Here is a 56,558-nt window from a genome sequence, read left to right on the forward strand (position 1 = left end):
AGAGTTGTCGCTGACGGCGCGGGCGATGCCGAAATCCATCACCTTGACCTGGCCATTCTGAGTGACCATGACATTGCCGGGCTTGATGTCGCGGTGCACGAGCAGCGCACGGTGGCTGTACTCGAGCGCCGTGAGCATACCGTCGGCGATGCGAACGGCCTCCTGCGGGGAGAGCGGGCCGTCGGCGATGATGTCCTTGAGCAGGCGCCCGTCGACGTACTCCATGACGATGAACGGCAGTTGCGTCTCGATGCCGTTGGCGTCGGTGACGGTCTCCTCGCCGGCGTCGTAGACGCGAACGATCGTCGGATGCGCCATACGGGCGGCCTTCTGGGCCTCCTCGCGGAACAGCAGCCTGAAGTTCGGGTCGATCGCAAGGGAGGGCTTCAGCAGCTTGATGGCGACGCGGCGCCCGAGGCGCGCATCCGTGCCCTCATGGACATCCGCCATGCCGCCGCGGCCGATGAGCTTGCCGACCTGATACCTACCAGCCAGGAGGCGAGCATCTTCAGTCACAGTTCATCTCCCGGATTAGGCCAACGAATAGCCAGTGTAATCGGTGTCTGCTGTACAGCCATATCGCCCTGCCGCCGTGAGACCAGCAGAGATGTCTACCGGATGCGTCACGCCGACGGTGCGGCCCCGCCCCCGCCATTGCCGTTGCCGTTTCCCGGGTCCGTGCTCGGCGGAGGAGACACAGGAGGTGTGACCGTGATCGTGACGGTGTCGGATGGCGGTGACTGGATGCCCGAGCACTCGGCCAGATAGCTGACGGTCACCGAGGTCACGCCGTCGTCGACGACGATCTCGGCGCTGTGCTGACCCTTGCCCAGCGGGTTTCCGGCGGTTGTGGTGGCCCCCGTCAACGAAAGCCGGTAGGCGGTGTGGTTGGTGCCCGGGGCGCAGCCCGTGTACGTCGGCCACGTGATCGTGACGGTGTCGCCCGGCTCCGCAGTCGACGACGAAGCGCTCGGCGCGGCCGGCTTCGCCGGGTCGGGGATCGGCGCGTAGATCGTCGCCGTGACCACACTGCCCGGGTCGAGACGGCCGGTCGGGTTGATCTTGTAGACCTTGCCGACACTGTCGGGGTCTGGCGCGGTGTTGCCCTCCACGACCTCGGCACGCAGATCGAGCAGGCCGAGCGCGTTGCGCACTTCCATCTCAGTCATGCCGAGATAGTCATCCTGCACGACCGCGACTTTGTTGTCGGCGCTCGGCGTCGTGCTCGGCTTCTGGCTCTGAGTCTGCGACGGCGGCGCAGAACTCTGCGACGGCTCGTCGCCCGGCGCGAACACGAGCGCCAGGATCACACCGATGAGGGCAACCAGCAGGATGCCGACGAGCGCGATGAGCGGCCACGTCCACGGATTGCGCGACTTGACCTCATCCGGCCCGTCCATCGCGGACATCGGCTGCGTCGCCGACAGGCCACCCGCAGCACCCAGACCACCGGCCGCGGACGGCAGAACGCGGGTGGCCGCACTCGTGTCGACGCCCGGCGTGATCAGGGTCGTGAACGCCTCGGCGCCTGCGACACCGGGAACGGCGGCCGTCGCACCCGCGACATCACCGCGACGCAGCGCCTGCGCGGCACGCGCGAGATGCGCCGACGAGGAGGGACGCTCGGCAGGGCTCTTCGCAATGCACGAGTAGACGAGATTGCGCACAGGCTCCGACACGGTCGCCGGAAGATCCGGCGGCTGCTCGTTGATCTGCGCCATCGCGATCGCCACCTGCGACTCACCCGTGAACGGGCGCCGCCCGGCGAGGGCCTCATAGGCGACGATGCCCAGCGAGTAGATGTCGGTGGTCGGGGAGGCCGGATGTCCGCTCGCCTGCTCAGGAGACAGATACTGCACCGTGCCCATCACCTGACCGGTCGCCGTCAGCGGAACCTGGTCGGCGATGCGGGCGATACCGAAGTCGGTGATCTTGACCCGGCCATCCGGAGTGATCAGGAGATTGCCGGGCTTGATGTCACGGTGCACGAGACCTGCGGCGTGAGCGGCGTGCAGCGCCGAAGCGGTCTGCGCGACGATGTCGAGCACGCGGTCGGTGGATAGGATCCGCTCGCGCTCCAGGATCGTGGAGAGCGCCTCACCGGGCACGAGCTCCATCACAAGGTAGGCGCTGCCATCCTCCTCGCCGTAGTCGAAGACGTTGGCGATGCCCTCATGGTTGACGAGCGCGGCATGGCGCGCCTCCGCGCGGAACCGCTCGAGGAAGCCCGGATCGCCCAGATACTCATCCTTGAGGATCTTGATGGCGACAGTGCGCCCGATGACGAGGTCAGTCGCCTGCCAGACCTCGCCCATGCCACCGATCGCCACCCGGCTCGACAGCTGGTAACGTCCACCGAAAGTGAGGCCACTTGTGGGTCTCATTTGCTCAGCACCGCCTCAAATACCTTCTTGGCGATCGGCGCGGCGACCTGGTTACCGAAACCGGAACCATTCTCGACGACGACTGCGATCGCGATCTGTGGATCGTTCGCGGGCGCGAAGCCAGTGAACCAGAGAGTGTTGGAAACACCTTCCGAATTCTGTGCTGTACCGGTCTTGCCGCCCACGTCGACTCCGTTCATTCTTGCACCACTCGCCGCACCATTGGCGACGTTGTTCACCATGAGTCCCGACATCGTCGCCGCCGTTGCGGAGGTGATCGGCTGGCTGAACACGGTCGGCTCCAGCGAGCTGATCACAGTGAGATCCGGGGCGATGATGCTGTCGACAAGCGTCGGCTGCATGAGAGCGCCGCCATTGGCGATCGCCGCCGTCGTCATCGCGATCTGCAGTGGCGTGACACGCACATCCTGCTGCCCGAAGGAGGAGAGCATCAGCTGCGGCGCATTCATCTCCGCCGGGAAGACACTCGGCGTCGCCGACATCGGCACATCGACCTTCTCGCCGTAACCGAACGCCTTCGCATACTCGGCGAGAGTGTCATGCCCCACTGCCGTGCCCAACTCGGCGAAAGGGATATTGCATGACAGGCGCAGGGCATCCGCAACACTCACCGTCTCACCGCCACCGCAGTTGCCGCCCTCGGCGTTCGTGATCACCGTGGAACTCAACGGCAGCTGAAGGGTGGGCGGGTTCGGCAGCTGACTCTCGGGCTCGAACTGACCGCTGTCGAGAGCCGCGGATGCCACAAGCAGCTTGAACACGGAACCCGGGTGATAGAGATTGCCCGAGATCGTGCGGTTGAACAGCGGGTTATCCGGAGCTGCGAGCAGCTGGTTGTACGCCGAGATCACCGCAGCCGTGTCGTGGCTGGCCAGAAGGTTCGGGTCGTACGACGGCTTCGAGACCATCGCCAGGATCGCACCCGTCTTGGGGTCGATCGCGATGACGGCACCGCGGTAATCGCCCAGCGCATCCGATGCCGCCTGCTGGATGGCGCTGTCGATGGTCAGCTCGACAGCGGCACCCTTCGGCGTCTGGCCCGTGAAGATCGCCGACACCTGATCGAGGAACTGCTCATTCGCCGTGCCCGAAAGGTAATCGTTGAGCGAACCCTCCACGCCGGTGTTGCCCTGATTGAGCGTGAAATAGCCGGTCACCGGCGCATACAGGGCAGGGTTCGCGTAGGAGCGCTGGAACTTGAAGTCATCATCGACAGGGGTCGACTGCGCAATGGGCGTGCCATCGACCAGCAGCGGCCCGCGCTCGGCGGAGAAGCTCGCAAACAGCGTGCGCACATTGCGAGGATCCGCCCGCAGATTGTCAGCCTGGAAGACGGTGATGACCGTGCCGGAACAGAACAGCGCCACGAACATGATCAGGACGACAGCACTCACCCGCTTGAGCTGCTTGTTCATGGGCCCACCACCAGCCTCGGTTGGCTGCGAATCGTGTCAGAGAGTCGCAACAGGAGCGCCGCGATGATCCAGTTCGCCACAAGCGAGGAACCACCCGCCGCCAGAAACGGCGTCGTCAGCCCCGTCAACGGGATCACGCGCGTGACGCCGCCGACAACAATGAAGACCTGAAGGGCCACCACGAAGCTGAGGCCGACGCCCAGAAGGCGACCGAAATCATCCTGCCCGGAGAAACCGATGCGGAAACCGCGCGAGACGAACAGCAGATAGAGGGCCAGGATCGCGAACAGGCCCGCCAGACCCAGCTCCTCGCCGAGAGCCGCGATGATGTAGTCGCTCTGCGAAAGCGGAACACGATCGGGGCTGCCGCCACCGAGACCCGTTCCGACGAGGCCGCCGTCAGCCAGACCGAACAGCCCCTGCACCAGCTGATAGCTGCCGCCGCCCGCATCGTAGACATCCTGATTGAACGGATCCAGCCAACCCTCGAAGCGGCCAGCGACATACCCGAGAGTCTGGCTGGCGACAAGCGCCCCGCCCAGGAACAACGCCAGACCCAGGATGACCCAACTCGCCCGCCCCGTCGCCACATAGATCATCACCAGGAACAGACCGAAATACAGCAGCGAGGTGCCGAGGTCGCGCTGGAAGATCAGCACCGCCATCGCCGCAGCCCAGATCACCAGGATCGGACCGAGATCTCTGGCACGCGGGAAGCGCATCCCCAGAAACCTTCTGCCCACCATCGACAGGCTGTCGCGGCTCTCCACGAGATAGCCGGCGAAGAACACGGCGAGGGCGATCTTGGCGAGCTCACCCGGCTGGAACGAGAAGCCGCCGATCTTGATCCACAGCTGCGCGCCGAACTCGGCATGGCCGATGACCGGCAGCATCGGCAGCAGAAGCAGCACGATGCCCGTGAACATGGCGATGTAGCGGTAGCGCTGCAGAACGCGGTGATTGCGGATGACCAGAATCACAGCCAGAGCGATGGCGATCGCCAGGCCCGTCCAGGCGATCTGGCGCACGCCCGCAGCATCCCAGCCCGCATCCCCGTTCGCGATGTCGATGCGGTAGATCTCGGCGATACCGAGGCCGTTGAGCACCGTGATCACCGGAAGGATGAGCGGATCGGCCTGCGGCGCCACGAAACGCAACGCCACATGCATCCCGAGCACCAGAATCGCCAGCAGGCCGCCCAGGATGATGACACTCTGGTCGATCTCGCCCGTCGCGCCCAACTGCACGAGCGCCATCGCGGCGCCGTTGATGCCGCACGCGACCAGGAGCAGCAGAAGCTCCACATTGCGCATCCGCGCGGGGGCGCGCTTCACCCGGATGGGGCCCGTGGGGGTGGTGTCTCCGGCCGTGCCCGTGGGCAGCGCGCCGGTCGCCGTCTGATCCGTAGCCGCCATGTCAGCCGGTACCGCCATCAAGACGCGTGATGATGCTGCGGGCGTCATCCAGATCGTCGGCGTTGATCGTGTCGACCACCCTCTGCTGTTCGAACATCGACAGCGAGTCCACCCGAATGCTCGTCTCCTCGAACACCTCATGCAGCGAGAGCGGGCCGATGCTCTGCTGCACACCCTTGTAGATGGCGACCGTGCTGCCGTTCGCGCCCACGTAGTAGCGGGTCTGGGTCCAGCGGTAGCCGACGACGAGAGCGGCGACGATGAGCGCAGCGATGAGGCCCACCGCGAGCAGCCAGGCGACCCTGCGGCGGGTGGCGCGGCGCTTGTCCTCCTGGATGAGCTCGCGCAGATACTCGTCGGATTCCGGCTCGAAATGGCTGTCCTCGTGCTGCGCGGCCTTCAACGGATGCAGCAGAAGCGTCGGCAGGCGAAGCGGCTTGTGCTCGGCGGTCGACTCGAAGGTGAGCGGCATCGCCGCAGAACCGACCGTCACCGGCGGGCTGGACGCCGAATCAGCCGTCGTGTCGACATCGACGATCACGATCGTCACATTGTCGGGAGCGCCCTGGTCGAGAGCCTCCCGCACCAGACGGTCCGCGGCATCCTTCGGCGACGGAACCGAGCGGAGCGCCGCCTCGATCTTGTCGTCGGAGACATAACTGCTGAGACCGTCGGAGCACAGCATCCACCGGTCGCCCGGCTCCGTCTCGACCACGGCAGTGTCGATCTCCGGGTTCGCATCGACATCGCCGAGCACGCGCATGAGAACGGAGCGACGCGGATGCACGGCCGCCTCCTCCTGCGTGATGCGGCCCGAATCGACCAGACGCTGCACGAAGGTGTGATCGACCGTGACCTGCTCGAGCGTGCCCCCGCGATACAGGTAGAGGCGGGAATCGCCGATATGCGCGATCGCGACATGATCGCCGACCCGCAGCAGCGCCGTCGCGGTCGTGCCCATGCCGGTGAGCTCCGGGTGGTCGAACACCGTCTCGGCGAGCAGGCCATTGGCCGACAGAAGCGCCGACTGCAGCGCGAACTCCGCATCATGGGCCGAAGCGAAAGGGCGATCGGCCTCGATGATGCGCTTCAACGCGATCGCGGAGGCGACATCGCCGCCCGCATGACCACCCATGCCGTCGGCGACGACGAAGAGCTGCCTGCCCGCATAACCAGAGTCCTGGTTGTTCGAGCGGATGCGCCCGACATGGGAGACGGCCGCACTCTTGATGGTTGTCGCCATGCCGCTACCGTCGCAGCTCGAAGCTGGTCGTGCCGATCTTCACCGGCGTGTTCAAGGGGATGGGGGTCGGGGCGGCCACACGGCGGCCATCAAGGAACGTGCCATTCGTGGAATCGAGATCCTGGATGACCCACTCATCGCCCCACAGCACCAGACGGGCGTGATGGGTGGAGGTGTAGTCGTCACGGATGACGAGGCCGCTCTCGCTGGACCTGCCGATCGTCAGCGGCTCGGAATGCAACTCCAACTCGAGGCCGGCCTTCGCACCCGACGTGATGACAAGCCTGCTGGCCGTGGCGGTCGTCGCAACAGGGCCGGATGCCGCCGACTGCGCCGCCACCGGACGCGGCGCAGAGAGAGGAGCGGTCGCCCCCGCGGCGGGAGCCGGCTCGGGGGTCGACTGCGGGGACACCGGCAGCTTGCGGACGCGATCGCCGAACAGATCCGAACGCAACGCGTAGACGATCGCGAACACGAAAGCCCACAGGAGCAGCAGAAAGCCGAACCTCAGCAGCAGGAGCGTCAACTCATCCATCTACCGGCCACTCCCCGGGTCATCACGTCGCCTCGGCGGAAGATGGGCGTGCTCATCAATGGACGCGGATTGGGCAAGCACCCGAAAGACGATACGGGTTCTGCCGATGTTAATCACGGAATCGGTGGGCAGCGGAGCCTTCGACACCCTCTGCCCGTTCAACTGCGACCCATTCGTGGAACCCAGGTCATTGACCTGCGCACGGCTGCCATCCCACAGAATCTCGACATGCTTGCGCGAGATGCTGCTGTCGTCGACCGTGACATCCGCATCGCTTCCCCGACCGATGACCGTGCGCGAGCGCGTGATCGGATGACGTTTGCCGTCGATGTCGAGAACAGGCGTCCAGGTGACGGCGCCGTTCACACTGTCGGAGTCGACACGCACCATGCCCTCACTCAGGGAGGAGTCATGCTGCAGCTCGATGGAGATGCCGCCCGTGAACTGGTAGCCCTGCGCGGTCGCATGCTGCTGCACCAGAGCAGTCAACTCGTCGACGAGAGCCGGGCCGAGCCCATGCATCCGCTCATAGTCGGCCGCGGAGAGGCGCACTGTGAAACGATTCGGCACAAGAATGCGGTCGCGTGCGACCACAGCCGCCTTCGTGTCGAGCTCACGGCGCAACGCATTCGTGATCTCGATCGGCTGCAGCCCGCTCTTGAAGGTCTTCGCGAAAGCGCCGTTCACTGCCCGCTCAAGACCGCGCTCGAAGCTGTCCAGTAATCCCACGGGTTTCCTTCTCTGTGTCTTCGCCAACGGTCGGGCCGCCGCCGTGGCTATGACGATGTTAGCCGTTGGGCCCGCATGGGAGCCCAAATCGCGGCCCAACCGGCGCAAACTACATCGGACGGATGACCTCGCGGGGCTGTGGTGGTGCGCGCTGCCAGTGGGCTCGCATCCGCTCGCCCGTGGTTATCGCATCGAGCCCGTGCTTATCGCGTCGAGTACGCCGATCGGATGCTCCGCGGGGTCGGGAAGGACCGATTGGCGTACTCGACGCCCACCTCGCCCGGACCCACTCGCGTGAGGTACGCCTATCGGATGCTCGGGGCGGGCAGGATGAGCCGATCGGCGTACTTCACAGCAGCAGGGGAGGGAGAGGGAACATCGACCCAGCCGCGCTGTGATAATCTCCCTTAGTCTGCGCTCACCGATTGACCGGTGGGAGAAGCACGCGCGAGTGGCGAAATTGGCAGACGCGCACGGTTCAGGTCCGTGTGCCCGTGAGGGCATGGGGGTTCAAGTCCCCCCTCGCGCACCACACGAAAGCCCCCGAGAGATCGGGGGCTTTTCGCTTTCCTGCGGCCCGCATCCCCGGCGTGGCTAATAGGTCAAAGAGTGGCTCGACGGCTGTGTTTCGTCGCGACGGCGGTGGAATGTTCCGCAGCCGTCGCGACGAAACACAGCCGTAGCGGGGTGCGGGAGACGTGGGCGCGTAACGCGGGGTCACCCTTGCCCGCTGCGACCCGCCGCGTCATAGCCTGAGTCGCGAACAGCAAGAAGATGCAGGGGAGTGCACATGAAGACCACCGTCGTCGCCGGAAACCCGAAGGCCGGCTCGCGCACCCTGCAGGCGGGCATCCTGCTGGCAGAGGCGCTCGCCGCGAAAACCAACTCCGGCGGGCCGTCAACAGAAGCCGAACCGCTGCAGCTCATCGACGTGATCGAACTCGGGCCCGGCCTGCTCGGATGGGAAGACGCGGCCGTGAAGGATGCCGTGGCCACCGCATCCGACAGCGACCTGCTGATCGTCGCCTCGCCCACCTTCAAAGCCAGCTACACGGGGGTGCTCAAACTGTTCCTCGACCAGTTCGACACCGGAACCGGGCTCGCCGGCGTCACGGCTGTCGCCCTCATGCTCGGCGCAGGGCCCACCCACGCGCTCGCGCCCGAACTGCTGCTCAAACCCGTGCTCGTCGAACTCGGAGCGACCACACCCGCACAAGGGCTGTACCTGAACGAGAAGACCTTCGCCGAGGAGGGTGCGCTCGAACCGTGGCTGGATCGGTGGGCGGATGTGGTGATTGCGTCGGCGGTTGCGGCAGGGGTTGCTCGCGGGTGAGGTTTCGAGACGCTCCTTCGTCGCTCCTCAACCCACCGGGTTTCGAGACGCTCCTTCGTCGCTCCTCAACCCACCGGGTTTCGAGACGGCGCTGGCGCGCCTCCTCAACCAGCCGAAACCTACCGCTGGTAGACATCCGGGATGCCGTCGGCGTTCTCGTCGATGGCCTCCTCCTCCTGGATGCGCCGGTAGTGGCGGTTGCGGATGCGCAGCACGACCGTCGCCAGCACGGCGGCCAGCACTGAGGCACACAGGATGCCCACCTTCGCGTGATCGTTCTCGAGGCCGTGCCCGAAGCTGAGCTCGGCCACCAGCAGTGACACGGTGAAGCCGATGCCGGCGAGCAGCGAGACGCCGAGCAGGTCGATCCAGCGCACATCGTCATCGAGCCGGGCCCGGGTGACCGTCGACAGCAGCCAGGTCGTGCCGAGGATGCCGATCGGTTTGCCCACGACGAGAGCGACGATGATGCCCAGCGTCACCGGATCCGACAGCGCCGACACGAAGCCGTCGACCCCGCCCACGGTCACGCCCGCCGCGAAGAACGCGAAGACCGGAACCGCGAAACCGGCCGACAGCGGGCGGAAGGCGTGCTCGAACTGCTCGGCGAGCCCCGGGCCGTCGGTGTCGCGCTCCGGGCTGTCGCGGTCGGCCCTGCGGTGCAGCACCGGAACGGTGAAGCCGAGCACGACGCCCGCGATCGTCGCATGCACCCCGGATGCGTGCAGCAGCGCCCACGCGATGGCGCCGATGGGCAGCAGGATCAGCCACGGAGCCCACGCATGCGCACCGAAGAAGCGGCGGAAGCGCTGCACCAGCACCGTGTACACGATCACAGGAACCAGCGTGAGCAGCAGCGGAGCCACCTGGATCTCGCTCGTGTAGAAGAAGGCGATGATGACGATCGCGATCAGGTCGTCAACAACGGCCAGCGTCAACAGGAAGATACGCAGCGCACTCGGCAGGTGCGAACCGATCACCGCCAGAACGGCGACGGCGAACGCGATATCGGTCGCCGTCGGCGTCGCCCAGCCGCGCAGCGCCTCCGGGTCGCCCCAGTTGATCGCCGCATAGATGAGGGCGGGCGCGGCGACGCCGCCGAACGCGGCCGCGACCGGCACGATCGCCTTAGACGGCTGGCGCAGGTCACCCGCCACGAACTCCTTCTTCAACTCCAGACCGACCAGGAAGAAGAAGATCGCCAGCAGCCCATCCGCAGCCCAGGTGCCGACGCTCAACTCCAGACCCCACGGGGCAAAACCGAAGGTGAAGTCGCGGGCCGCGAAATAGCTGTCGGCCAGCGGTGAGTTCGCCCAGACGATGGCGACGATCGCGGCGGCGACGAGCAGGCCGCCGCCGACGGTCTCCTTGCGGAGGATCTCGCCGATGCGGAGCGTCTCACCCCAACTCCTGCGGGCAAGAATGCGGGGAGGCTGCTGGGAGGACTTGCTGGTGGTGGGCATCCGGCTCCGTAGCTCAGGATCGAAATCTGGATCGACAAAAAAATGCCGACCAGACTTCCCGGCTCACCTCCGGAAAGCATACGCGCCGCGACGCATCCGGTGTCAACCCCGGTGCCACGCGCAGCGGGACGGAGTGAGAAGCCGGGCCGTGTGAAAGGATCGCGCAGGTGGGAACGGCGAGACTTGGTCTGCTGTCAGGCGGCCGCCGCGGGTGCCGTCGCGCGCATCCGGCCTCGAATGGCGAAGCCGAAGGCGAGCGCGACGAAGAACATGAGCACCCCGTACACGGCGGCGGGGAGGGACATCTCGACGCTGCCGAGCACGCTCTGCGCGATCACGATCGCGAGTGTCGCATTGTGGATGCCGATCTCGAAGCCGCTCGCGACGGACTGGGCGGGGCCCACCTTGAACAGGAGCGGCACGACGTAGCCGATCGTGAGGCTGAGGGCACAGAACAGCACCGTCACGAGGGCGAGGCTGCCGATGTGTTCGGCCAGGATCTCACGGTTCGACACGACGGCGCCGGCAATGACGACGGCCAGGATGATGATGGATGCGATGCGCACCGGCTTGTCCATGGCGTCGGCGAAGGAGGCGCGCCAGCGGCGGACGAGCATTCCGAGCACGACGGGCAGCAGCACGATCGCGAAGACCTCGAGTGTCTTGGAGAACTGCAGCCCGAGGACCTCTCCGCCGGGCGCGAAGAAACCGACCGCCAGGTTCGTGATGAGCGGCAGCGTGATGACGGCGATGACCGAGTTGATGGCGGTGAGACTGATGTTCAGGGCCACATCGCCGCGGAACAGGTGGCTGTAGAGGTTCGCCGTCGTGCCTCCGGGGGAGGCGGCGAGCAGCATCATGCCGACAGCCAGCAGGGGCGGCAGTTGGAACGCGAGCACCAGCCCGAAGCAGAGGGCCGGCAGCAGCAGGAGCTGGCAGACGAGGGCGATGACGACCGCCTTCGGATGCCTGCCGACCCTCGTGAAGTCACCGGGGGTGAGGCTGAGCCCCAGACCGAACATGATGATGCCGAGGGCGACGGGGAGCCCGATGGTCGTCAACGCTGAGTCCATCGCCACAGTGTGGCGGAACTCGCATGGTTCTCGCTACCCGCAGTTCAGGGGGCAGGATGCGTGGCCGCCGCGATGACGGTGTGCAGCGAGTCGCGCAGTGATTCGAGCTCGGAGAGCGGCAGCCCGAGCTCGGCGATGATTCTGCCCGGCACCTCGAGCGCCCGGGTGCGCAGCGCCACGCCGGCCGGGGTGAGTTCGATCGCGAGGGCGCGCTCGTCGTCGGCATTGCGGGCGCGTGTGACGAGACCGGCGGCTTCGAGCCGCTTGAGCAGCGGCGAGAGTGTGGCCGATTCGAGCATGAGGGAACCGCCGAGGTCGGCGAGGGTGCGCGGGCTGCTCTCCCACAGGGCGAGCATGACGAGGTATTGCGGATGCGTGAGGCCGAGCGGTTCGAGCACGGGCCGGTAGAGGGCGATGACGCTGCGGGATGCTGCGGCCAGCGCGTAGCAGACCTGTTGGTCGAGCTGCAGGAGGTCGGCGGTCGGGGAGCTCGTCATGAATCTATTCTATCCCCTAATCAATAGTGTGCTTATAATTAGTACACGAAGGAAAGGCATCATGGGATTCTCTGAGCTGATCGAGCGACTGAACGCACGACTGCGCCCCTACATCGGCTCCGCCCCGCTCGGCCCCTACAACGAGGCGCCGCTGCCCGCCGCCACGACACGGGCCTGCCCGCTGTGCGGCATCGCCATGTCGAAGCACGAGGTCGAACGCCGCGACGGCCGACCCACAAAGGTGCACTGCCCGACCACGCCGGCCGAATAGCGACGACCTCAGCCGAGCAGCAACGGCATGAGCTGCTCGGGGCTGTCGACGACATGCGCCGCGCCCTCCTGCTCCTCAGGTGAGCCGTACCCCCAGGTGACGAAGATCGTCGGGATGCCGTGAGCCGCGGCGCCCTCCACGTCATGCTTGCGGTCACCCACCATGACCGGCCTGCTCAGGTCGGCCCCGATCATCCGGAACCTGTTCAGCGCCTCGGCGATGACATCTTTCTTGGCACTGCGGATCTCATCGATCGATGACCCAGAGAGCACCCTGAAATACTGCGTCAGATTGGCGTGGTCGAGAATCACGGATGCGGGGAACTCCGGCTTCGAGGTCGCCAGCGACAACGGAACACCAGCCTCATGGATCGAGCGCAGCACGTGCGGCACGCCCGAGAACACAGGGCTGCCATTGGCGCCGTTGTCGAGATAGTGACGGCGGTAGATGGCGAGCGCCTGTACTGACTCGACCGGATCCATGCCGGCGAGATCGCGGAACGAGTCGAGGATCGGCGGGCCCACCCAGCGGAGCAGATCCTCCTGTGAGGGAACAGGCCGGCCCAGCTTCTCGAACATGTAGCCGAGCGACGCGGTGATGCCCGGCGCCGAGTCGGCGATCGTGCCGTCGAGGTCGAACAGTATGCAACTCCAGGGAGAACTCATCCCGACCAGCCTAGGCCAGCGCCGCGCGTAGCCGACGGCTCAGAAGAGCCGCAGGTGGCTGTCGTCCATGCCGCGCATGGCGTCATAGTCGAGCACGACGCAGCGGATGCCGCGGTCCTCGGCCAGTGTGCGCGCCTGCGGCTTGATCTCCTGGGCGGCGAAAACCCCGGCGACGGGTGCGAGCAGGGGGTCGCGGTTCATGAGCTCCAGGTAGCGGGTGAGCTGCTCGACACCGTCGATGTCTCCACGTCGCTTGATCTCGACGGCGACGCTGCCGCCCTGAGCATCCGTCGCCAGAATGTCGACAGGCCCGATCGCCGTCATGTACTCGCGGCGCACCAGCCGGTGGCCGTCGCCCAGCGTCTCGATCTGCTCGGCGAGCAGCTTCTGCAGGTGCGCCTCGACGCCGTCCTTCTGCAGGCCGGGATCGACACCGAGCTCGTGGATGCTGTCATGCAGGATCTCGTGGATGGAGATCACCAGCATGTCGGCCGTCTTCGCCTGGGTGACCTTCCAGATCTCGGCGACTCCCGCATCCGCCTGCTCCTGCTCAGGCTCAAGCGTCGACAGGCTGCACGGCGGGCTCATCCAGTTGAGCGGCTTGTAGCTGAGCGAATCGGAGTGCACGAGCACGCTGCCGTCGGCCTTCAGCAGCAACAGCCGCGTGGCGAGAGGCAGATGGGCGCTGAGGCGGCCCGCGTAATCGACGGAGCAGCGGGCAATGACAAGACGCACGGTGTCGAGCGTACCGGGCCGCGCGCCCTGCCTCCGCATGCTGGGCGTGCGGTGGGAAGGTGGCCACGGCGCCGATCGGCGGCGTAGTGTCGGCTGCACATCAGCGAATGACCACTCGACGAGGAGGAATCATGGGAAGCGTAGCCCGCGTCACCACCATCAACGCCCGGTCCGAGGAAAGTTTCGACGCCGCAGTGCGGCTCGGCATGGAGCGCGCCCAGCAGACGCTGCGCGGCGTCTCCGGAGGATGGGTCAAGGAGCAGAAGGTCGAAGCCAGCGACGGCAGGATCACCGCCTGGTCCGTCGTGCTGGAGGTCACCTTCATCCTCGAGGACTGAGCGCCCTCGCCCCTGACCGCCCGCGGGCGTACCCTCAGGCCTTCTTGGGCTCGCGGGCTGCGCCCGAAGCGATCCCGGCGACGATGATGAGCGCGAGAACCGGCAGCAGCGCGTTGAGCAGACCGAAGTGCTCGCCCAGGAAACCGATCATGGGCGGTCCGACGAGGAACGCGACGTAGCCGATCGTGGCCACGGCGCTCACTCGCGCCGTCGCCGTCCTCGGGTCGTCGGCCGCCGCGGACATTCCCGTCGGGAACCCGAGCGCGCTGCCGAGACCCCACAGCACGACACCGACCACGGCGATCCACACGACAGGCGAGTAGATCACCATCAGCAGGCCGACGATCGCGAGCACGGCCGATCCGCGCAACACGGGAACGCGGCCGTAGCGGTCGAGAACAGACACCCCGGCAAGGCGCCCCACCGTCATGGCGGTCACGAAGACGCCGAAGATGACCGCTCCGCTGGGCTTGTCGACGTGGTGGCCCTCGACCATGGTCAGGGCGAGCCAGTCGTTCGCGGAACCCTCAGCGAGCGCCATGCCAAGCACGATCAGGCCGATCGTCAGGGTGCGCGGGTCGGCCCAGATGGACAGCCGTTCGCGCCAGGTGCTGTGCCCGGCATCCGGGTTGGTGTCCTGCTCGATCGCGTTCTCCGACTGCAGGTATCGCACCGCCACCATGCTGGCGACGATGATCGCCGCCGAGACGACGGCGGCCTGCGCGAAGATGGGCACGCCGGCGAGCTCTGCGAGTGCGCCGATGCCCGCACCCAGCATGGTTCCGAAGCTGAAGAAGGCGTGGAACACGGGCATGATCGTGCGGCCGAGCACGCGCTCGTTGACCGCGCCGGAGAGGTTCATGGCCACATCACAGACGGCCATGCCCACACCGAACACGAGCAGTCCCGCGGAGACGATCGCGAAGTTCGGCAGGATGCTCACGCCGAAGCCGGCAAGGATGAGCCCCAGCGGGCCGATCGCGAGGCACCAGGTGATGATCTTTCTGGCACCGAAGCGCGCGATGATGTGACTCGATGCGACCAGGCCGACGATGGAACCCACGGCCAGGCTGAGGATGAGGATGCCCATCTCACCGGTCGAGATGCCGAGAGCAGCCTTGACGGCGGGTGTGCGGGCCATCCAGCTGGCAAGGCCGACGCCGCAGACGCCGAAGATGATGAAGATCGCATTGCGCCAGGCGACCACCTGTGAGCGGTCGAGCCCGCCGGGGTAGACGGGGGGTGTTGTCGCTGGCGACGTCATGGTGCTCCTGAAGGGATGGATGCGGGTGCTCGGGGCGACTCCCCGACGGGGGCGGATCCCAAAGAATATGTGGGTCGAATCGGTTCGATCGAATCGATTCGACTAAACTATCAAGTCATGACCGATGAGGCAAGAAACGAAACGCCCGCGCAGCGCCCCACGCTCGCGGCCGTCGCCGCGCTCGCCGGCGTCTCCCGCTCGACCGCATCCCTCGCCTTCAGCGGCTCAGGGCCCGTCGCCGCGACAACCCGCGAGAAGGTGATGGCCGCCGCCGCGACCCTCGGCTACGGCGGGCCCGACCCCATGGCGCGCTCGCTGCGCCGCGGCCGCTCCGGCATCGTCGGCGTCGTCGTCGAAGACCGCCTGCGCGACGCCTTCCGCGACCCCATGAACATCGCCATGCTCGACGGCCTCGCCGACGAGACCGGCACGATGGGCTCCGCCCTACTCCTCCTCACCGACACGGCGGAGGAGAACGCCCCCATCTCCACGGCGCCCATGGATGCTGTCGTGCTGGTCGGCTGCAGTACGCGACTCGACGCATCCGTCGAAGTCCTGCGGCAACGCGGCATCCCCATCGTCGCCATCGAGGCGGAGCCCATGGCCGGCGTGCTCGACGTGGCCCTCGACAACCAGGAGGCCAGCGCTGCGGGGGCGCGGCACCTGTTCGAGCTGGGGCACCGGGACGTCGCGGTCGTGACCCTGCCGCTCGGCGCGGCCCACGCATCCGGCCCCCTCATGCCCGACTGGGAGGAGCGGGCGACGGCGTTCACCGCCGCCGAGCGACTGCGCGGAGTGCTGAAGGTCTTTGCGTCGATCCGCGGATGGATGGCGCCGGCCAGCTCGACGGCATCCGGATACACGGCCGGGATCGCCCTGCTGACACAGCCCGAGGGCCGACCCACGGCCATCATCGCCCAGAGCGACCTGCTCGCGCTCGGCGTCATCCGCGCGGCCGAAGAGCTAGGGCTGAACGTGCCCGACGATGTGAGCGTGCTCGGCTTCGACGGCATCCGCACGGACGGCTACGGCACCGGCGAACTCACCACGCTCGTGCAGCCGGCCGTCGAGAAGGGTCGCGCCGCCGGTCGCGCCATCGCACGCCTGCTCGCCGGCGAGGAGCCGCCCGCCGTACAGCTGCGCAGCGCCCTGCGCATCGGAGCCACGACGGCCGCCCCGCGCCCGTAGTTTGTCGCGCCGCCGTCTGGCGATCTGATGTGGCGGGGGAGTCCGACACCGAGGTGCGAGGCGTTTTCGGCGGTGCGAGCCTGCCGCCGCGGGCTCGCACCGCCGAAAACGCCTCGGATGCGCGGGCGGAGGTGAGAGTCGACGCGACGGGCGGATGCGAGAGGGCCCGGATGCGAGAGGGCCCGGATGCGCGTGTCACCTCACCGGCACGAGCCCATGCCGCGCGAGGTAGGGGCCGAGCAGCCTCCTGTCGTCGAGGATGCGAGCCGGCGGTCTGGCGAAGTCGGTGACGACCCTGCGCATCCGGTCCTCCCTGTCTTTCTCCCGCAGGAGCAGCTCGTGCGGGGTGAGATCCTGCCGGTAGCGGCGGCCCGCACCATATTTGATCGCGCCGTCGACCTCGACGATGAGCCCCAGGTGGGGCCAGAAGAAGTCCGCGTAGCCGATGAGCCCCTCCTCGTCACGAAATTCGACCTGCAGTTCGGGAGCGGGCAGGCGTAGCGCGGCGCACTGCACCCGGAATCGGGACTCGCGGGGAGAGCCGCTCCGACCGTCGGCGAACTCGATCGCCCGGGATGCGCGCGCCGAGCCCCGGAACGACAGTCGCAGTCGCAGAAGATCGAGAAGTTCCTCCTTCGTCGGTGCCTCGACGCCCTCGCCGTACCTGAAGTCGCCCTTCTCGGGCGGCCGAAGCCCGTCGTCGATCGTGACGACGGCTCGCATGAAGTTGGTACTCGTGGCCATGTCGAGCAGGGTCCTGGTGAGGGACGTGACCGTGACCCCGTCGATCTCGACCGGGTGCGTGTCGAGGCCGAGCCCATGATGGCGGATGCCCACCCGGCTCGTTCCGCCGGGGCTCGGCTGCGTGAGGCGGTGCGCAGTCGACGGCCACGCGCCGAGGATCGGCAGCCGCCAGAGAGCGGCGGCCGATTCGTGGCTGAACTGCGCGCCGAAGGGAGAGACCGCGGCGGCGGCTCGAACGAAGAGGCGGTGGCGGACATCGCCAGCGAGCCGCGCCCACGCAGTGGCGCTGGTGTACACGCCGGGCCGGAGCCTCAGCAGCTCACCGCGCTCGAATCGTGCCCGGAGCTCGCGGTCTGTTCCGAGCATCCGGGCTTCTCTGCTGAGGTAAAGCGGGGCATCCATGCGTGAATGCTCACGGATGCGCCCGGCCAGGACGCAGGGGAGGGTGCGATCAGTGGGATCCGCGCGATATCGCCCCGTGTTGGGGAGTGCTGCTCGACCGCCCGGGGTGCGAGGCACTTTCGGCGGTTCGAGCCCACGACGGCGGGCTCAGACCCCCGAAAACGCCTCAGGTGCGATGGATGCGACAAGTGGGGGAGAGAGACAAGCCGTCGGACGGATGCGAGGGTGTCGGCCCCGCGGTGACTGCCGCGTGGCATCCGAGGCGCTTTCGGCGATTCGAGCCCACCATGGCAGCCTCAGGCCACCGAAAACGCCTCGCAACGGGGGAGGGGCGGCGGCTAGGCCGAGCCCGTCACGATCCAGCGGGTGCCACGCGCCCGCAGCCCCAGGGTCACCGCTCGCGCCCCCATGTAGCCGAAGCCGAAGGCCAGCCACAGCCACGGCAGCGCAGGTTCGGGCCGCGCCGCCGCGACCCACCACAGCAGCGGCAGGTACACGAGCACGTTGATGATGCCGCTCAGCGCGAGATAGCGCGCATCCCCGGCGCCGATCAGCACGCCGTCGAGCACGAAGACGTACCCGGCCAGCGGAACCCCCAGCGCCATCAGCCACAGCACCGGTGTGAGCTGGGCGTGGATGGCCGGGTCGCCCGTGAAGACGGGCCCCACGACGGGTGCGAGGAGTGCGACGAGTGCGCCGATCGCGACCCCCGAGAGCAGCCCGTGGCCGATGAGTCGCCGCGTGACGGCCGTCACCCTGGGCACCTCGGATGCGCCGAGGCCGTGCCCGATGAGCGCCTGGCCGGCGATGGCGAGGGCGTCGAGGATGAATGCGAGAGTGAAGAACAGGCTCATCACGATCTGCATGGTCGCCAGCTCGGTCACGCCGAAGCCCGTGGCGACGAACACGGTCGCCAGCAGGGCGGCCCGCAGCGATGCCGTGCGCAGCAGCAGCCACAGACCGGAGCCCGCCGCGCTTCCGACCCCGCGCAGCCCGGGCCGAAGGGTGGTCTTCTCGCGGCGGGCGCTGCGCACGGCCATCACGATGTACACGGCGGCCATGCCCCACTGGGCGATGACGGTTCCGATGGCCGAGCCGGCCACGCCGAGGCCCAGCCCGTAGATGAACAGCCAGTTGAGGGCGGCGTTCGCGCCGAAGCCGACGGTGGCGACGACGAGTGGTGTCGTCGTGTCCTGCAGGCCGCGCAGCAGCCCGGTTGCGGCGATCACGAGCAGCATGGCGGGCAGGCCCCACAGCGAGATCGACAGGTAGGTTCCTGCTGCGGCGCTCACCGCATCCGTCGCCCCGAAGAGTGAGACGAGCCAGTCGGATGTCGGCAGGCCGGCCACGACGAGGGCGGCACCGATCAGCGCCGCCAGCCACATTCCGTCGATGCCTGCTCGGATGGCGCCCGGCCGGTCGCCCGCCCCGAGGCGTCGTGCCACGGCCGGCGTTGTCGCGTATGCGAGGAAGATGAGCAGGCCGACGACCGTCTGCAGTATTGCGCCGGCGATGCCCAGGCCGCCCAGCGCATCCGCCCCCAGATGGCCGACCATGGCCGTGTCGAGCAGCAGGAATGCGGGCTCGGCGACGAGTGCCCCGAGCGCGGGCACGGCGAGCCGCAGGATGTCGCGGTCGAGCTGCTTCTTGTCTATGCCGAAAGCCTACTGAGCGATGCGATGGCGGCGACGCGCACGCGGTGACCGTGTGCGGGTTCTGTGTCGTTGTGCGTGGCAGGGCACGCACAACGACACAGAACCCGCACAACGTCACACTGTGGCGGGGCGGATGCTACGCGTCGATGCCGCGCAGCCTGCCGATGACATCCATCAGGTGGTAGACGACGAGCGCTGCGACGGTGCCCAGGATGATGCCCGAGAACTCGGCCTGCCCGATGGAGAACACGAAGGGGGCGACGGCGACGATGATGGCGATGCCGGCGGTGAACTGGTTCTTCGCCTTGCTGAAGTCGACCTTGTTCTCGACCCAGATGCGCACACCGATGATGCCGATGAGCCCGTACAGCGCGGTGGTGACGCCGCCGAGCACGCCCGGCGGGATGGTGAAGATGATGGCGCCGATCTTGGGGGAGAGGCCCAGGATGATCGCGGCGATTCCGGCGACCCAGTAGGCGGCGGTCGAGAAGACGCGGGTGGCGGACATGACGCCGATGTTCTCGCCGTAGGTGGTCGTGGGGGAGCCGCCGCCGATTCCGGCGATGACGGTCGCGAGGCCGTCGGCGAACAGAGCACGCCCGGTGAGCGGGTCGAGGTCGCGGCTGGTGAGCTGCCCGACTCCCTTCACATGTCCGACGTTCTCGGCGACGAGCGCGAGCACGACGGGCAGGAACATGAGGTAGATGGGCAGGTGGGCGAGGCTGAACGTGGGGGTGATGAATTCGGGGAAGCCGATCCAGGCGGCCTCCTCGACGGCCTTGAGCGCTCCCGGGTCGAGTTCGCCGGAGACGGCGGCGACGATGTAGCCGACGACGACGCCGATGAGGATGGAGAGGCGGCCGATCATGCCCTTGAACAGCACTGTCACGAGGATCACGGCGAGGAGGGTAATGAGTGCGGTCAGCGGGGCGAGCAGGAAGTTGTTCTTCGCTGCGGGCGCCAGGTTGAAGCCGATGAGTGCGACGATCGCGCCCGAGACGACGGGCGGCATGAGCAGGTTGATCCAGCGGGTGCCGGCGAGGTGCACGATGACGCCGACGATGGCGAGCAGCGCGCCCACGATGACGACGCCGGCGAGCGCGACTCCTTTGCCCTCGGATGCGACGGCGGCGGTGATCGGGGCGATGAACGCGAACGATGACCCCAGATAGCTGGGCAGCCGGTTCTGCGTGATGAGCAGGAAGAGCAGCGTACCGATTCCCGAGAACAGCAGTGTTGTGGCGGGCGAGAAGCCGGTGAGCACGGGCACGAGGAAGGTGGCGCCGAACATGGCGACGACGTGTTGGCCGCCGAAGCCGATCGTGCGCGGCCAGCTGAGCCGCTCCTCGGGCAGGACGATCTCGGATGCGGCGACATTCTTTCCGTCGCCGTGCAGCTTCCAGGGCAGCGCCATTTCTCTCCTCGTGTTGTGCGACCCCGGGGCCGCTCAGTGTGATCGCACGCCCCATCACAGGGACTTCCCAGACAGTACTGCCGCGCGCCGCCGCACCCCGCGCGCCACGCCATCGCACGCGCGCAGTGAGGGGCCGGGAGACGGCCTTCACGAGCATCCGGAATCGCTGGGTACGAGCCCTCAGCCCCCTCGTTTAGGGTGGACACATGACGCTCGCCTCCGGTATCGACCGCTCCGAACTCGACCCGAACATCCGACCGCAGAACGATCTGTTCCGGCACGTCAACGGCAGGTGGATCGAGCGCACGGAGATCCCCTCCGACAAGGCCCGTTACGGCTCGTTCTATGTGCTCGCGGAGGAGGCCGAGAGGGCCGTTCGCGACATCATCACCGAGTCGCAGGATGCCCGGCCGGGCACCGAGCAGCGCAAGTTCGGCGACCTCTATGCGAGCTTTCTCGACACCGAGCGCGTGGAGGCCCTCGGCGCCGAGCCGCTGCGGCCGGCGCTCGCCGAGGTCGACGCGATCGGTTCGGTCGACGAGTTCCTGTCGACCCTGGGCCGCCTTGAGCGGCAGGGCGTGAGCGGGCTGTTCCAGCTGTTCGTCGACAACGACCCGGGTCGCCCCGACCGCTACCTGGTGTTCGTCGAGCAGGGCGGCATCGGCCTGCCCGACGAGTCGTACTTCCGTGACGAGAAGTTCGCGCAGATTCGCGAGAAGTACCGCGAATTCGTCGAGCGGATGCTCGTGCTCGCCGGAGTCGACGACGCTGCGGATGCCGCGGCGCGCGTCTTCGAGCTGGAGACCGCGATCGCCGCCCAGCACTGGGACAATGTGCGTTCGCGCGACAGCGAGGCCACCTACAACCTGCGGGCCTGGGCGGATGTCGTCGGCGACCCAGCCGCGGGCGTCGAGCTGGGCGGATGGCTCGCCGCCATGGATCCGCCCGCCGGCAGCTTCGACGAGGTCGTCGTGCGCCAGCCGAGTTTCATCGACGGGGCGCGGGAGCTGCTGACAGCCGACCGCCTGGGGGCCTGGAAGGACTGGCTGCGCTGGCAGGTCATCCGCTCGTCTGCCGCCTATCTCAGCCAGGACTTCGTCGACGCGAACTTCGACTTCTACGGCCGCACTCTCACGGGCACGCCCGAGCTGCGCGCCCGCTGGAAGCGTGGCGTCTCCCTCGTCGAGGGCGCCATGGGTGAGGCTGTGGGCCGCATCTATGTGGAGCGTTTCTTCCCGCCGACCGCGAAGGCGGCCATGGATGTGCTCGTCGAGAACCTTATCGAGGCGTACCGTCAGTCGATCGCGACGCTGCCGTGGATGACGGAGGCGACGCGGGGGCGCGCGCTCGAGAAGCTGGAGAAGTTCACGCCCAAGATCGGCTTCCCCGTGAAGTGGCGCGACTATTCGGCGCTCGAGATCGACGCGGGCGACCTGATCGGCAATGTGCGGGCGACGAGCGAGTTCGAGTTCCAGCGCGAACTCGGCAAGATCGGCAAGCCGCTCGATCGCGACGAGTGGTTCATGACGCCGCAGACGATCAACGCGTACTACAACCCGGGTTTCAACGAGATCGTGTTCCCTGCGGCCATCCTGCAGGCCCCCTTCTTCGATGAGGGCTGGGATGCGGCAGCCAACTACGGTGCGATCGGCGCTGTCATCGGCCACGAGATCGGTCACGGCTTCGACGACCAGGGCTCCAAGTACGACGGCGACGGCCTGCTCACCGACTGGTGGACATCCGAGGATCGCGCGGCGTTCGAGGCGCTCACGGCCTCGCTCATCGCCCAGTACGACGCCCTCGCCCCGCGCCAGACGCCCGAGCATCATGTCAACGGCGCCCTCACGATCGGCGAGAACATCGGCGACCTGGGTGGCCTCGGCATCGCCTGGAAGGCGTACCTGATCTCACTGCAGGGCGAAGAGCCGCCCGTCATCGACGGCCTGACGGGCGCCGAGCGTTTCTTCCTCTCCTGGGCGCAGGCCTGGCAGCTGAAGGCGCGCGATGAGGAGGTCATCCGTCTGCTCTCCATCGACCCCCATTCGCCCAACGAGTTCCGCTGCAACCAGATCGTTCGCAACATCGACGAGTTCTATGAGACGTTTGATGTGACCGAGAACGACGAGCTGTGGCTTGATCCGAACGAGCGCGTCACCATCTGGTAGCGACCCGACGCTGCCGGATGCGCGACGCATGAAGAAGGAGACGTGACGGCCCACACCCGCGATCACTCCCGTCGACGACGCACGACAGATCCGCGACCCGCGCGGCATCGTGGTGCCGACGAGATCGAGAACTTCTCGGCCAGCTTCACCGCGCTCGGTGAGCTGGCCTACGCGGGCGCGCGCGTCTCGGCGAGCGTGCTCGATCTGACGACGGGCCTGCCCCTTCTGTCGATCGATGACCGCATCGCGCTGCCGGCGGCATCCATCGGCAAGGTCCTGCTGCTGGTGGAGGCGTCTGCGCGCATGACGACGCGCGAGGCCTCCGGCTACGGCATCCTCGACAAGACGGCGGATGACCTGGTCGGCGATTCCGGCCTGTGGCGGCGGATGCAGGTGCCCACCCTGCCGATCGGCGACCTCGGCCTGCTCATCGGCAGCGTCAGCGACAATGTGGCCACGAATGTGCTTCTGCGGCAGATCGGCCTCGACGCCGTGCGGGCGCGGGCCGAGTCGCTCGGCCTCAAGCGCACCGCCCTGCTCGATGTCGTGCGCGACAAGAGGGGGCCGGATGATGCGCCGCAGTTCTCGGTCGGGGCGACGGCCGAGCTGGCGTGGCTGTTCTATGCGCTCTCCCGCGGGCAGGTGGTCGATTCGGTGACGAGCCGCCGCGTGCTCGACTGGCTGTCGATGAACCACGACCTGTCGATGGTGGCGAGCGCCTTCGGGCTCGATCCGCTCGCGCACCGGGCGAGCAGCCACGGTCTGCAGCTGATCAACAAGACGGGCAGCGACAACGGCGTGCGGGCGGATGTCGGCCTGCTGCAGGGCAGGTCGGCGGGTGTCGCGTACGCGGTCATCGTGGAGTTCGTCGACTCGAGTCTGCAGCAGAGGCTGCGCGTGCTCGAAGCCATGCGCGCGGTCGGCCACGATCTGCTCGAGTACGTCTACTGACACCTGGCAGGTTGAGGAGCGACGAAGGAGCGTCTCGAAACCTCACCCGCGTGCAACCTCCGGCTGGGAGTTTCCTGATCGCGAGGTCGAATCACGACAGTACGCTTGAAGCACCACTCAACGGAACGGAGTCACCGTGCGAGGCAAGATACTCATCCTGACCGGGGTTGCCGTCGGCTACGTGCTGGGCGCTCGTGCTGGCCGTGAACGCTATGAGCAGATCAAGCGTTTCACCGGCAAGCTCTGGAATGATCCCCGCGTGCAGCACCAGGTGGAGCGCGTCGAGGACTACGCGAAGGACAAGGCGCCGGAGGTGGCCGAGTTCATCGCCGACAATGCCAAAAGGGTCGTTCGCCAGGTGAGCGGCACCGCCGGGTCGTCGTCGAAGGCCAGCACATCGAAGGCCAGCACGGCACGGACCGGTGCGTCGAAGACGAGCGCGTCGAAGACCACCGCGTCGAAGAGCAGCGCGTCACGGTCGGGTGCGTCGAAGTCCGGCAGCACGTCCTCGACCTCATCCAAGTAAGCCCCCCGGCCCAGGCAGGAGGAGCCCATGACCGACTACACGGATCCCGTGAAGCAGGCGCGACCGCGTAAGCGTTCGCTGTTCGAGCTGATCGCGGATGTCCCGCGACTGGTGACCGAGCTGGTGACGGCCGAGATCGAGCAGCTGAAGGCCGAGCTGGTGGCCAAGCTGAAGGCACTCGGCATCGGTGCCGGTCTTCTGGCGGGTGCCGCGATCGTGCTGATGTTCATGATCGGCGTGCTGCTCACGGCTGCGGTGCTCGCGCTGTCGCTGGTCATGCCCGGCTGGGCGGCGGCGCTCGTCGTCGCCGGTGTGCTGCTGCTGGTGGCGGCCATCCTGGCGTGGGTGGGTTATCTGAAACTGAAGGCGGGCATCCCGCCGCTCCCGGTCGACACGATCGAGAGCGTGAAGCGCGATATCGATGTCGTCCGCGGCATCCGAAAGGGAGGAATCTCATGAGCGACACTCAGCAGGCATTCGAGAACGGCAAGAACGCGGTGAAGGATGCGGTGCGCCGCTCCCGTGAGGAGTTGGGCGACACGCTCGACGCGATCGAGGACAAGCTCAACGTGCCCAAGCGCGCGAATGAACTCAAGGAGAGGGCGCAGCGCTCCTACGAGGAGAACCCGGTGCCGTGGATTGTGGGCGCCACGGCGGCGGTCATCGCCATCGGCGGCCTCATCGCCTGGGCGGTATTCAGCGACGACTGAGCCGACGCAGCCCCGCCACCCGAGCGTGATGGGGCGGCGCTCGTTTTTGCTCAGCAAGCCCGGCGGGGCAGTATGGGGGTATGACACCCCTCCGTCCGGCGAAACCGCTCACCGGCCTGCGCGTCCTCGTTCCGCGGGGAGGCAGCTACGGCGAGAATGTGGCCGCCATCCTGCGCAGCTACGGTGCCACGGCGGTGGTCGCCCCCATGATCAATTTCGCGATGCCTGAAGATCCGGCGCCGCTGAGTTCCGCGCTCGAGCGCCTCGAGGCCGGGCACTACGACTGGTTCGTTGTCGCGAGCGGCACGACGGTGGATGTTCTCAACAGCCACGGCGTGCAGATTCCGGATTCGACGCGCATTGCCTGCGTTGGCGAGACGACGAGTGCCGCTCTGTCGCTGGCCGGCTATCCGGTGGACTTCGCGCCGGAGCTCGACAATTCGCTGCGCGGTCTCATCCGTGAGTGGCCCGAGTCGGTGAAGTCGGGCCGCGTGCTCGCCCCGCAGCCTGACCTGTCGGAGCCGAACCTGCTGGAGGGTCTCACCGATCTCGGCCTCGACGTGGACTTCGTGGTTGCGTACCGCACCGTCGGCGTTCAGGTCTCTGAGCGCGTGGCGGCGGATGTCGCATCCGGCCGCATCGGTGCGATCCTGATCAGTTCGGGCAGCGTTGCGCGGCAGGTTCAGGCGCAGCTGGCGCCTCTGCCGGAGAAGACGATCGTCGCCTGTATCGGCCCGCGCACGGCATTCGACGCCCGCGCGGCGGGGCTGACCGTGGATCTCATCGCCGAGTCGCGCACGGCCGAGGCGCTCGTGGAGTCACTCGCCGAGCACATGCTCGTGCACGCCGACGCCTCCGGCTGAGCTCTCACAGGCTGCGTGCCTAGGCTGGGAACATGCGCGCACTGTGGACGACGAAGACCGGTGACACCGTCAGCACCGAACTGACCGAGCTGCCCGACGACACGCTCATGCCGGGCGATGTGACCGTCGATGTCGATTTCTCGAGCATCAACTACAAGGACGGCATGGCCATCATGGGCCGGCCCGGCATCATCCGGAACCACCCCCTCGTACCCGGGATCGACTTCGTCGGCACGGTGGCGGATGCGGCGGCCGGCAGCGGCTTCGCCCCGGGCGACCGGGTCATCCTGAATGGCTGGGGCGTCGGCGAGACCCACCACGGAGGGCTGGCGGAGCGGGCGCGTGTGAAGTCCGAATGGCTGGTTCCGCTTCCGGAGGCGATCTCGCCGCAGAGGGCGGCCGCGATCGGAACGGCCGGCTTCACGGCCATGCTGGCGGTGCTCGCGCTGGAGCGTTCCGGTGCGCTGGAGAACGACGGCAGCGTGCTCGTCACGGGCGCGGCCGGCGGCGTCGGCTCGATCGCCATCGCGGTTCTGTCGAGGCTCGGGCACAGGGTGACGGCGTCGACGGGTCGCCTGGACGAGGCCGACTATCTGCGCTCGCTCGGCGCATCCGACGTCATCGACCGGGCCCAGTTCTCGGAGCCGGGCAAGCCGCTGCAGGAGCAGCGCTGGATTGCGGCTGTCGACTCTGCGGGCGGCAACACCCTCGCGAATGTGCTCGCGCAGTTGGAATACGGCGGCACCGTAGCGGCGTGCGGCCTGGCCGAGAGCGCCGGGCTCCCGTCGACCGTGCTGCCGTTCATCCTGCGCTCGGCGAACCTCATGGGCATCAACTCGGTGAACGCACCTCACGCGCTGCGCGTGCAGGCGTGGGATCGTCTGGCGCGGAATCTCGACCTCGAACTGCTCGACAGCCTGACGACCACGGTCGGACTGACGGATGCGAAGGGTGTCGCCGAGCAGATCCTCGCCGGCCAGGTGCGAGGCCGAACGGTCGTCGACGTGCGCCGCTGACGTCGTATCCGCGTGCGAAAGGTCACTTTCGGCCCTTTGCGGGTATCCGAAAGGGCATTCAGTGACCACTCACGTGCGCGGGTGCGTGAGTGCGTGACTGCGTGGGTGCGTGAGTGCGCGGGTGCGCGGAGGGATGCGCGGAGCGAGTGGGTCAGATCGCGTACGGGGGGCGCTCGCCTGACGTGCCCGTGGCATCCGCCGGGTCACCGCCCAGGTGCACGATGCGGTTCTTCTCGTCGACGTGAACGATCGACGGCACGAACTCGCGGGCCTCATCCGGGCTCATCTGCGCGTAGGCGATGAGGATGACCAGGTCGCCCGGGTGGATCAGATGCGCGGCAGCGCCGTTGATCGAGAGAACGCCGCTGTTCGGCTCGCCCGCGATCGTGTACGTCTCGAGCCGGGCGCCGTTGGTGACGTCGACGATCGAGACCTTCTCGCCGGGCAGAATTCCGGATGCTTCGAGCAGCACGCTGTCGACCGTGACGGAGCCGACATAGTTGAGGTCGGCCTGCGTGACGGTCGCGCGGTGGATCTTCGCATGAAGCATGGTGAGTTGCATGGCCCATTAAGGGTACGGCACCAGAAACGCCGCAGGTTACCCCGTGAGCGAACTGTGATTCCGGATGGCGTCAGCCGAAGAGCAGCGAGGCCTCATCGTAGCGCTCCTGCGGAACGGTCTTGAGCTTGCCGAGGGCATCCTCGAAAGGCACGTCGACGATATCGGTGCCGCGCAGCGCCACCATCTGACCCCAGCGCTTGTCGCGCGCCAGATCGAGAACCGCCATGCCGAGGCGGGTGGCGAGCACCCGGTCGTAGGAGCTGGGCGTTCCGCCGCGCTGGATGTGGCCGAGCGTGGTGGCGCGGGTCTCGATGCCGGTCGCCTCCTCGATCATGGGGGCGAGGTGCTCCCCGATGCCGCCGAGGCGTGGGCGCCCGAAGGCGTCGAGGCCGCGTTCGTGGTGGGTGTCATCCATGGTGTCGAGGGCGAAGCCCTCCGAGACGACGATGAGGGGCGCGCGACCGCGGTCGTTGGCGCTCGTCACCCAGCCGAGGATCTCCTCCATGGAGGTCTTCTGCTCGGGGATGAGGATGGCGTGAGCACCCGCGGCCATACCGGAGTGCAGGGCGATCCAGCCCACGTGACGGCCCATGACCTCAGCGATCATGCACCGCTGGTGGGAGTCGCCGGTCGTGCGCAGACGGTCCATGGCATCCGTCGCGATCTGCACGGCGGTGTCGAAACCGAAGGTGTAGTCGGTCGCCGAGATGTCGTTGTCGATGGTCTTGGGCACGCCGACGATGGGCAGGCCCTCATCGCTGAGGCGCTTGGCCGCGGCGAGGGTGCCCTCGCCGCCGATCGCGATGATCGAGTCGATCTCGTTGCGCTCGAGCACCTCGCTGATGCGATCGACGCCACCGCGGCCCTCGAAGGGGTTCGTGCGCGAGGTTCCGAGGATGGTGCCACCCTGCTTGCTGATGCCCTTCACCTCGTGGCGGCCGAGCGGCACGAGCTCCTCCTCGACGACGCCCCGCCATCCGGCCTTGAAGCCGACGAACTGCTGGCCGTACTCCTTGTCGCCCTTGAGCACGGCACCGCGGATGACCGCGTTCAGCCCGGGTGCATCGCCGCCGCTCGTCAGAATTCCTATGCGCATGACACCCATCTTGGTGGAGTCGAGGCCTGCCGCGCGAGTCGAGCAGCCCCCGTTGCCGAAAAAAGTTCTGGATTTCGACCGCAGGGCGCTGTAGTGTCTGGCCAACGCGACCCGTATCGCGTCCTAGTCGTGTCTGACCTTGGGGGGTTCAAGATGAGCGAGAAGGGCAAGCCTGCGGCATCGCAGGATGTCGACGAGGCGGTTTCGGAATCCGAGACGGATGCCGAGGTTGTGGACACCGGATCCGTCGAGACGATCGACGACGACCTCGACACCTCACCGTCGGTCTTCGACGACAGCATCGATGATGGGGGCCCGAGCGCATCCGCTCGCTCGAAATCGAAGACGCCGGCCATCCTGATCGGTGTGGTCGTGGTCGCGCTGGTCGTCGTCGCCGCCGTCGCGGTGCTCATGTCAGGCATGCTGCAGGGCCCCTGCGACGGGCTGGCGCCGGGTGTGCACAAACTCGACAACGGCACAAAGGTCAGCTGCCGGTAGGTGTAGTGCTGGTTGCTCGCGGGTGAGGTTTCGAGACGCTCGTTCCTCAACCCGCGAGCAACCGTTGCTAGGCGCGGCCGTGGAGCGCCCGCGAGCGGCGCGACAGCGAGTCGATGATGACCGCGAGCAGCAGCACGGCGCCCGTGATCATGTAGCGCACCGACGAGTCGAGGCTGAGCAGGGTGAGCCCGCTCGCGATCGACTGGATGACAACGATGCCCACCAGCGCAGACCAGGCGCTGCCGCGTCCGCCGAAGAGGCTCGTGCCGCCGATGACGGCCGCAGCGATGGCGGTGAGGTTGGTGTCGCCGCCGCCGCTGGACTGGTTGGCCGCCGCGAGGCGCCCCGCCGCGAGCAGGCCGCCGAGTGCGGCGAGCGTCGTCGCTGTGATGAACACGGAGATGTAGACACGGTTGACCCGGATGCCTGCACGCCGTGCCGCTTCGACGTTGCCGCCGACCGCGTAGATGGAGCGCCCGAAGCGGGTGCGGCGCAGTACGTAGTCCATGACGATGACGAGCACCACGAACAGCAGGAACATGAGGCCGATACCGCGGCTGGTGTGCAGGTACCAGGCCGCGAATCCGAGTGCGGCGACGAGCAGCACCCCGCGGATGATGATCTCCGTTGCCGATGTCGAGCTCAGGCCGGCAGCCTCCCTGCGACGGGCGCTGAGCATCCGGGACCCGATGTAGCTGGCACCGGCGACGCCGACGAGCACGTAGGAGAGCCAGGCGGGCAGGAACATCTGCTGCGCGAACTGCACGATCCAGGAGTCGAAGGGGAGGTTGATGGAGCCGAGCTTGCCGAGCACCCACAGCTGGATGCCGAGCACGCCGAGCAGGCCGGCGAGCGTGATCACGAACGTCGGCACCCCGAAGCGGGTGAACAGGAAGGCGTAGAGCCCGCCGAGCAGCGCGCCCACCGCAAGGCCCGCGAGGATCGCGACCGGCAGCGGCCAGCTGAGCTGGGTGAAGCCGACGGCGAGGATCGCGGCGGCGAGTCCGGCGATGGAACCGATCGACAGGTCGATCTGGCCGAGCAGCAGCACGAGCACGACGCCGAGGGCGATCGTGCCGATCGCCGCGCACTGCAGCGCGAGGTTGACCAGGTTCGGCGCCGAGAGGAACGTCGGGTTGAGCACCTGGAACACCGTCCAGATGATGGCGAGGCCCACGATGACGGGAAGTGCCCCGAGGTCGCCGCCGCGGGTGCGGGCGCGGAAGGCCGCCCAGGCGTCGCCGATGCTGCGATTGCCCTGGGCTTCTGCCGGAGTCGCGGGGGTTGAGGTCGTGCTCATGAGGTGGCTCCCTCGCTGCTGTGGGATGAGGCCCGGCGGGTGACGGCGTTGTCTGTTGCGCCGGTGATGGCGGCGATGATCTCCTCGTAGCTGACATCCGACACGCGGAAGTCGCCGTTGTTCTGCCCCAGGCGGAGTACGACAACGCGGTCGGCCACGGCCTGGACATCCGCCATGTTGTGGCTGATGAGTACGACACCGAGGCCGCGCTCGCGCAGGCGCTCGATCAGGTTGAGGACCTCGGCGGTCTGCGCGACGCCGAGGGCGGCCGTCGGCTCGTCGAGGATGATGATCTCGGGGTCGCCCACGAGGGACCTCGCGATGGCGACCGTCTGGCGTTGGCCTCCTGAGAGGGATGCGATGGCGATGCGCACCGAGGGGATCTTGGCGGAGAGTTCACGCAGCAGGGTCCAGGAGCGCTGTTCCATCTCGACCTCGTCGAGGGCGAGCGAGCCGACCTCGCGGCCGAGGAAGAGGTTGGAGACGACATCGAGGTTGTCGCAGAGGGCCAGATCCTGGAAGACGGTCGCAATGCCGAGCTCCTGGGCGACCACCGGGCTCGTGATCGAGACGGGGTGGCCGCGGTGGGAGATCGTGCCGGAGTCGGCGGGGTGCACTCCGGAGAGGATCTTGACGAGGGTCGACTTGCCTGCGCCGTTGTCGCCGACGATGGCGACCACCTCGCCGCGGTAGATGTCGAGCGATACGTCGCTGAGCGCCTGCACGGCGCCGAAGCTCTTGCTGATGCCGCGGAGGGAGACGAGAAGATCATCGTCCTGCGCGGTCGGTGTGGCGGCGGTCACGATGCGTGCCTCTTCCTGGTGGATCCGGATGCGCGAAAGCGCAGCCGAGGTGCGGTCGTCGTACAAGCGGTTGGGGTGCGCCGGGATGGCGCACCCCAACCGGATGGTGGTTACTTGATTCCGGCTGCGGTGCAGGCGGCTGCGTAGTCCGCGGTGCAGATGTCGGAAACCTTGTAGAAGCCGTCCTTCACCACGGTGTCCATGATGTTGTCGAGCGTGACGACGACCGGGTTGAGCAGCGTGGTGGGAACGCCGTTGGTGTCGGCGCTCTCACCCTTCAGTGCCGTGCCGTTGACGACGTCGACCGCGAGCTGCGCGGCCGTCTCGGCCTCGAGCTTGAGGGCCTTGTAGATCGTCATGAACTGGTCACCTGCGACGATGCGCTGGATGGCGGGGAGTTCCGCATCCTGGCCCGTGACGGGCGGCAGCGGGGTGACGCCGGCGGCCTTCATGGCGGCGATGGCGCCACCAGCGGTTCCGTCGTTGGCCGCGTAGACGCCGACAAGCTTGTCACCGAACTGCGTGACCTGTCCGGCCATCCACTCCTGGGCCTTGTCGGGGCTCCAGTCGGGGGTGTCGAACTCTGCGACGACCTTGTAGTCGCTTGCGTCGATGATGTTGTGGGCGCCCTTCTTGAAGAGCGTTGCGTTGTTGTCGGTGGGCGAGCCGTTGATCATGACGATGTCGCCGGATGCGTTGCCGTCGGCGGCGAGCTTGTCAACGAAGGCCTGTCCCTGCAGTTCGCCGACCTTCTCGTTGTCGAACGAGAGGTAGAAGCTGAGGTCGCTGCTGTTGATGAGGCGGTCGTAACTGATGACGGGCACGTCCTGTGCCTTTGCCGAGTTGACGATGCTGGCCGCGGCCGAGGAGTCGACCGGGTCGAGCACCATGACGGCGATGCCCTGCGTGAGTGCGGACTCCGCCTGCTGCTGCTGCTTGGCGGCATCCTGGTCGGCGTTCGAGTAGATGACCTCGCAGTCGGCGCAAAGCTCCTTGACCTTCGCCTCGAAAAGCGGTCGGTCGTAGGCCTCGTAGCGGGTGGTCTTGGACTCGGGAAGGAGAAGGGCGATCTTCTTGGAGCTGTCTCCGGCGCCGTCCCCTCCTGAGCCGTTGTCGGTGGTCGAACAGGCCGTGAGCGTTCCTGCGAGGAGCAGGAGCGCCGATGCTGCGGTCACCGCTCTCTTGGTGGCGATCTTCATTGAAAAACCTCCGGGTATGGCCGCCCTCGTTGGCGGTGAAGCGAGCATCCCACCATAGGCTTCTTGCCGTCAAGTCTTGAAGGCAACGAGTTTGACACCATTCTGAGGGGCACGCCGTGAGAGCGGCGAATCAACGATAACGATGTGGTAACCGAGGAGCTGCGCTGAGCTCAGTCCTCACCGCCGATCTCGACATGGTCGATCGCAAATGCGACCGCACCCAGCACATCCGCCCTCGCGCCATGCTGACTCGGCACGAGCTCCGGCATCGCATCGGGGGCCACGATCACCGAGCGCTCGAGACTGTGCCGCAGCGGGCCGAGCAGCAACTCGCCGGCCTTCGCAAGCTCGCCGCCCACAACGATCCGCTCCGGGTCGACGATGTTGCACAGATTGGCGGTCGCGATGCCGATGTGGCGCCCCGCATCGGCGATCGCCCGGATGCAACGGTCATCGCCCGCCACGGCACGCACGACCACATCGTGCAGCTTCAGACCGCGATGGTAGCCCCGCAGGCCCTCAAGGATGGCGCTGCCGCCGACAAAGGTCTCGAGGCATCCGCGATTGCCGCACCGGCACAGCGCACCGTTCTCATCGATCGTCATGTGACCGAACTCGCCCGCGCTGCCGTTGTGGCCGCGGAACACCGCACCATTGATGACCAGGCCCGCCCCGATACCGTCGTCGATGCCCAGATAGACGGCGTTCGACCTGCCGCGCAACGCACCGGACCGCAACTCCGCCAGTGCGGCGAGATTGGAGTTGTTGTCGACGAAGACGGGCCGTTTGAGACGCTTCTCCATGACCTCGGCGACCGGCACCGCATCCCATCCGCGCAGGATGCCCGTGCGCGAGATGGTGCCCGTGCGCACATCGATGGGGGCAGGGAGCGCGACGCCGACCGCGAGGATCTCGCTCATGCCCGCCTCGACCGACTCGAGCATGTCCGAGATGAGCCGAGCCGCGCGATTGAGCTCGTTGTCGGAACGGTGATCCTTGGCCAACGGAAGGCTGTGCTCGGCGACGATCGTGTGAGCAACATCCGACAGCGCAATGCGCATGTGCCGAGTCGAGAAATGAACTCCGACGACAAGGCCGAGGCCCCGCGCCAGCGTGACATGGCGCGCACGTCGACCGCTGCGCGTGCTGGGAGTCGTGTGAAGAACCCCGGATGCCGAGAGCTCCTTGACGATGTTCGACACGGTCGCCGGCGACAGCCCCGTCGCGCCGGAGAGCTCAACCTGGGTGAGGCCCCCGTGGCGCTTGACGGCATCGACGAGCCTGGCCCTGTTGGCTTCACGAAGTGAAGTCTGGGACCCCGGTGTCGTCCTCTTCGTCGTCACGAGATCAAGATACAGGCACGCAGTGGGGTGAGCGCCACCCCCACTTACGTCACAGCAGCGAGAGAACCACCAGAATGACACCCAGGAGAGGAAGCGCGCCCTGCATCGCGGCCGCCCGGGCGAGCCTGCGGTTGCTCAACAGCAGCACGAGCGCAGCCAACGCCATCGACGCCGCCGCGAACAGTGCCACCGCCACTCCCGCATCCGGCAGCGAGCCCAGCCAGATCAGAACGACACCCACGAGCGCTCCGGCCGCGAGAAACAGGTTGTAGAAACCCTGGTTGTAGGCCATGGGCGCGACCACGTCAGCCTCCTCCTGCGATCGGACGCCGAAACGCCGCCACGTGGACGGCTTGGACCAGAGCACGCTCTCCAGCATGAAGATGGCGATATGGAAGAGGCCGGCGATCGCGATCGCGATCGTGCCCAGCAGCAGGAGCGGGTTCATCCGGTAAGTGTGCATCCGCAGGCGAACCGCGTCAATGCGGATGCTCCGGGCAGGCCGCAGACTCGGCATGCGCCTCGCACACCACCAGCTGCGTTCGGCACGACAGATCGTGGCAGTTGCGCATGCTGCTCGACGGCGCACCGCAGGCATGGCACTCGCCGATCACCGCGGCATCCGGAGAGAACTGCACCGAACCGCGCTTGTCGAACACGTACAGCGAACCCTCCCACAGGCCCGAATCGCCGAATTCCTCGCCGTAGCGGGCGATGCCACCATCCAGCTGGTACACCTCGCTGAACCCGCGCTTCACCATCAGGCTCGACAGGACCTCGCAGCGGATGCCGCCCGTGCAGTAGGTGACGACCGGCGAGCCCTTGAGGTGGTCGTACGCGCCACTGTCGAGTTCGGCGACGAAATCGCGGGTCGCCTCCACATCGGGCACCACAGCATCCGCGAATCGCCCGATCTGAGCCTCGAAAGCATTGCGACCATCGAAGAAGGTGACCTCCTTCTGGGCGACCAGCTCGTGCAGCTGGGCGGGGGTGAGGCGCTCGCCGCCGCCGACCACTCCGCCCTCATCGACCTGCAGCTCGTCGGGGGCGCCGAAGCTGACCAGCTCGGGGCGCACTCGAACGCTGAGCCGCGGAAAATCGTCGCCCGTGCCCTCGCTCCACTTGAAGTCGATGCCCGAGAACGGCGCATACTCGCGGGTCTTGCGCACATAACGCTTCACCGCGGCGAGCTCGCCGCCGACCGTTCCGTTGATGCCGTGCGGGGAGAGCAGGATGCGCCCACCCAGACCCAGCGACTCGCACAGGTCGCGCTGCCACAGGCGGATCGCCTCAGGATCGGCGAGCGGCGTGAAGCAGTAGAACAGCAGGATCTTCGGCACAGACACCACCCGAGTTTAAGCGACAGCGGCAGGACATCGGATGGGCGCCGTTGTGGGGACCCGACAACGCTTTGCCCATTCGGTCGTCACCAGCGTTAGCGTTCTGGCCGTGAACATGTTTCTTCGCACCTTCCTCATCTGGCTGAAGTCCCGCCGCGGCGCGAGGCTCGGAGTGCACGACGTCGGCCGAGTCGCCATGCGGGTCATGCCCAACGACCTCGACACCCTCGGGCACGTCAACAACGGCGTCTACTTCTCGCTCATGGATCTGGGCCGCTTCGACCTGCTGCACCGCTCAGGCGCCTGGGCGCAGATGATGAAGCACGGTATCTATCCGGTTGTCGCGAACGAGACGATGACGTTCCGCAAGTCGCTGCAGCCGTGGCAGCGGTACACCCTCGAGAGCCGCATCGACGGCTACGACGAGAAGGCCGTGTACATCCGACAGCGTTTCGTCGTCGACGGCGAGATCTACGCGGAGGGCTTCGTGCGCGGCCGCTTCCTCAAGCGCAGCGGCGGCACCGTCTCGCTGGGCGAACTCGCGGATGTTCTGGGCGTCGACATCAGCGGACTGCGGCCACCCGAGTGGGTCGCCGACTGGGTCGCCGCCGTCTCACTGCCCGCCACGAAAGCGGCCGCGCCGAGCATCTGGTAGTTCAAGCAGCTGGTGACTCAAGCCGCGCCCGTGGCCATGCGGAGCGGTCAGGCCTCGTCGGTGCCCTCGCCGTTCTCGTCGCGGCGCAGATCTTCGTCGCCCTCCGTGCCGGGCGCGGGCTCGTCAGACGCGGGTCCTCCGAGCGGGGACGTGTCGGACGTGTCGGCCCCCTCGAGGGGAGCGCTGTCGACCTCCTCCGCTGAGGCGAATAGCTTGTCGGCGGCCTTCTTCGACGCCGCCGCAGCATCCGGGTCCCACGCCGCAGCGCCGCCCTGATTCTCGAAGGGGTCGAAGGTCATACAGGCGAGTTAACCAGCAGGTGGCCCGTAGGTAAAGAGACCGGAGGGGTCGTACAGGCGGCGTACAGCATCCAAACGCTCGAAGATGAGCGGCGGCCAGGCGCTCTCGAACGACTCGCGGTCGTGCGGATCGCCCGCGAAATTGATGGTCGTCTCGGGCGACACCCATTCGTCGAGCGAGGCGAGCAGGCCCGCATGGAAGGCGGGAAGCACCGAGTCGAAGAGCGACGGATCGGGAACGCCGATGACGGAGAGCGTGAAACCCGAATCGCGGCCGCCGACAGCCGAACCGCCCGCGACGTCGTGCGCCGCTGCCGCCCCCATGTGGCGAATCTCGACGGCGATCACAGGGCTGTTCGTGCCCGGCCCCACCGCAGCGAGCAGGGCGTCGGCGAAAGCCTGATCGAGGTCATTCAGAAGTGCGCCGGCACTCCACCCGTTGCCCGGCTCATCGGGGTCGTTGTGGATAAGGCGCAACTGCGAGGTCGGCAGCACGCCGATCGCATCGATGAGCGCCGGGGCGAGAGCGCGCAGCGGGGCGGCAAGCCTGCGGCCCTCTGCCTCATCGCCGGGATGGGCGAACCGCAGAGTGAGCACGCGGCGACCCCGCAACGGTTCCGGAACAGCCTCGAATGCCGGAAAGTTCACCACCGCCACCGACGTCGTCACCGAGTCGTCAGCCGAAGAAGACCACTCGATCCAGCCGCGCAGGGCCGCCTCGATGTGCTCCTCGGCGAAGAAAAGCGAGCCCGCATAGACAGACTCCAACGGCACCAATTCCAGTCGCATCTCTGTGACGACACCGAGCCCGCCCTTGCCGCCGCGCAGAGCCCAGAACAGATCCGGATGCTCCGCGGCATTCGCCTCGACCACGTCGCCGCTCGCCGTCACAACGGTGAAACCGCGCACCCAGTCGCTCGAGACGCCGTGGCTGCGTGCGAGCGGGCCGAGCCCGCCGCCCAGGATGTAACCGACGGCGCCCACCGTGACAGACGACCCCGGGATGCCGGTGAGACCGTGCGGCGCTGCCGCGGCGGTCACATCGGCCCAGTTCGCACCCGCGCCGATCGAGGCGATGCGAGTCTCGGGATCGACCGAGACCGCGTTCAGACGTCGGGTGACCAGCAGCACCCCATCGGAGATCGGGTGATGGGTGCCATGGCCCGTCGCGTGGATGCGGAGGGGGAGGGAGTTCGCAGCGGCGAAGCGGACCGCCTCGACGACATCCGCCTGCGAGTTTGCGCCCACCGCGACATCCGGAATCAAGGGAATCGCAAGATTGAACCCGGCCACCTCCTGCGCGAAGCCCTCATCGGACGGAGTCAGGACCGGGCCGGAGACCCGGGAGGCGAGTGCGGCGACGAGATCAGGAGAAAGGGCGGGAGGGTTCGCGGGCATGGGGACACGGTAGCCCCTGGCGCCGACACTCAGAAGGGGTTTCGAGGCGATCTCGGAGAACACGCGGTATGGCCCCCGAAAGTGGGGCGTGAGACATCCGTTCTCAGGAAACCGCCAGTACCCTGTCAACCATGCAGCAGTCTGCTTCGCAGCCCCCCGTCCGCGCAGCCGAACTCGCCGACGTGACAATCGACACCGTCCGTCGCTGGTTGGCGGAAAGCGCCGACACCGTCGCCGACCCCTCCGCCGAGCGCCTCTCCGGGCTGCTCAAGGACCCCCACGGCCTCGACTTCACCATCGGGTTCGTCGACCGCGTCATCCGGCCATCCGACCTGCGCGTCGCCGGACGCAACTTCGAACGCCTCTCACGGCGGGTGCCCCGCTTCCTGCCCCTGTGGATGCGCATCTTCATCCAGCTGGGCGGCGGATTCGCGGTTCTGTTGCCGTGGTTCGTCGTGCCCATCGCCCGCGCCGTGTTCCGCAGGATGGTCGGCCACCTCGTGCTCGACGCCGACCCGCGCCACCTCGACAAGCGCCTACAGCAACTGCGCAGCACAGGCGTGCGCCTCGGCATCAACCTGCTCGGTGAGGCCGTGCTCGGTGAAGCAGAAGCCGACCGCAGACTCGCCGGCGCCTTCGAACTGCTCGGCCGCCACGACGTCGACTACGTCTCCGTCAAGGTCTCCGCCATCGCAGGCAAAGCCAACCTGTGGGCCTACGACGAGACAGTGCGGCGGGTCGTCGACAGGCTCACGCCGCTGTACGAATTCGCCGCGAACTCCCCGTCGACCAAATTCGTGAACCTCGACATGGAGGAATTCCGCGACCTCGACCTCACCATCGACGTCTTCACAACCCTGCTCGAGAAACCCGGGCTCGAACGACTCGAAGCCGGAATCGTCGTACAGGCCTACCTGCCCGACGCACTCGGAGCCCAGCAACGCCTCACCGAATGGGCGACCGCGCGCCGTGCTGCAGGCGGTGCGGGCATCCGGGTACGCCTCGTGAAAGGCGCCAACCTGGCCATGGAGCGGGTTGACGCCGAACTGCACGACTGGCCGCTCGCCACCCTGCCCAGCAAACTCGACACCGACGCCAACTACAAGAGAATGCTCGACTGGGCGCTCACTCCCGAACGCACGGATGCGGTGCGCATCGGCGTCGCAGGTCACAACCTCTTCGACGTGGCCTTCGCCTGGCAGCTGGCCCAGGCGCGAAGCGTCATCGGCCGCATCGAATTCGAGATGCTGCTCGGCATGGCACCCGCCCAGGCCGACGTCGTGCGACGGCACGTCGGCGGGGTACTGCTGTACACGCCCGTGGTGCGCTCCGCCGAATTCGGGTCGGCGATCGCCTACCTCGTGCGCAGGCTCGAAGAGAACGCCAGCGACGACAACTTCATGTCCGCAGTCTTCTCGCTCGCCGACGACAGCACGCTCTTCGACCGCGAAGCGGGCCGCTTCAGGGCCTCACTCGCCCGCCTCGACGAACCCGTCGCCGCCACCAACCGCACCCAGGACCGATCCAACCCGGTCGACGAAGTGCTCGGCAAGAGCAGCGAAGACTTCAGCAACAGCGCCGACACCGACCCCTCCATCGCCGCCAACAGGGCGTGGGGGCGCCAACTGCTGTACCGCGCGGGCAGCTCCGGTCTGGGCGGCGCGCTCGTGACAGCATCCGCAGTGCACGACGAAGCAGCGCTCGAACGGGTCATCGAATCACGGATGCGCGCAGGCGCGGCCTGGGCGGAACGGCCCGCAACAGAAAGGGCCGGGCTGCTGCGCGAAGCCGCCCCCGTGCTCGCCGCCTACAGGGGCCGCTTCATCGAGACCCTCGTCTCCGAAGTCGGCAGCACCCTCGCCGAAGCCGACATCGAAGCCAGCGGCGCGGTCGACCTGGCCCACTACTACGCGCTCCTCGCGCCCGGCCTCGAACAGGTCGAGAACGCCGAGTTCGAACCCGGCACGCTCACCGTCGTCGCGCCATCCGCCATCACCCCCATCGCCGACACCGCAGGGGCGGCGCTCGCCGCGCTCGCCGCTGGCAGCGCCGTCATCGTTCTGCCCGCGCACCAGGCGCGCCGCAGCGCCGCGATCGTCGTCGAAGCCCTCCACGAGGCGGGCGCCCACCCCGAGCTGCTGTCGCTCGTCGTGCCGGAGAAACCCGAACTCGCCCGCGCCCTCGTCGCGCACCCCTCAGCGCAGAACATGGTGTTCAGCGGCGACGCGGACTCGGTGCGCCTGATGCGCTCCTGGCGGCCCGACCGACCGCCGCTCGCGCAGCCGGGCGGGGTCAACTCGATCATCGTCACACCCAGCGCCGACCCCGACCTCGCCGTCGCCGACCTCGTCGCCAGTGCATACGGGCACGCCGGGCAGGGCCGCGACAGCGTGAAACTCGCCATCCTCGTCGGATCGGTCGCCGAATCGCAGAGCTTCCGGCGGCAACTCGTCGACGCCGCATCCACCCGCAGACCCGGCCCCGCAAACGAAGCGACGACCGGCATCGGGCCGCTCATCGACCCCGCCCGCGGAGGCGCGCTCAGCGCCCTCACCACGCTCGACGGAGAAGAAACCTGGCTGCTGCGGCCCACCCAAACCGACGACGAGGCGCGGCACTGGTCGCCCGGCATCCGCGACGGCGTCACACCCGACGCCGCCTTCGCCCGCAGCGCCCCACCCGTGCCCGTTCTCGGCCTCGTGGCCGTCGAAACCCTCGAAGAGGCCATCGAAGTACAGGCGGCCGGGCGCGGCACAGTCGCCGGCATCCACTCGCTCGACGCCGAAGAGATCGCCTACTGGGTCGACCGGGTCGACAGCGGAACCGTCGTCGTCAACCGCGCCACAACAGGCCTGCAGGTGGGCCGGCAGCCCATCGGCGGATGGCGCGGCGCCGGCCACGCAGCCGGCGGACCAGACCACCTGCTCAGCTACGGCCAATGGAGGCCCGTCTTCGCGGAACCCCGACAGAACGTGCTCCTCAGCGGCGTCGACGACCAAGCCAGACGCATCATCGAGGCCGCACAGCCAGCGATGGGCTTCGCCGAATTCGACCTCGTGCGCGCCGGCGCCGAAAGCGACGAAATCGCCTGGCAGCAGCACTACGCCGCCACCGACCCGGCCGGGCTCACCGCACAGCGCAACGTGCAGCGGTACCTGCCCGCGCCCACCACCATCCGGCTCGCAGAAGGCGCCTCCCAGGCGCAGCTCGTGCGCGTCATCGCGGCAGCTGCACGGGCGGGCGCCCCGATCTCCATCAGCAGCGCCGAACCGATCGCTTCCGGCCTTGTGACCGCATTCGGGCATCCGGCGGCACCCGTTCGCGTCGACAGCGTCGTGATCGAAACGGATGCGCGCTGGCACGCCAGACTTCAGGCCGGCGACGTGCGCACCCCGCACATCCGCCTCATCGGCGGCGATGCCGGCGCGACCGCCACAGTGCTCGCCGCCGCGCCCGAGGTGGCGCTGTTCGCGGGGCCCGTCACCACATCCGGCAGGCTCGAACTGCTGCCGTTCCTGCGCGCACAATCCGTCAGCATCACCGCACACCGCTACGGCAACCCCGACCCCGAGATGGCGCTGCTCGAGTTCTAGGAGGGGCGCTCGTTCCTCGCTCCCCAACCCGCCGGTGAGTCCGCTGGTCGAGGGATCGCGCCCCAGCGCGATCGTCTCGAGACCGGCACCAACGGGTTGCCCGCGGGCGACGCATCCACCCGACACTTCGCGACATGCCTGTACTCGTCTGAGGGGCGGGTGTGTCGCCAAGTGTCCGGTGGGCGACGAGGGGTGCCGCGGCTATCGTTGCGGCATGAACATCGAGGGCACGTATCGGCATTTCAAGGGCGGCATCTACACGGTCGTCGGCGTCGCCCGGCACAGCGAGACGGAGGAGGAGCTGGTCGTGTACCGCTCGCCTGCCGGCGAACTGTGGGTGCGACCGCGCGACATGTTCTTCGGCACGACCATCGTCGACGGGCAGGAGGTCGCGCGCTTCGAGCGCCTGAGCAACTAACCGTCTTCGGCGAGCACCGCCATCGCGGCATTGTGTCCGCCGATGCCGGAGACCCCGCCACCCCGTCGGGCACCGGAGCCGCAGAGCAGGATGCGCGGATGCCGCGTCGCCACGCCCCAGCGCTCGGCCGCTGTGTCGCGCGGCGCATCGTCCTCCAGGAACGGCCACTCGAGCCCGCCGTGGAAGATGTTGCCACACGGCATACCCAGCTCGCGCTCGAGATCGAGCGTCGTCTTCGTCTCGATGCAAGGCCTGCCGTGCGCATCGGTGAGCAGCAGCGACTCGATGGGCTCGGCGAGCACACTGTCGAGCGAGGCCAGCACGGCGACCTGAAGCTCGGCCCGCCGCCGCTCGTTGTTCTCCTCCGTGACCAGCCGGGACGGCACATGCAGACCGAAGACCGTGAGGCTGTGCACACCCCGATCCCGTAACTGCGGAGAGAGGATGCTCGGATCGGCCAGCGTGTGGCAGTAGATCTCGCAGGGCAGCGGGCTGGGCACGCTCCCCACCGCCGCCTGCTCATAGGCGGAGGCCAACTGCTGCCAGGTCTCGTTCACGTGGAAGGTGCCGCCGAACGCCTGCTCCGGTGTGACGCTCTCGTCACGCAGTCGCGGCAGCCGGGAGAGCAGCAGATTGACCTTCACCTGCGCTCCCTCCTGCCGTGACGGATGCGCGCCAGTAGTGACGGGGACGCTTTCGCCGAGCAGACGCTCGAGAACAGCGGGAGCCACACCGGAGAGTATGCGGTCGGCCTGCACCTCGTGGATGCTGCCGTCGCGGCGGTAGCGCACCGCGCCATCCGGAGTCACCGACTCGACCTCGGCGCCCGTGAGAAGCTCCGCCCCCGCCTCGGATGCCGCACGGGCCAGCTCCGCGGTGACCGCGCCCATGCCGCCGATCGGAACATCCCACTCGCCCGTGCCGCCGCCCACCAGGTGGTACAGAAAGCAGACGTTCTGCACCAGGCTCGACTCCTCGGCGCGGGCGAAAGTGCCGATGAGAGCATCCGTGAGCACCACCCCGCGAACGAGATCATTCGCGAGATGCTCGGCGATGACCTCGCCGATGGGTCTCTCGATCATGGCCTGCCAGACCCGCTCGGCCCCCGCATCCGCCACCGCCTGCCGCGCCTCGCTGCGCGTGGACAGCTCCCGCGTGAGGCTCGGCCACAGCACCTCGGTGAGCGCGCGGCAGTGCTCATAGAACTCGGCGAACAGGGCCGCCTCCTCGGGTGGAGCGCCGATGCGATCGAAGGATGCGCCGGTCGCGTCCTGCGAGGAATCATCCACGAGCAGACCCCGCCGCGGATCGGTCGGGTCGGGCGTGTACGAGGAGAAGCGCCGACGGGCGAGACGGATGTCGAGGCCCAGCTCATCGATCACGCGCTGCGGGAGCAGGCTCACCAGATAGGAGTAGCGCGACAGCCGGGCGTCGACGCCATCGAACGCGGGCGCGGAGACCGCGGCGCCGCCCACATGGTCGAGCCGCTCCAGGAGCAGCACGCGGCGGCCCGCCCGGGCGAGATACGCCGCGGCGGTGAGACCGTTGTGGCCGCCGCCGACGATCACCGCGTCATAGCGCCCTGCCGGAGTCACTGCCCGGCCCCACCCGCGACAGCCACGATGAAGTCCATGCCCAGAAGCTACGCCACCGGGGCGATAACCGACAGGGGGCGAGGGGTCGACACGCTCGTTACCGGTCAAATCGCTACGCGCTCTGGCTCATGCAATGCCGCTGCGCGCCACTGCTGCTCTCGCGGGTTGGGCCGTCGCGAGGCGGAGGCATCCGCGGCGCACGCCGATGAATCTACTGCGCTGGAGTGCATCGCCCGAGTCGCTCAGCAGGAAGAACCCAGGGACACGCCGACGAGAAGCGGCCGGCGGCGGGGTGTCGGCACATTCCTCCTGCCGAGCACACAGACGGTCGAGCACACAGACGGCGGATGCGGGCGGCCTAACCATCCCGCCGAGTGGTCAGTGGGCGGCTGCCGGCTGCTGCACGAGCTCCGGGTGGTGGATGGCGGCGACGTCCGGGTGGGCGCGCAGCCTGCTCTTGAGCGAATTCTCGCCGTACGTCGAATACAGGGGCGAACCCACGACATCCGCTGTGATTCCGTGTGCGAGCGCCTTCAGCTCGGGCGGAAGGTGCAGCGCAGGGATGGTCGTGTCGAGCGCGGGCGCGAAGAAGAACGGCACCGAGATTCGCTCCTGGCCGGGGCCGGGCGAGACGACGCGGTGCACGGTCGCCTTCAGGTAGCCCTCGGTGGCGACCTCGAGCAGCTCACCGATGTTGACGACGAATGCGCCCTCGACGGGCGGTGCGTCGATCCAGTCGCCGTCCTTCTCGACCTGCAGACCGCCCTTGCCCTCCTCCACGTAGAGGAGGGTGAGCACGCCGAAGTCCTTGTGGGCGCCGACGCCCTGCTGCGGTTCCGGCTCGTCGCGGCCCGGGTAGCGCACGATCTTGATCAGCGTCGACGGGTTGTGGGCGAAGGCGTCGTCGAAGACGTCGGGGGATGCGCCGAGCGATTCCGCCCAGGCGCGCATGAGTGTGATGCTGACGTCTTCGAGGGCCGCCTGCCACTCGTCGACGACCTCGCGCAGCTGCGGCAGCGCGCTCGGCCACTGGTTGGGGCCCTCGAGTGCCCAGTAGGGGGCCACGTCGGCGCCCTTCTCGACGGCCTCACGCTCGGGGCCGATGTCGATCTGTTCGCGCCAGTCGACCTGACCCTGGGTGAGCTCGCCACCGATGCGGGTGTAGCCGCGGAAGTGGGGGCTCTTGAGGTTCTCGATCTCCATCTTGTCGGCATCCGGAAGCGCGAAGAAGTCGCGGGCGGTCGACACGATGCCGTCGAGGAGGCGCTGCGGGACGCCGTGCCCGACGAGGTAGAAGAAGCCGTAGTCGTGCGTCGCCTCGCGCAGTTCGCGCCGGAACGCCGCCGCCTCTTCGGGGCCCTGCTGCAGGCGTGAGAGGTCGAGGATGGGGAGGGTCTGGTCACTCATACTTCTTTGTAACAAAGGCGCTTATCAAAAGCTGCCGCGTTACGCGACAGAGATTTCTCCGGATGACGGTGACAATCCAAGTATCCTTAATCTTCTGGTAATGAAACCGAAGGGTTATGGTTCTGTGGACGATCGGCTCAACGCTGTCTTCTCGGCCCTCGGGGACCCCACGCGGCGTGCCATCCTGCTTCGGTTGAGGGACGGAGACGCGACCGTCGCCCAGCTCGCCGAACCCTTCGACATCAGCCAGCCGGCCGTGTCGAAACACCTCAAAGTGCTCGAAGCCGCGGGCCTCATCACGCGCCGCACGGAGGGCACCGCCCGCTACAGCCACCTCGAGGCGGACCCCATCGCGGAGGCCACCCGCTGGGCCCGCGAATTCAGCGAGTTCTGGGACTCCAGCTTCGACGAGGACGACGCCATCGACGACCCCTTCCTCCGCAGCGACGGCTGGATCATCTGACGCCTCATCGACTCACGAGGTAATACTCAGCCCATTCGGATGCTCCGCGAGGATCATGTCGCCCGAGACATCACCCGTTACGCCGCGAGCAGGGAGCATCCATGTCATTCGTCACCGTCGGCCAAGAGAACTCGACCCCCATCGAACTGTTCTACGAAGACCACGGGCAGGGCCAGACGGTCGTGCTCATCCACGGCTATCCGCTGAACGGGCGCTCATGGGAGCGACAGGAGGCCGCGCTTCTCAAGGCCGGCTACCGGGTCGTCACCTATGACCGCCGCGGTTTCGGCCAGTCGAGCCAGCCGGTCACCGGCTACGACTACGACACGTTCGCCGCCGACCTGGCCGTTCTGCTCGACACGCTCGATGTGACGGATGCCGTGCTCGTCGGCTTCTCGATGGGAACGGGTGAGGTGGCGCGCTACATCGCGAACCATGGTTCTGCGCGCGTCGCGAAGGCGGCGTTCCTCGCCTCGCTCGAACCGTTCCTGCTGCAGACGGATGACAACCCGACGGGGGTGTCGAAGTCTGTCTTCGATGGCATCCTCGAGGCTGCGACGGGTGACCGCTTCGCCTGGTTCGACGGCTTCTTCGCCAACTTCTACAACACGGATGACACGCTCGGCACGCGCCTCAGCGAGGCGGCGCTGCGCAACAGCTGGAACGTGGCGGCCTCCTCGTCGTGGTTCGCGGCGGCAGGAGTCGTGCCGACCTGGCTGACCGACTTCCGCGGCGACATCCCCAAGATCGACGTGCCGACACTCATCCTGCACGGCACCGCCGACCAGATCCTGCCCATCGACTCCACGGGCCGGCCGTTCTCGAAGCTGCTGCCCGACGCCACCTATGTCGAGGTCGAGGGAGCCCCGCATGGGCTGCTCTGGACGCACGCCGAGGAGGTCAACGAGGCGCTGCTCGCGTTCCTGGCGAGCTGAGGGCGGCGTTGTCCGAGGGGTTTTCGGCGGTGTGAGCCGGTGATGCCGGCCTCATTCCGCCGAAAACGCCTCGGAAGGGGTAGCGACGGATGCGATCGGCCGGGCAATACTTGCGGCCGACGGCTGAGGGCGGCTCCGCTCAGTCGCGTGACCTGTGGATGAGGCGCGACAGCACGATGGAGCTGCGCGTGTGGTCGACGTTGGGCGCGTTCCGCACGCGTTCGAGCGCGGCCTCCAGGCTGGTGATGTCGCGGCTGCGGATGTGCACGATCGCGTCCGCGCTGCCGCTGACCGTGCTCGCATCGACGACCTCGGGAACGTCGGAGAGCATCCGGCGCAGCTCTGCAGGCGCGACAGTGCCGCGGCAGAACAGCTCGACGTAGGCCTCGGTGGCGTAGCCGTCGACCGAGGGGTCGACCTGGATGGTGAAGCCGCGGATCACCTTGTCGGCGACGAGCCGGTCGACGCGGCGTTTTACGGCGGATGCCGACAGGCCGATGACCGCGCCGATGTCGCCATAGCCTGCGCGAGCGTTCTGGCGCAGCAGGCTGATGATTCCGTGGTCCAGCTTGTCCATGGCGCCACTTTACGGTGATCTTTTGTGTGTACCTAGGGTCTTTCGCAGATTCCCTGCGCGAAATCGCGAAAATTTGCCCGGTCGCGCTGTGACACTGAGAATATGACGTTGAGCCAGCCTGTTCCGACCGCGGTGACGCGGCGGCCCTCCAAGCGCCGCGTGCTCATGTGCCGGCCGGAGTTCTTCACCGTGAGCTACCGCATCAACCCGTGGATGCACCCGGAGGATCCGACCGACACCTCGCTCGCCGTGACCCAGTGGCAGGCCCTCTACGACATCTACATCGGCCTCGGCTTCGAGGTGGATCTCATCGACCCCATCGCAGGCCTGCCTGACATGGTCTACTCGGCCAACGGCGGCTTCGTGCTCGACGGCGTGGCCTACGGCGCCAGGTTCACCTACCCGGAGCGCCAGCCGGAGGGCCCCGCCTACATGGAGTGGTTCGCGAAGGCCGGGCTGAAGGTGCACGAGCCGCGCGAGACGAACGAGGGCGAGGGCGACTTCCTGCTCGTCGGCGATGTCATCCTTGCCGGAAGCGGCTTCCGCAGCGACTCCGCCAGCCATCAGGAGCTTGCCGAGGTTTTCGGCCGCAAGGTCATCAGCCTGGAGCTGGTCAACCCCAGCTTCTACCACCTCGACACGGCCATCGCCGTGCTCGACCCCGCGCCGGGGGAGGGTGAGGCCGCAAACATCGCCTACCTTCCCTCGGCGTTCAGCGACGAGAGCCTCGCCATCCTGCGCGAACGCTACCCCGACGCCATCATCGCCACGGAGGAGGACGCCGCAGTGCTCGGCCTGAACTCCTTCAGCGACGGCTACAACGTCGTCATCGCATCCCGCGCGAAGGACTTCGAACGCCAGCTGCGCGAGCGCGGCTACAACCCCATCGGCGTCGACCTCTCCGAGCTGCTGCTCGGCGGCGGCGGCGTCAAATGCTGCACCCTGGAGGTCCGGTCATGAGTGAGAACACCGCTGTTGCCACTGTCGGCTTCGAGCACCCCGTCGAAGGCCGCGAGGCATCCTTCGCCGCGATGGAGTTCGAGGATTCGCGCATCGCGAACACCTACAACCCGCTGCCCATCGTCATCGCGAGCGCTGAGGGCGCCTGGGTGACGGATGTCGAGGGTCGCCGCTACCTGGACTGCCTGGCCGCGTATTCGGCCGTCAACTTCGGCCACGGCAACCCGCGCCTGATCGCCGCCGCGAAGGATCAGCTCGACCGGGTCACGCTGACCTGCCGCGCGTTCCACAACGACAAGCTGGGCCCCTTCGTGGATGCGCTCGCGCGCCTCGCGAAGAAGGACATGGTGCTGCCCATGAACACGGGCGCCGAGGCCGTCGAGACGGGCATCAAGATCGCCCGCGCCTGGGGCTACCGCGTCAAGGGCGTCGAGGCGAACAAGGCCAACATCATCGTCGCGAACGGCAACTTCCATGGCCGCACGACGACCATCATCAGCTTCTCGGACGACGCGGATGCGCATGACGCGTTCGGCCCGTACACGCCCGGCTTCACCTCGGTGCCGTACGGTGACGCCGCCGCGCTCGAGGCAGCCATCGACGAGAACACGGTCGCCGTGCTGCTCGAGCCGATCCAGGGTGAGGGCGGCGTGGTCATCCCGCCGGCCGACTACCTGCCGGCCGTGCGCGAGATCACCTCACGCCACAACGTGCTGTTCATTGCGGACGAGATCCAGTCGGCCCTCGGCCGCACCGGCGCGACCTTCCAGTGCGACAACGCCGGCGTGGTGCCCGACCTGTACCTGCTCGGCAAGGCGCTCGGCGGCGGCATCGTGCCCGTCAGCATGGTCGTCGGCAACCGCGACGTCATGGGCGTGCTGCGCCCCGGCGAGCACGGCTCCACCTTCGGCGGCAACCCGCTCGGCGCCGCAGTGGGCTACGAGGTTGTGCGGATGCTCGAAACGGGCGAATACCAGAAGCGCGCGCGGGACCTCGGCGCGGTGCTGAAGGAGAGCCTCGAACGGCTCGTGGGCCGCGGCGTCACCGCCGTGCGCGCCGCAGGCCTGTGGGTCGGAATCGACATCGACCCCGCCTACGGCGATGCACGCGAGGTGTGTGAGCTTCTGCTCGCGCGCGGCGTCATGACGAAGGACACACACGGTTCCATCATTCGCATCGCGCCGCCGCTCGTCGTCGAGGAGCACGAACTGCTGTGGGCCGTCGATCAGCTGGAAGCGGTGCTCGCAGAGCTCGCTTAGCATCCTGTTTTTCTTCGCGAGTGGTCATTTTCTGCCCCAACCCGAAAGCTTTTGGGGCGAGAATTGACCACTCGCGGAGGGGTGGTTGGTTCAGTCGCGGGGGATGAGGCGCTGCAGCTGCGTGACGTGCTGCGGCCCGAGCTCATCGAGTGTGGCCACCTCGAGCAGCTTCATGGTGCGCACGACCTGCTCCGACAGGATCTGCACGGCGCGGTCGACGCCCTCGCGCCCGCCCGCCATGAGTCCGTACAGGTAGGCGCGGCCGATGAGCGTGAAGCGGGCACCGAGTGCGATGCAGGCGACGATGTCGGCCCCCGACATGATGCCCGTGTCGACGTGAACCTCGAGCTCGCCGCCGACCTCGCGCACCACATTCGGCAGCAGGTGGAACGGGATGGGGGCGCGGTCGAGCTGCCTGCCACCATGGTTCGACAGCACGATGCCGTCGACTCCGCGGTCGGCCATGAGCCGAGCATCCGCCACCGTCTGCACGCCCTTGACCATGATCTTGCCGGGCCACATGCCGCGGATCACGTCGAGGTCGTCGAGCGAGATGGTCGGGTCCATGGCGCTGTCGAGCAGCTCGCCGACGGTTCCGCCGGTCGAGCTGAGTGACGCGAACTCGAGGGGCGGGGTGGTGAGGAAGTTGAACCACCACTCGGGGCGCGGGATGGCGTTGACGATCGTGCCCAGGGTGAGCTGCGGCGGGATGGAGAAGCCGTTGCGCTTGTCGCGCAGGCGCGCGCCCGCGACGGGGGTGTCGACCGTGAAGAAGAGGGTGTCGAAACCGGCCGCCGCAGCCCGCTCGACGAGGCCATACGAGATCTCGCGCTCGCGCATCACATAGAGCTGGAACCAGTTGCGCCCGTGCGGGTTCGCCGCCTTCACACCCTCGATCGAAGTCGTACCCAGGGTGGAGAGGGTGAACGGGATGCCCACGGCGCCCGCCGCCCCGGCGCCGGCGGTCTCGCCCTCGGCATGCATCAGACGGGTGAAACCGGTGGGCGCGATACCGAACGGCATGGCGCTCGGCCCGCCCAACACCTCGCGGCTCGTGTCGACCTCGGGCACGCTGCGCAGGATGCTCGGGTGGAACTCGATGTCCTGAAACGCCTGCCGCGCGCGGGTCATCGAGATCTCGTCTTCGGCGGCCCCCTCCGTGTACTCGAACGGAGCCTTCGGGGTGCGGCGCTTCGCGATCGTGCGCAGGTCATGAATGGTGAGCGCAGCATCCAGTCGTCGCTTCTTGGCGTTGAGCTCGGGTGCCTTGAACTTCATGAGCGGCATGATGTCGCGGGGCTTGGGGAACTGTCTCTTCATGGTGACCTTCTAGGCGGATGCGCGGGGACGTGGCGAATAGGGGCGAGGCGAGAACGCGCGGGCGACAAGGGTGCGCAGCGACTCGAGGCTACCGGTGACAAGGCCCTGCGCCCTGGCCTGCACGAGCACATTGCCGATGGCGGTCGCCTCGACCGGGCCGGCCAGCACTGGCCTGCCGAGCCGGTCGGCAGTCAGCTGGCAGAGCAACTCGTTCTGTGATCCACCACCCACGATGTGCACGATCGACACCTGCCGGCCCGACAGCTCGGCCGCGGCGACGACGGCGCGGGCGAAGGCATCCGCAAGGCTCTCGATGATGCTGCGCACGAACTCGGCGCGGCTGGCGGGCACGGGCAGGTCGTACTCGAGGCAGTACCCGGCGATGCGGGCGGGCATGTCACCGGGGGCGAGGAATCGCGGGTCGTCGGCGTCGAAGACGGCGACCGGGGTCGTGACTGCGGCGGCCTGCGCGAGCAGCCCGGGCAGATCGATGACCTCGCGGCCCCGTTCCCAGCTGCGCACCGACTCGCTCAGCAGCCACAGGCCCATCACGTTGTGCAGGTAGCGCACGCGTCCGTCGACGCCGCCCTCGTTGGTGAAGTTGGCGGCGCGGCCGGCCTCGCTGATCACCGGATGCTCGAGCTCGACGCCCACGAGGCCCCAGGTTCCGCACGAGATGTAGGCAGTGTCGTCGCGGCTCGATGGGATGGCGACGACGGCGCTCGCCGTGTCGTGCGAGCCGACGGTCGTGACGGAGAGGTTGCGGCCAACCTCGGCGGCGACGGATGGCAGCAGGCCGCCGATGGTCGTGCCGGCGTCGACGAGGCCGGGGAGGATGGCGCGCGGCATGCCGAGGCGGGCAATGAGTTCGTCATCCCATTCGCGCGTCTCCGCGCCGAGCAGGCCGGTCGTCGACGCGTTGGTGCGCTCGGCAGCGGTGTTCCCCGTGAGCCAGAAGTTCAGCAGGTCGGGGATGAGCAGCATGGTGTCTGCGAGGTCCAGCTCGTCGGTCGCCAGCTGGAACACCGTGTTGAACGGCAGGTGCTGCAGGCCGTTCGCAGCATAGAGTTCCTGTGGCCCGACGAGGGCGTGCACCGCCTCCACTCCGGCCGCCGAGCGCTCGTCGCGGTAGTGGTACGGGGTGCCGAGCATCCGCCCCCCGCGCATGAGGGCGTAGTCGACCGCCCACGAGTCGACGCCGATACTGCGCAGCCCCGGCTCCTCGCGCACGGCCGCGCCGAGGCCGGCGACGACGTTGCGGTAGAGCTCGAGGATGTTCCAGTGCAGCCCGTCGGCGATGCGCACGGGAGTGTTGGCGAAGCGTGCGACGGGGCGGATGCTGAGCTCGTCATGGCCGACGAAGCCCAGCATGACGCGCCCGCTGGTCGCGCCCAGATCGATCGCGGCGACCGCCCCGCTCATCGGAGCCACCCGCTCATCGGAGCCACCCGTTCATCGGACCGCCCCGCTCATCGGAGGAAGGCGGCGGCGACGCCCGCATCCACCGGGATGTGCAGGCCGGTCGTGTGGCTGAGATCGGCCGAGCACAAGGCGAACACGGCGTTGGCGACATTCTCGGGCAGCACCTCACGCTTGAGCAGGGTGCGCTGTGCGTAGTACTTGCCCAGCTCCTCCTCGGGCACCCCGTAGACGGCGGCACGCTTGGCGCCCCAGCCGCCGGCGAAGATTCCGGAGCCGCGCACGACCCCGTCGGGGTTGATGCCGTTGACCTTGACCCCGTGCTCGCCGAGTTCGGCCGCGAGCAGCCGCACCTGGTGCGCCTGGTCGGCCTTCGTGGCGCTGTAGGCGATGTTGTTGGGCCCGGCGAACACCGAGTTCTTCGACGAGATGTACACGATGTCGCCGCCCATCTCCTGGGCGATGAGCACGGATGCTGCGGCGCGCGAGACAAGGAACGAGCCCTTTGCCATCACGTTGTGCTGCAGATCCCAGTCGGCGACCGTCGTCTCGAGCAGCGACTTCGACAGCGAGAGCCCCGCATTGTTGACCACGAGGTCGAGCCCGCCGAATGCGAGCACGGTGGCGTCGACGGCAGCCTGGACCGCCCGCTCGTCTGTGACGTCTGCCTTGATGCCGATGGCGACATCCGTGCCGCCCAGCTCGGCAGCGGCCGCCTGCGCCTTCTCGAGGTCGAGGTCGGCGATGACGACGCAGGCACCCTCCGCGGCGAGACGCGTGGCGATGGCCTTGCCGATTCCGGATGCGGCACCCGTGACGAGCGCGATGCGGCTCGCGAGCGGCTTCGGCGCGGGCATGCGCTGCAGCTTCGCTTCCTCGAGCGCCCAGTATTCGATGCGGAACTTCTCGGCGTCGCTGATCGGCTCGTAGCGCGAGATCGCCTCGGCGCCGCGCATCACATTGATGGCGTTCACGTAGAACTCGCCGGCGACGCGCGCGGTCTGCTTGTTGGCGCCGAAGCTGAACATGCCGACGCCGGGCACGAGCACGATGGCCGGGTCGGCACCGCGCATCGCCGGGCTCTCGGCGTTCGCATGGGTGTTGTAGTACGCCGCGTAGTCGGCCCGGTACTGCTCGTGCAGCTCCTTGAGGCGCGCGATCGAGTCGTCGACGGATGCCGCGGCCGGCAGGTCGAGCACGAGCGGCTTCACCTTGGTGCGCAGAAAGTGGTCGGGGCAGCTCGTGCCGAGGGCGGCCAGTCGCGGATGCTCGCTGGACGCCAGAAAGTCGAGCACTTCGTCACTGTCGCTGAAGTGCCCGAGCTGAGCGCGGTCGGTCGAGGCGAGTCCGCGAATGGCCGGCGCCAACGCGGCGGCCTTGGCTCGCCGTTCGGCCTCTGGCAGGGCCTCGTAACCGTCCAGAGGGGTTCCGAAGGGGTTCTCGCGCCCGTGCTCGGCGATGTAGGCGGCGGCGGTTTCGATGATCCACAGGCTGTTCGCCTCGGACTCCGCACTCGTGTCGCCCCATGCGGTCACGCCGTGCCCTCCGAGGATGCAGCCGATGGCATCCGGGTTCGCGCGCTTGATCGCGGCGATGTCCTCGCCGAGCTGCCAGCCGGGACGGCGCCACGGAACCCACACGACGCGACCGCCGAATGCGGCGGCGGTGAGTGCCTCGCCGTCGGCCGCCGTCGCGAAGGCGATGCCGGAGTCGGGATGCAGGTGGTCGACATGTGCGGCATCCACGAGCCCGTGCATGGCCGTGTCGATGGAGGGGGCCGCACCGCCCTTGCCGTGGAGCACATAGTCGAACGCGGCGACCATCTCGTCTTCGCGCTCGACGCCCGGGTAGACCTTGGAGAGGGCGCGCAGGCGGTCGAGTCGCAGAACGGCCAGACCCTTCTCGGTGAGGGTGCCGAGGTCGCCGCCGCTGCCCTTCACCCAGAGCAGTTCGACGTCTTCGCCCGTGACGGGGTCGGTCTCGGTGCCCTTCGCGGAAGTGTTGCCGCCCGCGAAGTTGGTGTTGCGGGGGTCTGCGCCGAGGCGGTTGCTGCGGGCGACAAGTTCGCGTGCTGTCTCACTCATGTCTCTTCTGTTCTCTCGTCGTCTGGTGAGGGGTCGCAAAGTGCCCTTGCGGGCATCCGCGAAGGGCACTTTGTGACCTCTCAAGGAACATCGTGGGCTTAGGCGCCCCAGCTGGCCTGCGCGCCGCCGACGCGCTCCTCGCTGATGCGTTCGCGGTATCCGCTGGCCGTGAACGCGGCCATCGGGTCGGCCGGCAGGCCACGCGACTCGCGCCACTCGGCGAGAGGAGCGCGCACATCGGTGTAGAAGGCGTCCATGAGGATGCTGTTGGCCCCGAGAACGTCGCCCGCGGACTGGGCGGCACCCAGAGCATCCGTGTCGACGAGGAGCGCGCGCGCCGTCATCTCCTGCACGTTCAGGACCGAACGGATCTGGCCCGGAATCTTCTCCTCGATGTTGTGGCACTGGTCGAGCATGAATGCGACACCGCTGTCGGTGCCGTAGCCGCCGCCGCGAACAACCTCGAACAGGATGCGGAAGAGTTGGAACGGGTCGGCCGCACCAACGATGAGGTCGTCGTCTGCGTAGAAGCGCGAGTTGAAGTCGAAGGCGCCCAGCTTGCCGAGACGCAGCAGCTGCATGACGATGAACTCGATGTTGGTGCCCGGCGCATGATGGCCGGTGTCGAGGCAGACCATGGCGCGCTCACCGAGGGCGGCGACCTGGGCGTAGCTGGTACCCCAGTCGGGAACGTCGGTGTGGTAGAAAGCCGGCTCGAAGAACTTGTATTCGAGCACGAGACGCTGCTCGGTGCCGAGTCTCGCGTAGATCTGCTGAAGCGAGTCGCTCAGGCGGTCCTGCCGGGCTCGCATGTCGCCCTGGCCGGGGTAGTTGGTGCCGTCGGCGAGCCAGATCTTGAGGTCCTTCGAGCCGGTCTTGTGCATGATGTCGATGCACTCGAAGTGGTGGTCGATGGCCTTCTGGCGGATGCGGGGGTCGCTGTGGGTGACGGAGCCCAGCTTGTAGGCGTCGTCCTGGAAGGTGTTCGAGTTGATCGTGCCGAGACTCACACCCTGCTCGTTGGCGTAGGCACCCAGCGCGGCGTAGTCGTCGACCTTGTCCCACGGGATGTGCAGGGCGACCTTGGGGGCGAGGCCGGTGAACTTGTGCACCTGCGCGGCGTCGGCGATCTTCTCCTGCGGTGTGCGGGGGGTGCCCGGTGTTCCGAAGACGCGAAAGCGGGTGCCGGAGTTGCCGAATGCCCAGGAGGGTAGCTCGATGGCCTGCTCGGCGAGCAGGGGAGCGATGTCACTGAATTGCGCCATGGGAGTTCTTCCGTTCTGGATGAATCGTTTCAATCATGAGTGTAATCGAGATCTGTCAGATGTTGGTCTGCGCGCCGTGCTGCCGTACGGCAGCGAGTTGGTCCTCCAGATTGAAGACCTCGGTCAGCGAGATGAAGCCCTCGTCGGGGGGAACATCCAGATCCACGAAGTGCTCGGCCATGGCTCGCTGCCAGCGCGCGTTCACCTCGGTGGCGGCCATCGCACGCTGAGCTGCGCCCAGATCATCCGACTCGACGTAGCCGATCAGTAGGCCGTCCGGTCGCAGGAAGAGCGAGTAGTTGTGCCACCCCGAGTCGGCAAGCGCCTCAAGCATGTCGGGCCACACAGCAGCGTGAGCAGCCTTGTACGCCTCGATATGGTCAGGCTTCACCTGAAGCTGAAAACAGTAGCGATTCATGGCCGTCCCTCTAGTGCCACTTCGGCAGTGCGGCCATATCAACATGGCGGTGTTCGATGCCGAGCAGCTCGGCGGCAGCGCGGAGGTCGCCGGCCACATGGCCTACGCACAGCGCCCAGTGGTGGCCAACCCCGGTCTTCGACCACTCGTCCACCCATACGCCGGGGTCGCCGCCGAAGTCGACGCGCGATGTCGTGTTGCCGATCTCGAGCAGCGGCCCCGGCGTGACAACACCCTCGCTGGTGATGAAGGTGTAGCTGCCGTCTCTGTCCTCGCCGACGCCGAAAGTGGTGATGGGTCCGTGTTTGACATCGAACTCGACCGAGACGCCGTAGCCGCGCTTGCCGTGATAGATGCCGAGCCCCCGCAGCAGCGGATCGCGCTGCGAGACGGCGAGGTGTGCCGGGCCGTCGTGACCCATCTCCACGACGTCGTCGAAGAAGTTGAGAGCCTGGATCTCGGTGAATGAGCCGCCAGCCCCGATCGTGTGGGCGGCGAGCATGGCGATGCTGGTGCGCAACTCGTATTCGCCAGCGAAGGGGATGCCCCGGGCGGTCAGGAGCGACGAGCCAAGAATCATTCCGGCGCCAAGACGTTCATGCAGTTCTCCGCCCAGCCCCCGGTGGTAGTAGGCCGCCGAATCGAGATCGAAGTCGTCGACGAGGCGGTCGAGGCCGACGCTGACCTTCGCCCCCCAAGCAAAATCCTCTTCGTCGACAGAGCTGTCGATCTCGAACAGTTGCCGGGCGAGGCCCATGCGCTCCCTGACCTGCGCATCCGTCACCTCGTCTACTCTCACGCGCAGATCGTCGAACTCGAGCACTTCGACATGCGATCCGAACTGGGCGGAGACGCGAGTCATGTCGGTCGAGACGTCGAGCATCCCCGGGTAGACGTGGCCCATGAGGCCGTGACGGGCGTGACGCAGGGTCGCCCGCACCTTGGCGGCGTTCACCCAGCGATTGATGCGGGTCCAGGCGCGCTCGTCTTTGAGATGACCCGAGACGCTGCGGAACTCGATTCCGGCCCGCAGGAACACGTTCGCCACCTCAGGCACGGGGCACTGGCCGCAGTAGGCGAGCCACTTGCCGGTGTCGAAGTTCGCATGATCCATGGCCTCGGTCGGCTGCAGGTCGATGACCAGGACGGGGGTGCCCCCGCGCTGAGCGATCGGCAGAACCATGGATGCCGTGAGGTAGGTGGTGAGAAAGATGACGATGAGATCGCAATCGGCCTGGCGCAGCTTCTCTGCTGCGACCGCGGCCTCCCGCGCATCCGAAATGAATCCGACGTCGATGACCTCGGCGTCGAGGGCGGTGAATCGTTCGGTGACATAA

The 56,558-nt window shown here is 67.5% G+C and carries 54 protein-coding genes and 1 tRNA gene (1 of these 55 running past the window's edge); 19 read left to right on the top strand and 36 right to left on the bottom strand.

Annotation, left to right across the window (positions count from 1 at the left end; genetic code table 11):
* From FB562_RS13265 to FB562_RS13295, 7 genes are all read right to left on the bottom strand, one after another.
* Positions 1-516: protein kinase domain-containing protein (locus FB562_RS13265; protein WP_141881778.1), on the bottom strand; the 516-nt coding region annotated here is incomplete at its 3' end.
* Between the two features lie 107 nt (positions 517-623).
* Positions 624-2,384 (bottom strand): protein kinase domain-containing protein, encoded by a 1,761-nt coding sequence (locus FB562_RS13270; protein ID WP_141881779.1) that lies wholly within the window; start codon positions 2,382-2,384, stop codon positions 624-626.
* Entirely contained in the window at positions 2,381-3,820 is a 1,440-nt protein-coding gene (locus tag FB562_RS13275; protein ID WP_141881780.1) for a peptidoglycan D,D-transpeptidase FtsI family protein, read from the bottom strand. The genes FB562_RS13270 and FB562_RS13275 overlap by 4 nt, the downstream gene beginning before the upstream one ends.
* On the bottom strand, positions 3,817-5,253 hold the full coding sequence (locus FB562_RS13280) for an FtsW/RodA/SpoVE family cell cycle protein (protein WP_425459836.1): 1,437 nt from the start codon (positions 5,251-5,253) through the stop codon (positions 3,817-3,819). Before FB562_RS13280 ends, FB562_RS13275 begins: the two co-directional genes overlap by 4 nt.
* Complete coding sequence (locus tag FB562_RS13285; protein WP_141881782.1) at positions 5,237-6,478, bottom strand: PP2C family protein-serine/threonine phosphatase; 1,242 nt, start codon at positions 6,476-6,478, stop codon at positions 5,237-5,239. Before FB562_RS13285 ends, FB562_RS13280 begins: the two co-directional genes overlap by 17 nt.
* A 4-nt stretch (positions 6,479-6,482) precedes the next feature.
* Positions 6,483-7,013 (bottom strand): FHA domain-containing protein FhaB/FipA, encoded by a 531-nt coding sequence (locus FB562_RS13290; protein WP_141881783.1) that lies wholly within the window; start codon positions 7,011-7,013, stop codon positions 6,483-6,485.
* The gene (locus FB562_RS13295) at positions 7,014-7,742 is read right to left on the bottom strand and encodes an FHA domain-containing protein (RefSeq protein ID WP_141881784.1); all 729 of its coding nucleotides are present in this window, start codon (positions 7,740-7,742) and stop codon (positions 7,014-7,016) included.
* Positions 7,743-8,187: 445 nt separating this feature from the next.
* Here FB562_RS13295 and FB562_RS13300 point away from each other — a divergent pair.
* Both FB562_RS13300 and FB562_RS13305 read left to right on the top strand, forming a co-directional pair.
* Positions 8,188-8,274, top strand: a tRNA-Leu gene (locus FB562_RS13300).
* A 258-nt stretch (positions 8,275-8,532) separates the two neighbouring features.
* Positions 8,533-9,075, top strand: a complete 543-nt coding sequence (locus FB562_RS13305) for an NADPH-dependent FMN reductase (RefSeq protein WP_141881785.1) — start codon at positions 8,533-8,535, stop codon at positions 9,073-9,075.
* Between the two features lie 119 nt (positions 9,076-9,194).
* Here FB562_RS13305 and nhaA read toward each other — a convergent pair whose 3' ends face one another.
* The 3 genes from nhaA to FB562_RS13320 form a co-directional block, all read right to left on the bottom strand.
* Positions 9,195-10,538, bottom strand: coding sequence for a Na+/H+ antiporter NhaA (nhaA, locus tag FB562_RS13310; protein WP_141881786.1), 1,344 nt, complete (start codon positions 10,536-10,538; stop codon positions 9,195-9,197).
* A gap of 194 nt (positions 10,539-10,732) precedes the next feature.
* Positions 10,733-11,611, bottom strand: coding sequence for a bile acid:sodium symporter family protein (locus tag FB562_RS13315; RefSeq protein WP_141881787.1), 879 nt, complete (start codon positions 11,609-11,611; stop codon positions 10,733-10,735).
* A 44-nt stretch (positions 11,612-11,655) separates the two neighbouring features.
* Positions 11,656-12,108, bottom strand: coding sequence for a MarR family winged helix-turn-helix transcriptional regulator (locus FB562_RS13320; RefSeq protein WP_141881788.1), 453 nt, complete (start codon positions 12,106-12,108; stop codon positions 11,656-11,658).
* A 61-nt stretch (positions 12,109-12,169) separates the two neighbouring features.
* On the opposite strand from FB562_RS13320, the gene FB562_RS13325 reads away from it, so the two are divergent.
* Positions 12,170-12,379 (top strand): hypothetical protein, encoded by a 210-nt coding sequence (locus FB562_RS13325; protein WP_141881789.1) that lies wholly within the window; start codon positions 12,170-12,172, stop codon positions 12,377-12,379.
* An 8-nt stretch (positions 12,380-12,387) separates the two neighbouring features.
* Here the strand turns inward: FB562_RS13325 and FB562_RS13330 are convergent, their stop codons facing one another.
* Entirely contained in the window at positions 12,388-13,044 is a 657-nt protein-coding gene (locus FB562_RS13330; protein ID WP_141881790.1) for an HAD hydrolase-like protein, read from the bottom strand.
* A gap of 39 nt (positions 13,045-13,083) precedes the next feature.
* Positions 13,084-13,779, bottom strand: coding sequence for an endonuclease NucS (gene nucS / locus FB562_RS13335; RefSeq protein WP_141881791.1), 696 nt, complete (start codon positions 13,777-13,779; stop codon positions 13,084-13,086).
* Positions 13,780-13,910: 131 nt separating this feature from the next.
* Between nucS and FB562_RS13340 the strand changes: the two genes are divergently transcribed.
* Positions 13,911-14,117, top strand: a complete 207-nt coding sequence (locus FB562_RS13340; protein WP_141881792.1) for a dodecin family protein — start codon at positions 13,911-13,913, stop codon at positions 14,115-14,117.
* A 34-nt stretch (positions 14,118-14,151) separates the two neighbouring features.
* Here the strand turns inward: FB562_RS13340 and FB562_RS13345 are convergent, their stop codons facing one another.
* On the bottom strand, positions 14,152-15,381 hold the full coding sequence (locus tag FB562_RS13345) for an MFS transporter (protein WP_141881793.1): 1,230 nt from the start codon (positions 15,379-15,381) through the stop codon (positions 14,152-14,154).
* A 117-nt stretch (positions 15,382-15,498) separates the two neighbouring features.
* On the opposite strand from FB562_RS13345, the gene FB562_RS13350 reads away from it, so the two are divergent.
* Positions 15,499-16,569 carry a LacI family DNA-binding transcriptional regulator gene (locus FB562_RS13350; RefSeq protein WP_141881794.1) on the top strand — a complete coding sequence of 357 codons (1,071 nt, stop codon included), beginning with the start codon at positions 15,499-15,501 and terminating at the stop codon, positions 16,567-16,569.
* A gap of 195 nt (positions 16,570-16,764) precedes the next feature.
* On the opposite strand, the gene FB562_RS13355 is transcribed toward FB562_RS13350, so the two are convergent.
* From FB562_RS13355 to FB562_RS13365, 3 genes are all read right to left on the bottom strand, one after another.
* On the bottom strand, positions 16,765-17,715 hold the full coding sequence (locus FB562_RS13355; protein WP_141881795.1) for a hypothetical protein: 951 nt from the start codon (positions 17,713-17,715) through the stop codon (positions 16,765-16,767).
* Positions 17,716-18,053: 338 nt separating this feature from the next.
* On the bottom strand, positions 18,054-19,328 hold the full coding sequence (locus tag FB562_RS13360; protein ID WP_141881796.1) for an MATE family efflux transporter: 1,275 nt from the start codon (positions 19,326-19,328) through the stop codon (positions 18,054-18,056).
* A 178-nt stretch (positions 19,329-19,506) separates the two neighbouring features.
* Positions 19,507-20,784, bottom strand: a complete 1,278-nt coding sequence (locus FB562_RS13365; RefSeq protein ID WP_141881797.1) for a uracil-xanthine permease family protein — start codon at positions 20,782-20,784, stop codon at positions 19,507-19,509.
* A 206-nt stretch (positions 20,785-20,990) separates the two neighbouring features.
* Here FB562_RS13365 and FB562_RS13370 point away from each other — a divergent pair, with 206 nt between their 5' ends.
* Positions 20,991-22,949, top strand: a complete 1,959-nt coding sequence (locus FB562_RS13370; RefSeq protein WP_141881798.1) for a M13 family metallopeptidase — start codon at positions 20,991-20,993, stop codon at positions 22,947-22,949.
* A 42-nt stretch (positions 22,950-22,991) separates the two neighbouring features.
* Positions 22,992-23,900, top strand: coding sequence for a serine hydrolase (locus FB562_RS13375; RefSeq protein WP_141881799.1), 909 nt, complete (start codon positions 22,992-22,994; stop codon positions 23,898-23,900).
* 288 nt (positions 23,901-24,188) lie between these two features.
* On the opposite strand, the gene FB562_RS13690 is transcribed toward FB562_RS13375, so the two are convergent.
* Complete coding sequence (locus FB562_RS13690) at positions 24,189-24,422, bottom strand: hypothetical protein (protein WP_185740590.1); 234 nt, start codon at positions 24,420-24,422, stop codon at positions 24,189-24,191.
* 31 nt (positions 24,423-24,453) lie between these two features.
* Here FB562_RS13690 and FB562_RS13385 point away from each other — a divergent pair, with 31 nt between their 5' ends.
* From FB562_RS13385 to acuI, 4 genes are all read left to right on the top strand, one after another.
* On the top strand, positions 24,454-24,885 hold the full coding sequence (locus tag FB562_RS13385) for a phage holin family protein (RefSeq protein ID WP_141881801.1): 432 nt from the start codon (positions 24,454-24,456) through the stop codon (positions 24,883-24,885).
* Positions 24,882-25,136 (top strand): DUF3618 domain-containing protein, encoded by a 255-nt coding sequence (locus FB562_RS13390; protein WP_141881802.1) that lies wholly within the window; start codon positions 24,882-24,884, stop codon positions 25,134-25,136. The genes FB562_RS13385 and FB562_RS13390 overlap by 4 nt, the downstream gene beginning before the upstream one ends.
* Before the next feature lie 80 nt (positions 25,137-25,216).
* Positions 25,217-25,999, top strand: a complete 783-nt coding sequence (locus FB562_RS13395; protein WP_141881803.1) for a uroporphyrinogen-III synthase — start codon at positions 25,217-25,219, stop codon at positions 25,997-25,999.
* 32 nt (positions 26,000-26,031) lie between these two features.
* Entirely contained in the window at positions 26,032-27,015 is a 984-nt protein-coding gene (gene acuI, locus FB562_RS13400; RefSeq protein ID WP_141881804.1) for an acrylyl-CoA reductase (NADPH), read from the top strand.
* A 151-nt stretch (positions 27,016-27,166) separates the two neighbouring features.
* Here the strand turns inward: acuI and panD are convergent, their stop codons facing one another.
* A complete protein-coding gene (gene panD / locus FB562_RS13405) occupies positions 27,167-27,577 on the bottom strand; it encodes an aspartate 1-decarboxylase (RefSeq protein ID WP_141881805.1) in 411 nt (136 codons plus the stop codon).
* Positions 27,578-27,647: 70 nt separating this feature from the next.
* A complete protein-coding gene (locus FB562_RS13410; RefSeq protein WP_141881806.1) occupies positions 27,648-28,673 on the bottom strand; it encodes a 6-phosphofructokinase in 1,026 nt (341 codons plus the stop codon).
* Between the two features lie 129 nt (positions 28,674-28,802).
* Between FB562_RS13410 and FB562_RS13415 the strand changes: the two genes are divergently transcribed.
* Complete coding sequence (locus tag FB562_RS13415) at positions 28,803-29,171, top strand: hypothetical protein (RefSeq protein ID WP_141881807.1); 369 nt, start codon at positions 28,803-28,805, stop codon at positions 29,169-29,171.
* A gap of 67 nt (positions 29,172-29,238) precedes the next feature.
* Here the strand turns inward: FB562_RS13415 and FB562_RS13420 are convergent, their stop codons facing one another.
* From FB562_RS13420 to trhO, 6 genes are all read right to left on the bottom strand, one after another.
* Positions 29,239-30,471, bottom strand: a complete 1,233-nt coding sequence (locus FB562_RS13420) for a sugar ABC transporter permease (RefSeq protein WP_141881808.1) — start codon at positions 30,469-30,471, stop codon at positions 29,239-29,241.
* Positions 30,468-31,274, bottom strand: coding sequence for an ATP-binding cassette domain-containing protein (locus FB562_RS13425; RefSeq protein ID WP_141881809.1), 807 nt, complete (start codon positions 31,272-31,274; stop codon positions 30,468-30,470). Before FB562_RS13425 ends, FB562_RS13420 begins: the two co-directional genes overlap by 4 nt.
* Before the next feature lie 110 nt (positions 31,275-31,384).
* Positions 31,385-32,473, bottom strand: a complete 1,089-nt coding sequence (locus tag FB562_RS13430; RefSeq protein ID WP_141881810.1) for an ABC transporter substrate-binding protein — start codon at positions 32,471-32,473, stop codon at positions 31,385-31,387.
* Between the two features lie 170 nt (positions 32,474-32,643).
* Positions 32,644-33,816: an ROK family transcriptional regulator gene (locus tag FB562_RS13435; protein ID WP_141881811.1), complete on the bottom strand. Its 1,173-nt coding sequence runs from the start codon at positions 33,814-33,816 to the stop codon at positions 32,644-32,646.
* A gap of 49 nt (positions 33,817-33,865) precedes the next feature.
* Positions 33,866-34,264 (bottom strand): DUF1304 domain-containing protein, encoded by a 399-nt coding sequence (locus FB562_RS13440; RefSeq protein WP_141881812.1) that lies wholly within the window; start codon positions 34,262-34,264, stop codon positions 33,866-33,868.
* A gap of 31 nt (positions 34,265-34,295) precedes the next feature.
* A complete protein-coding gene (trhO, locus tag FB562_RS13445; RefSeq protein WP_141881813.1) occupies positions 34,296-35,162 on the bottom strand; it encodes an oxygen-dependent tRNA uridine(34) hydroxylase TrhO in 867 nt (288 codons plus the stop codon).
* Positions 35,163-35,271: 109 nt separating this feature from the next.
* Between trhO and FB562_RS13450 the strand changes: the two genes are divergently transcribed.
* Positions 35,272-35,811: a thioesterase family protein gene (locus tag FB562_RS13450; protein WP_185740591.1), complete on the top strand. Its 540-nt coding sequence runs from the start codon at positions 35,272-35,274 to the stop codon at positions 35,809-35,811.
* A 47-nt stretch (positions 35,812-35,858) separates the two neighbouring features.
* On the opposite strand, the gene FB562_RS13455 is transcribed toward FB562_RS13450, so the two are convergent.
* Both FB562_RS13455 and FB562_RS13460 read right to left on the bottom strand, forming a co-directional pair.
* A complete protein-coding gene (locus FB562_RS13455) occupies positions 35,859-36,110 on the bottom strand; it encodes a hypothetical protein (protein ID WP_141881815.1) in 252 nt (83 codons plus the stop codon).
* Between the two features lie 9 nt (positions 36,111-36,119).
* Positions 36,120-37,508, bottom strand: coding sequence for an FAD-binding oxidoreductase (locus FB562_RS13460; RefSeq protein ID WP_141881816.1), 1,389 nt, complete (start codon positions 37,506-37,508; stop codon positions 36,120-36,122).
* Positions 37,509-37,639: 131 nt separating this feature from the next.
* On the opposite strand from FB562_RS13460, the gene FB562_RS13465 reads away from it, so the two are divergent.
* Together FB562_RS13465 and FB562_RS13470 are read left to right on the top strand one after the other, a co-directional pair.
* The gene (locus tag FB562_RS13465) at positions 37,640-41,101 is read left to right on the top strand and encodes a proline dehydrogenase family protein (protein WP_141881817.1); all 3,462 of its coding nucleotides are present in this window, start codon (positions 37,640-37,642) and stop codon (positions 41,099-41,101) included.
* Positions 41,102-41,315: 214 nt separating this feature from the next.
* Positions 41,316-41,519 (top strand): DUF1653 domain-containing protein, encoded by a 204-nt coding sequence (locus FB562_RS13470; RefSeq protein WP_141881818.1) that lies wholly within the window; start codon positions 41,316-41,318, stop codon positions 41,517-41,519.
* Here the strand turns inward: FB562_RS13470 and FB562_RS13475 are convergent.
* Both FB562_RS13475 and FB562_RS13480 read right to left on the bottom strand, forming a co-directional pair.
* On the bottom strand, positions 41,516-43,114 hold the full coding sequence (locus tag FB562_RS13475) for a phytoene desaturase family protein (protein ID WP_141881819.1): 1,599 nt from the start codon (positions 43,112-43,114) through the stop codon (positions 41,516-41,518). The two genes, FB562_RS13470 and FB562_RS13475, sit on opposite strands and share 4 nt — an antisense overlap.
* A 378-nt stretch (positions 43,115-43,492) precedes the next feature.
* Positions 43,493-44,521 (bottom strand): isopenicillin N synthase family dioxygenase, encoded by a 1,029-nt coding sequence (locus FB562_RS13480; RefSeq protein WP_141881820.1) that lies wholly within the window; start codon positions 44,519-44,521, stop codon positions 43,493-43,495.
* Between the two features lie 100 nt (positions 44,522-44,621).
* Here FB562_RS13480 and FB562_RS13485 point away from each other — a divergent pair, with 100 nt between their 5' ends.
* A complete protein-coding gene (locus FB562_RS13485) occupies positions 44,622-44,984 on the top strand; it encodes an ArsR/SmtB family transcription factor (RefSeq protein ID WP_141881821.1) in 363 nt (120 codons plus the stop codon).
* 101 nt (positions 44,985-45,085) lie between these two features.
* The gene (locus tag FB562_RS13490; RefSeq protein WP_141881822.1) at positions 45,086-45,919 is read left to right on the top strand and encodes an alpha/beta fold hydrolase; all 834 of its coding nucleotides are present in this window, start codon (positions 45,086-45,088) and stop codon (positions 45,917-45,919) included.
* Positions 45,920-46,058: 139 nt separating this feature from the next.
* Here the strand turns inward: FB562_RS13490 and FB562_RS13495 are convergent, their stop codons facing one another.
* On the bottom strand, positions 46,059-46,496 hold the full coding sequence (locus FB562_RS13495; protein ID WP_141881823.1) for an Lrp/AsnC family transcriptional regulator: 438 nt from the start codon (positions 46,494-46,496) through the stop codon (positions 46,059-46,061).
* A gap of 102 nt (positions 46,497-46,598) precedes the next feature.
* Between FB562_RS13495 and ddaH the strand changes: the two genes are divergently transcribed.
* Complete coding sequence (gene ddaH, locus FB562_RS13500) at positions 46,599-47,456, top strand: dimethylargininase (protein WP_141881824.1); 858 nt, start codon at positions 46,599-46,601, stop codon at positions 47,454-47,456.
* Positions 47,453-48,715: an ornithine--oxo-acid transaminase gene (gene rocD, locus FB562_RS13505; protein ID WP_141881825.1), complete on the top strand. Its 1,263-nt coding sequence runs from the start codon at positions 47,453-47,455 to the stop codon at positions 48,713-48,715. The genes ddaH and rocD overlap by 4 nt, the downstream gene beginning before the upstream one ends.
* A 90-nt stretch (positions 48,716-48,805) precedes the next feature.
* Here the strand turns inward: rocD and FB562_RS13510 are convergent, their stop codons facing one another.
* The 6 genes from FB562_RS13510 to FB562_RS13535 form a co-directional block, all read right to left on the bottom strand.
* Complete coding sequence (locus tag FB562_RS13510; protein WP_141881826.1) at positions 48,806-50,035, bottom strand: alpha-hydroxy acid oxidase; 1,230 nt, start codon at positions 50,033-50,035, stop codon at positions 48,806-48,808.
* Positions 50,036-50,044: 9 nt separating this feature from the next.
* Positions 50,045-51,457, bottom strand: coding sequence for a rhamnulokinase (locus tag FB562_RS13515; RefSeq protein WP_141881836.1), 1,413 nt, complete (start codon positions 51,455-51,457; stop codon positions 50,045-50,047).
* 47 nt (positions 51,458-51,504) lie between these two features.
* On the bottom strand, positions 51,505-53,538 hold the full coding sequence (locus tag FB562_RS13520) for a bifunctional aldolase/short-chain dehydrogenase (protein ID WP_141881827.1): 2,034 nt from the start codon (positions 53,536-53,538) through the stop codon (positions 51,505-51,507).
* A gap of 98 nt (positions 53,539-53,636) precedes the next feature.
* Positions 53,637-54,803, bottom strand: a complete 1,167-nt coding sequence (gene rhaI / locus FB562_RS13525) for an L-rhamnose isomerase (protein ID WP_141881828.1) — start codon at positions 54,801-54,803, stop codon at positions 53,637-53,639.
* A 55-nt stretch (positions 54,804-54,858) separates the two neighbouring features.
* A complete protein-coding gene (locus FB562_RS13530; RefSeq protein ID WP_141881829.1) occupies positions 54,859-55,221 on the bottom strand; it encodes an L-rhamnose mutarotase in 363 nt (120 codons plus the stop codon).
* Positions 55,222-55,231: 10 nt separating this feature from the next.
* Positions 55,232-56,558, bottom strand: partial view of an L-fucose/L-arabinose isomerase family protein gene (locus tag FB562_RS13535; RefSeq protein ID WP_141881830.1) — the 3' portion only. 137 nt of this gene lie beyond the right edge of the window; 1,327 of the gene's 1,464 nt are visible here — the last part of the coding sequence; the start codon falls outside the window, past its right edge; the stop codon is at positions 55,232-55,234.

Origin of the sequence: Homoserinimonas aerilata (assembly GCF_006716125.1) — a bacterium.
Lineage (GTDB): Bacteria > Actinomycetota > Actinomycetes > Actinomycetales > Microbacteriaceae > Homoserinimonas > Homoserinimonas aerilata.

Excerpts from the sequence above, each read along its gene's own strand:
- FB562_RS13270 (WP_141881779.1), bottom strand. The coding sequence starts at position 2,384 with ATGAGACCCACAAGTGGCCTCACTTTCGGTGGACGTTACCAGCTGTCG.
- FB562_RS13470 (WP_141881818.1), top strand. The coding sequence starts at position 41,316 with ATGAACATCGAGGGCACGTATCGGCATTTCAAGGGCGGCATCTACACG.
- rocD (WP_141881825.1), top strand. The coding sequence starts at position 47,453 with ATGAGTGAGAACACCGCTGTTGCCACTGTCGGCTTCGAGCACCCCGTC.
- FB562_RS13345 (WP_141881793.1), bottom strand. The coding sequence starts at position 15,381 with ATGACGTCGCCAGCGACAACACCCCCCGTCTACCCCGGCGGGCTCGAC.
- acuI (WP_141881804.1), top strand. The coding sequence starts at position 26,032 with ATGCGCGCACTGTGGACGACGAAGACCGGTGACACCGTCAGCACCGAA.
- FB562_RS13530 (WP_141881829.1), bottom strand. The coding sequence starts at position 55,221 with ATGAATCGCTACTGTTTTCAGCTTCAGGTGAAGCCTGACCATATCGAG.
- rhaI (WP_141881828.1), bottom strand. The coding sequence starts at position 54,803 with ATGGCGCAATTCAGTGACATCGCTCCCCTGCTCGCCGAGCAGGCCATC.
- FB562_RS13440 (WP_141881812.1), bottom strand. The coding sequence starts at position 34,264 with ATGAACCCGCTCCTGCTGCTGGGCACGATCGCGATCGCGATCGCCGGC.
- FB562_RS13285 (WP_141881782.1), bottom strand. The coding sequence starts at position 6,478 with ATGGCGACAACCATCAAGAGTGCGGCCGTCTCCCATGTCGGGCGCATC.
- FB562_RS13305 (WP_141881785.1), top strand. The coding sequence starts at position 8,533 with ATGAAGACCACCGTCGTCGCCGGAAACCCGAAGGCCGGCTCGCGCACC.
- nhaA (WP_141881786.1), bottom strand. The coding sequence starts at position 10,538 with ATGCCCACCACCAGCAAGTCCTCCCAGCAGCCTCCCCGCATTCTTGCC.
- FB562_RS13480 (WP_141881820.1), bottom strand. The coding sequence starts at position 44,521 with ATGAGTGACCAGACCCTCCCCATCCTCGACCTCTCACGCCTGCAGCAG.
- FB562_RS13395 (WP_141881803.1), top strand. The coding sequence starts at position 25,217 with ATGACACCCCTCCGTCCGGCGAAACCGCTCACCGGCCTGCGCGTCCTC.
- FB562_RS13490 (WP_141881822.1), top strand. The coding sequence starts at position 45,086 with ATGTCATTCGTCACCGTCGGCCAAGAGAACTCGACCCCCATCGAACTG.
- FB562_RS13365 (WP_141881797.1), bottom strand. The coding sequence starts at position 20,784 with ATGGCGCTGCCCTGGAAGCTGCACGGCGACGGAAAGAATGTCGCCGCA.
- FB562_RS13465 (WP_141881817.1), top strand. The coding sequence starts at position 37,640 with ATGCAGCAGTCTGCTTCGCAGCCCCCCGTCCGCGCAGCCGAACTCGCC.
- FB562_RS13410 (WP_141881806.1), bottom strand. The coding sequence starts at position 28,673 with ATGCGCATAGGAATTCTGACGAGCGGCGGCGATGCACCCGGGCTGAAC.
- FB562_RS13510 (WP_141881826.1), bottom strand. The coding sequence starts at position 50,035 with ATGAAGAGACAGTTCCCCAAGCCCCGCGACATCATGCCGCTCATGAAG.
- FB562_RS13370 (WP_141881798.1), top strand. The coding sequence starts at position 20,991 with ATGACGCTCGCCTCCGGTATCGACCGCTCCGAACTCGACCCGAACATC.
- FB562_RS13420 (WP_141881808.1), bottom strand. The coding sequence starts at position 30,471 with ATGAGCACGACCTCAACCCCCGCGACTCCGGCAGAAGCCCAGGGCAAT.
- FB562_RS13280 (WP_425459836.1), bottom strand. The coding sequence starts at position 5,253 with ATGGCGGTACCGGCTGACATGGCGGCTACGGATCAGACGGCGACCGGC.
- FB562_RS13515 (WP_141881836.1), bottom strand. The coding sequence starts at position 51,457 with ATGAGCGGGGCGGTCGCCGCGATCGATCTGGGCGCGACCAGCGGGCGC.
- FB562_RS13315 (WP_141881787.1), bottom strand. The coding sequence starts at position 11,611 with ATGGACTCAGCGTTGACGACCATCGGGCTCCCCGTCGCCCTCGGCATC.
- ddaH (WP_141881824.1), top strand. The coding sequence starts at position 46,599 with ATGACGTTGAGCCAGCCTGTTCCGACCGCGGTGACGCGGCGGCCCTCC.
- FB562_RS13520 (WP_141881827.1), bottom strand. The coding sequence starts at position 53,538 with ATGAGTGAGACAGCACGCGAACTTGTCGCCCGCAGCAACCGCCTCGGC.
- FB562_RS13275 (WP_141881780.1), bottom strand. The coding sequence starts at position 3,820 with ATGAACAAGCAGCTCAAGCGGGTGAGTGCTGTCGTCCTGATCATGTTC.
- FB562_RS13430 (WP_141881810.1), bottom strand. The coding sequence starts at position 32,473 with ATGAAGATCGCCACCAAGAGAGCGGTGACCGCAGCATCGGCGCTCCTG.
- FB562_RS13330 (WP_141881790.1), bottom strand. The coding sequence starts at position 13,044 with ATGAGTTCTCCCTGGAGTTGCATACTGTTCGACCTCGACGGCACGATC.
- FB562_RS13320 (WP_141881788.1), bottom strand. The coding sequence starts at position 12,108 with ATGACGAGCTCCCCGACCGCCGACCTCCTGCAGCTCGACCAACAGGTC.
- FB562_RS13450 (WP_185740591.1), top strand. The coding sequence starts at position 35,272 with ATGTTTCTTCGCACCTTCCTCATCTGGCTGAAGTCCCGCCGCGGCGCG.
- FB562_RS13325 (WP_141881789.1), top strand. The coding sequence starts at position 12,170 with ATGGGATTCTCTGAGCTGATCGAGCGACTGAACGCACGACTGCGCCCC.
- FB562_RS13485 (WP_141881821.1), top strand. The coding sequence starts at position 44,622 with ATGAAACCGAAGGGTTATGGTTCTGTGGACGATCGGCTCAACGCTGTC.
- FB562_RS13385 (WP_141881801.1), top strand. The coding sequence starts at position 24,454 with ATGACCGACTACACGGATCCCGTGAAGCAGGCGCGACCGCGTAAGCGT.
- FB562_RS13455 (WP_141881815.1), bottom strand. The coding sequence starts at position 36,110 with ATGACCTTCGACCCCTTCGAGAATCAGGGCGGCGCTGCGGCGTGGGAC.
- FB562_RS13495 (WP_141881823.1), bottom strand. The coding sequence starts at position 46,496 with ATGGACAAGCTGGACCACGGAATCATCAGCCTGCTGCGCCAGAACGCT.
- FB562_RS13390 (WP_141881802.1), top strand. The coding sequence starts at position 24,882 with ATGAGCGACACTCAGCAGGCATTCGAGAACGGCAAGAACGCGGTGAAG.
- panD (WP_141881805.1), bottom strand. The coding sequence starts at position 27,577 with ATGCAACTCACCATGCTTCATGCGAAGATCCACCGCGCGACCGTCACG.
- FB562_RS13340 (WP_141881792.1), top strand. The coding sequence starts at position 13,911 with ATGGGAAGCGTAGCCCGCGTCACCACCATCAACGCCCGGTCCGAGGAA.
- FB562_RS13290 (WP_141881783.1), bottom strand. The coding sequence starts at position 7,013 with ATGGATGAGTTGACGCTCCTGCTGCTGAGGTTCGGCTTTCTGCTGCTC.
- FB562_RS13350 (WP_141881794.1), top strand. The coding sequence starts at position 15,499 with ATGACCGATGAGGCAAGAAACGAAACGCCCGCGCAGCGCCCCACGCTC.
- FB562_RS13355 (WP_141881795.1), bottom strand. The coding sequence starts at position 17,715 with ATGGATGCCCCGCTTTACCTCAGCAGAGAAGCCCGGATGCTCGGAACA.
- FB562_RS13460 (WP_141881816.1), bottom strand. The coding sequence starts at position 37,508 with ATGCCCGCGAACCCTCCCGCCCTTTCTCCTGATCTCGTCGCCGCACTC.